The sequence below is a fragment of the Pseudomonas sp. NFIX10 genome (assembly GCF_900111955.1).
Lineage (GTDB): Bacteria > Pseudomonadota > Gammaproteobacteria > Pseudomonadales > Pseudomonadaceae > Aquipseudomonas > Aquipseudomonas fluorescens_AA.
Genome location: NZ_FOKH01000019.1, coordinates 1 through 54301, shown reverse-complemented (window position 1 = coordinate 54301; position 54301 = coordinate 1). Strand labels below are relative to the sequence as shown.

The 54301-nt window shown below is 60.8% G+C and carries 61 protein-coding genes, 2 tRNA genes and 1 pseudogene (1 of these 64 cut by a window edge); 26 read left to right on the top strand and 38 right to left on the bottom strand.

Annotated features, from left to right (window positions below):
- The 7 genes from BM321_RS18010 to pdeM form a co-directional block, all read left to right on the top strand.
- Positions 1–287, top strand: partial view of a transporter substrate-binding domain-containing protein gene (locus BM321_RS18010; RefSeq protein WP_092443745.1) — the end only. Its footprint begins 496 nt before the window's first position; the window shows 287 of its 783 coding nt (coding positions 497–783); its start codon lies off the left edge, out of view; it ends in the stop codon at positions 285–287.
- A 57-nt stretch (positions 288–344) separates the two neighbouring features.
- On the top strand, positions 345–1073 hold the full coding sequence (locus BM321_RS18005) for an ABC transporter permease (RefSeq protein WP_092443835.1): 729 nt from the start codon (positions 345–347) through the stop codon (positions 1071–1073).
- Positions 1070–1780 (top strand): ABC transporter permease, encoded by a 711-nt coding sequence (locus BM321_RS18000; protein WP_092443743.1) that lies wholly within the window; start codon positions 1070–1072, stop codon positions 1778–1780. The genes BM321_RS18005 and BM321_RS18000 overlap by 4 nt, the downstream gene beginning before the upstream one ends.
- 27 nt (positions 1781–1807) lie before the next feature.
- Positions 1808–2926, top strand: a complete 1119-nt coding sequence (locus BM321_RS17995) for a succinylglutamate desuccinylase/aspartoacylase family protein (protein WP_092329230.1) — start codon at positions 1808–1810, stop codon at positions 2924–2926.
- A gap of 13 nt (positions 2927–2939) precedes the next feature.
- Positions 2940–3704 carry an ABC transporter ATP-binding protein gene (locus BM321_RS17990; RefSeq protein ID WP_092329233.1) on the top strand — a complete coding sequence of 255 codons (765 nt, stop codon included), beginning with the start codon at positions 2940–2942 and terminating at the stop codon, positions 3702–3704.
- Positions 3705–3910: 206 nt separating this feature from the next.
- Complete coding sequence (locus BM321_RS17985; protein WP_092443741.1) at positions 3911–6397, top strand: ligase-associated DNA damage response DEXH box helicase; 2487 nt, start codon at positions 3911–3913, stop codon at positions 6395–6397.
- On the top strand, positions 6397–7053 hold the full coding sequence (gene pdeM, locus BM321_RS17980; protein ID WP_092205444.1) for a ligase-associated DNA damage response endonuclease PdeM: 657 nt from the start codon (positions 6397–6399) through the stop codon (positions 7051–7053). The genes BM321_RS17985 and pdeM overlap by 1 nt, the downstream gene beginning before the upstream one ends.
- 36 nt (positions 7054–7089) lie before the next feature.
- On the opposite strand, the gene BM321_RS17975 is transcribed toward pdeM, so the two are convergent.
- Both BM321_RS17975 and dcd read right to left on the bottom strand, forming a co-directional pair.
- A complete protein-coding gene (locus BM321_RS17975) occupies positions 7090–7296 on the bottom strand; it encodes a hypothetical protein (RefSeq protein WP_041022879.1) in 207 nt (68 codons plus the stop codon).
- A 102-nt stretch (positions 7297–7398) separates the two neighbouring features.
- The gene (gene dcd, locus BM321_RS17970; protein WP_003184751.1) at positions 7399–7965 is read right to left on the bottom strand and encodes a dCTP deaminase; all 567 of its coding nucleotides are present in this window, start codon (positions 7963–7965) and stop codon (positions 7399–7401) included.
- 354 nt (positions 7966–8319) lie between these two features.
- On the opposite strand from dcd, the gene BM321_RS17965 reads away from it, so the two are divergent.
- Positions 8320–8529 carry a cold-shock protein gene (locus BM321_RS17965; RefSeq protein WP_002554837.1) on the top strand — a complete coding sequence of 70 codons (210 nt, stop codon included), beginning with the start codon at positions 8320–8322 and terminating at the stop codon, positions 8527–8529.
- Positions 8530–8725: 196 nt separating this feature from the next.
- Here BM321_RS17965 and BM321_RS17960 read toward each other — a convergent pair whose 3' ends face one another.
- Positions 8726–9733: a DUF481 domain-containing protein gene (locus BM321_RS17960; protein ID WP_092443739.1), complete on the bottom strand. Its 1008-nt coding sequence runs from the start codon at positions 9731–9733 to the stop codon at positions 8726–8728.
- 156 nt (positions 9734–9889) lie between these two features.
- On the opposite strand from BM321_RS17960, the gene BM321_RS17955 reads away from it, so the two are divergent.
- The 4 genes from BM321_RS17955 to BM321_RS17940 all read left to right on the top strand — a co-directional run bounded on the left by BM321_RS17955 (position 9890) and on the right by BM321_RS17940 (position 14663).
- Complete coding sequence (locus BM321_RS17955) at positions 9890–10243, top strand: MGMT family protein (RefSeq protein ID WP_092443737.1); 354 nt, start codon at positions 9890–9892, stop codon at positions 10241–10243.
- Positions 10244–10287: 44 nt separating this feature from the next.
- Positions 10288–11847 carry an AmpG family muropeptide MFS transporter gene (locus BM321_RS17950; RefSeq protein WP_092443735.1) on the top strand — a complete coding sequence of 520 codons (1560 nt, stop codon included), beginning with the start codon at positions 10288–10290 and terminating at the stop codon, positions 11845–11847.
- Positions 11848–11976: 129 nt separating this feature from the next.
- Positions 11977–13692 (top strand): proline--tRNA ligase, encoded by a 1716-nt coding sequence (locus BM321_RS17945; RefSeq protein WP_092329251.1) that lies wholly within the window; start codon positions 11977–11979, stop codon positions 13690–13692.
- Between the two features lie 17 nt (positions 13693–13709).
- Positions 13710–14663: a hypothetical protein gene (locus tag BM321_RS17940; RefSeq protein ID WP_092443733.1), complete on the top strand. Its 954-nt coding sequence runs from the start codon at positions 13710–13712 to the stop codon at positions 14661–14663.
- Between the two features lie 156 nt (positions 14664–14819).
- Here BM321_RS17940 and dinB read toward each other — a convergent pair whose 3' ends face one another.
- Positions 14820–15881 carry a DNA polymerase IV gene (gene dinB, locus BM321_RS17935; protein ID WP_092329256.1) on the bottom strand — a complete coding sequence of 354 codons (1062 nt, stop codon included), beginning with the start codon at positions 15879–15881 and terminating at the stop codon, positions 14820–14822.
- A gap of 282 nt (positions 15882–16163) precedes the next feature.
- Between dinB and BM321_RS17930 the strand changes: the two genes are divergently transcribed.
- From BM321_RS17930 to BM321_RS17915, 4 genes are all read left to right on the top strand, one after another.
- Positions 16164–16240 (top strand) — tRNA-Met (locus BM321_RS17930).
- Between the two features lie 231 nt (positions 16241–16471).
- Positions 16472–16548, top strand: a tRNA-Met gene (locus tag BM321_RS17925).
- Between the two features lie 153 nt (positions 16549–16701).
- On the top strand, positions 16702–19344 hold the full coding sequence (gene mprF, locus BM321_RS17920) for a bifunctional lysylphosphatidylglycerol flippase/synthetase MprF (protein ID WP_092443731.1): 2643 nt from the start codon (positions 16702–16704) through the stop codon (positions 19342–19344).
- Positions 19344–20633, top strand: coding sequence for a virulence factor family protein (locus tag BM321_RS17915; RefSeq protein ID WP_092443729.1), 1290 nt, complete (start codon positions 19344–19346; stop codon positions 20631–20633). The genes mprF and BM321_RS17915 overlap by 1 nt, the downstream gene beginning before the upstream one ends.
- 398 nt (positions 20634–21031) lie before the next feature.
- Here the strand turns inward: BM321_RS17915 and BM321_RS17910 are convergent, their stop codons facing one another.
- Positions 21032–22873, bottom strand: coding sequence for a potassium transporter Kup (locus BM321_RS17910; protein WP_371856634.1), 1842 nt, complete (start codon positions 22871–22873; stop codon positions 21032–21034).
- A gap of 335 nt (positions 22874–23208) precedes the next feature.
- On the opposite strand from BM321_RS17910, the gene rimO reads away from it, so the two are divergent.
- The 5 genes from rimO (at position 23209) to tsaA (ending at position 27449) form a co-directional block, all read left to right on the top strand.
- Positions 23209–24549 (top strand): 30S ribosomal protein S12 methylthiotransferase RimO, encoded by a 1341-nt coding sequence (rimO, locus tag BM321_RS17900; protein ID WP_003198379.1) that lies wholly within the window; start codon positions 23209–23211, stop codon positions 24547–24549.
- A gap of 237 nt (positions 24550–24786) precedes the next feature.
- A complete protein-coding gene (locus BM321_RS17895) occupies positions 24787–25260 on the top strand; it encodes a GNAT family N-acetyltransferase (protein ID WP_072410535.1) in 474 nt (157 codons plus the stop codon).
- A gap of 83 nt (positions 25261–25343) precedes the next feature.
- Positions 25344–26054, top strand: coding sequence for an rRNA pseudouridine synthase (locus tag BM321_RS17890; RefSeq protein WP_092443725.1), 711 nt, complete (start codon positions 25344–25346; stop codon positions 26052–26054).
- 59 nt (positions 26055–26113) lie between these two features.
- On the top strand, positions 26114–26575 hold the full coding sequence (locus tag BM321_RS17885; RefSeq protein WP_053182473.1) for a YehS family protein: 462 nt from the start codon (positions 26114–26116) through the stop codon (positions 26573–26575).
- A 175-nt stretch (positions 26576–26750) separates the two neighbouring features.
- A complete protein-coding gene (tsaA, locus tag BM321_RS17880) occupies positions 26751–27449 on the top strand; it encodes a tRNA (N6-threonylcarbamoyladenosine(37)-N6)-methyltransferase TrmO (protein ID WP_092443723.1) in 699 nt (232 codons plus the stop codon).
- Positions 27450–27653: 204 nt separating this feature from the next.
- Here tsaA and fpr read toward each other — a convergent pair whose 3' ends face one another.
- Entirely contained in the window at positions 27654–28433 is a 780-nt protein-coding gene (gene fpr / locus BM321_RS17875; protein ID WP_003184787.1) for a ferredoxin-NADP reductase, read from the bottom strand.
- A 123-nt stretch (positions 28434–28556) separates the two neighbouring features.
- On the opposite strand from fpr, the gene BM321_RS17870 reads away from it, so the two are divergent.
- Positions 28557–29483 carry a LysR family transcriptional regulator gene (locus BM321_RS17870; protein WP_024617637.1) on the top strand — a complete coding sequence of 309 codons (927 nt, stop codon included), beginning with the start codon at positions 28557–28559 and terminating at the stop codon, positions 29481–29483.
- A gap of 4 nt (positions 29484–29487) precedes the next feature.
- Here the strand turns inward: BM321_RS17870 and BM321_RS17865 are convergent, their stop codons facing one another.
- From BM321_RS17865 to BM321_RS17855, 3 genes are all read right to left on the bottom strand, one after another.
- Positions 29488–29850 carry a diacylglycerol kinase gene (locus BM321_RS17865; protein ID WP_053118952.1) on the bottom strand — a complete coding sequence of 121 codons (363 nt, stop codon included), beginning with the start codon at positions 29848–29850 and terminating at the stop codon, positions 29488–29490.
- A 72-nt stretch (positions 29851–29922) separates the two neighbouring features.
- Positions 29923–30576, bottom strand: a complete 654-nt coding sequence (gene erdR / locus BM321_RS17860; RefSeq protein WP_092205021.1) for a response regulator transcription factor ErdR — start codon at positions 30574–30576, stop codon at positions 29923–29925.
- 213 nt (positions 30577–30789) lie between these two features.
- Positions 30790–31536, bottom strand: a complete 747-nt coding sequence (locus tag BM321_RS17855; RefSeq protein ID WP_092205022.1) for a tRNA-uridine aminocarboxypropyltransferase — start codon at positions 31534–31536, stop codon at positions 30790–30792.
- Between the two features lie 184 nt (positions 31537–31720).
- Between BM321_RS17855 and BM321_RS17850 the strand changes: the two genes are divergently transcribed.
- Positions 31721–32143, top strand: coding sequence for a quorum-sensing-regulated virulence factor family protein (locus BM321_RS17850; RefSeq protein WP_003198359.1), 423 nt, complete (start codon positions 31721–31723; stop codon positions 32141–32143).
- Here BM321_RS17850 and BM321_RS17845 read toward each other — a convergent pair whose 3' ends face one another.
- The gene (locus BM321_RS17845; protein WP_003198357.1) at positions 32144–32338 is read right to left on the bottom strand and encodes a hypothetical protein; all 195 of its coding nucleotides are present in this window, start codon (positions 32336–32338) and stop codon (positions 32144–32146) included. It abuts the gene before it with no gap.
- 455 nt (positions 32339–32793) lie between these two features.
- Between BM321_RS17845 and BM321_RS17840 the strand changes: the two genes are divergently transcribed.
- Positions 32794–33912 carry an LOG family protein gene (locus BM321_RS17840; RefSeq protein ID WP_092443721.1) on the top strand — a complete coding sequence of 373 codons (1119 nt, stop codon included), beginning with the start codon at positions 32794–32796 and terminating at the stop codon, positions 33910–33912.
- 47 nt (positions 33913–33959) lie between these two features.
- Here the strand turns inward: BM321_RS17840 and recX are convergent, their stop codons facing one another.
- The 5 genes from recX to BM321_RS17815 form a co-directional block, all read right to left on the bottom strand.
- Entirely contained in the window at positions 33960–34427 is a 468-nt protein-coding gene (gene recX, locus BM321_RS17835; RefSeq protein WP_072410553.1) for a recombination regulator RecX, read from the bottom strand.
- Positions 34428–34435: 8 nt separating this feature from the next.
- Entirely contained in the window at positions 34436–35488 is a 1053-nt protein-coding gene (gene recA / locus BM321_RS17830; protein WP_003198351.1) for a recombinase RecA, read from the bottom strand.
- An 83-nt stretch (positions 35489–35571) separates the two neighbouring features.
- Complete coding sequence (locus BM321_RS17825) at positions 35572–36072, bottom strand: CinA family protein (RefSeq protein WP_092205025.1); 501 nt, start codon at positions 36070–36072, stop codon at positions 35572–35574.
- A 71-nt stretch (positions 36073–36143) separates the two neighbouring features.
- Entirely contained in the window at positions 36144–36659 is a 516-nt protein-coding gene (locus BM321_RS17820) for a lysis system i-spanin subunit Rz (protein WP_092443720.1), read from the bottom strand.
- Positions 36656–37201 carry a glycoside hydrolase family 19 protein gene (locus tag BM321_RS17815; protein ID WP_092443718.1) on the bottom strand — a complete coding sequence of 182 codons (546 nt, stop codon included), beginning with the start codon at positions 37199–37201 and terminating at the stop codon, positions 36656–36658. Before BM321_RS17815 ends, BM321_RS17820 begins: the two co-directional genes overlap by 4 nt.
- A 351-nt stretch (positions 37202–37552) precedes the next feature.
- On the opposite strand from BM321_RS17815, the pseudogene BM321_RS17810 reads away from it, so the two are divergent.
- Positions 37553–38285, top strand: a pseudogene (locus tag BM321_RS17810) (lipopolysaccharide biosynthesis protein).
- Positions 38286–38316: 31 nt separating this feature from the next.
- Here the strand turns inward: BM321_RS17810 and BM321_RS17805 are convergent.
- From BM321_RS17805 to BM321_RS17705, 22 genes are all read right to left on the bottom strand, one after another.
- Positions 38317–39333, bottom strand: coding sequence for a contractile injection system protein, VgrG/Pvc8 family (locus BM321_RS17805; protein ID WP_092443717.1), 1017 nt, complete (start codon positions 39331–39333; stop codon positions 38317–38319).
- A gap of 9 nt (positions 39334–39342) precedes the next feature.
- Complete coding sequence (locus BM321_RS17800) at positions 39343–39555, bottom strand: tail protein X (protein WP_058542798.1); 213 nt, start codon at positions 39553–39555, stop codon at positions 39343–39345.
- The gene (locus BM321_RS17795) at positions 39548–39931 is read right to left on the bottom strand and encodes a phage tail protein (RefSeq protein WP_072410629.1); all 384 of its coding nucleotides are present in this window, start codon (positions 39929–39931) and stop codon (positions 39548–39550) included. The genes BM321_RS17800 and BM321_RS17795 overlap by 8 nt, the downstream gene beginning before the upstream one ends.
- The gene (locus BM321_RS17790; RefSeq protein ID WP_092443715.1) at positions 39931–42111 is read right to left on the bottom strand and encodes a phage tail tape measure protein; all 2181 of its coding nucleotides are present in this window, start codon (positions 42109–42111) and stop codon (positions 39931–39933) included. Before BM321_RS17790 ends, BM321_RS17795 begins: the two co-directional genes overlap by 1 nt.
- 6 nt (positions 42112–42117) lie before the next feature.
- On the bottom strand, positions 42118–42243 hold the full coding sequence (locus BM321_RS31010; protein ID WP_256573515.1) for a hypothetical protein: 126 nt from the start codon (positions 42241–42243) through the stop codon (positions 42118–42120).
- Positions 42240–42815, bottom strand: coding sequence for a phage tail assembly protein (locus BM321_RS17785; protein ID WP_092443714.1), 576 nt, complete (start codon positions 42813–42815; stop codon positions 42240–42242). Before BM321_RS17785 ends, BM321_RS31010 begins: the two co-directional genes overlap by 4 nt.
- 152 nt (positions 42816–42967) lie before the next feature.
- Positions 42968–43474: a phage major tail tube protein gene (locus tag BM321_RS17780; protein ID WP_092443712.1), complete on the bottom strand. Its 507-nt coding sequence runs from the start codon at positions 43472–43474 to the stop codon at positions 42968–42970.
- The gene (locus tag BM321_RS17775; protein WP_060738969.1) at positions 43474–44640 is read right to left on the bottom strand and encodes a phage tail sheath protein; all 1167 of its coding nucleotides are present in this window, start codon (positions 44638–44640) and stop codon (positions 43474–43476) included. Before BM321_RS17775 ends, BM321_RS17780 begins: the two co-directional genes overlap by 1 nt.
- A gap of 2 nt (positions 44641–44642) precedes the next feature.
- Positions 44643–44870, bottom strand: a complete 228-nt coding sequence (locus BM321_RS17770; RefSeq protein WP_092443710.1) for a hypothetical protein — start codon at positions 44868–44870, stop codon at positions 44643–44645.
- A gap of 84 nt (positions 44871–44954) precedes the next feature.
- Positions 44955–45212, bottom strand: a complete 258-nt coding sequence (locus BM321_RS17765; RefSeq protein ID WP_092330593.1) for a tail fiber assembly protein — start codon at positions 45210–45212, stop codon at positions 44955–44957.
- 9 nt (positions 45213–45221) lie between these two features.
- On the bottom strand, positions 45222–45842 hold the full coding sequence (locus tag BM321_RS17760; protein ID WP_092330595.1) for a hypothetical protein: 621 nt from the start codon (positions 45840–45842) through the stop codon (positions 45222–45224).
- A 26-nt stretch (positions 45843–45868) separates the two neighbouring features.
- Positions 45869–46402, bottom strand: a complete 534-nt coding sequence (locus tag BM321_RS17755) for a hypothetical protein (protein WP_092330598.1) — start codon at positions 46400–46402, stop codon at positions 45869–45871.
- Positions 46399–47043: a phage tail protein I gene (locus BM321_RS17750; RefSeq protein WP_092443707.1), complete on the bottom strand. Its 645-nt coding sequence runs from the start codon at positions 47041–47043 to the stop codon at positions 46399–46401. The genes BM321_RS17755 and BM321_RS17750 overlap by 4 nt, the downstream gene beginning before the upstream one ends.
- The gene (locus BM321_RS17745; protein WP_092443705.1) at positions 47040–48035 is read right to left on the bottom strand and encodes a baseplate J/gp47 family protein; all 996 of its coding nucleotides are present in this window, start codon (positions 48033–48035) and stop codon (positions 47040–47042) included. The genes BM321_RS17750 and BM321_RS17745 overlap by 4 nt, the downstream gene beginning before the upstream one ends.
- A complete protein-coding gene (locus BM321_RS17740) occupies positions 48032–48364 on the bottom strand; it encodes a phage baseplate protein (RefSeq protein ID WP_014336817.1) in 333 nt (110 codons plus the stop codon). The genes BM321_RS17745 and BM321_RS17740 overlap by 4 nt, the downstream gene beginning before the upstream one ends.
- Before the next feature lie 11 nt (positions 48365–48375).
- Positions 48376–48987: a phage baseplate assembly protein V gene (locus BM321_RS17735; RefSeq protein WP_092253768.1), complete on the bottom strand. Its 612-nt coding sequence runs from the start codon at positions 48985–48987 to the stop codon at positions 48376–48378.
- Between the two features lie 3 nt (positions 48988–48990).
- A complete protein-coding gene (locus tag BM321_RS17730; protein WP_092443703.1) occupies positions 48991–49503 on the bottom strand; it encodes a hypothetical protein in 513 nt (170 codons plus the stop codon).
- Positions 49504–49539: 36 nt separating this feature from the next.
- Positions 49540–49890, bottom strand: coding sequence for a phage holin family protein (locus tag BM321_RS17725; RefSeq protein WP_092443701.1), 351 nt, complete (start codon positions 49888–49890; stop codon positions 49540–49542).
- A gap of 130 nt (positions 49891–50020) precedes the next feature.
- A complete protein-coding gene (locus BM321_RS17720) occupies positions 50021–50449 on the bottom strand; it encodes a hypothetical protein (RefSeq protein ID WP_092443699.1) in 429 nt (142 codons plus the stop codon).
- Positions 50450–50534: 85 nt separating this feature from the next.
- On the bottom strand, positions 50535–51179 hold the full coding sequence (locus BM321_RS17715; RefSeq protein WP_092443697.1) for a hypothetical protein: 645 nt from the start codon (positions 51177–51179) through the stop codon (positions 50535–50537).
- A gap of 5 nt (positions 51180–51184) precedes the next feature.
- Positions 51185–51382: a Com family DNA-binding transcriptional regulator gene (locus BM321_RS17710; protein ID WP_092443695.1), complete on the bottom strand. Its 198-nt coding sequence runs from the start codon at positions 51380–51382 to the stop codon at positions 51185–51187.
- 467 nt (positions 51383–51849) lie between these two features.
- Complete coding sequence (locus BM321_RS17705; RefSeq protein WP_092443832.1) at positions 51850–52584, bottom strand: LexA family transcriptional regulator; 735 nt, start codon at positions 52582–52584, stop codon at positions 51850–51852.
- 537 nt (positions 52585–53121) lie between these two features.
- Here BM321_RS17705 and BM321_RS17700 point away from each other — a divergent pair.
- A complete protein-coding gene (locus BM321_RS17700; RefSeq protein ID WP_092443692.1) occupies positions 53122–53475 on the top strand; it encodes a DUF6124 family protein in 354 nt (117 codons plus the stop codon).
- Between the two features lie 559 nt (positions 53476–54034).
- Here BM321_RS17700 and BM321_RS17695 read toward each other — a convergent pair.
- Positions 54035–54301, bottom strand: a 267-nt coding sequence (locus BM321_RS17695; protein ID WP_139236205.1) for a transposase, incomplete at its 5' end; no start/stop codon positions are given.

Below are 54301 nucleotides of genomic sequence, written 5' to 3'. Positions count from 1 at the left end.
ACCAGGTTTACTCTGACCTGACCTCCGGCCGCCTCGACGCGGCGATCCAGGACATGCTCCAGGCTGAGCTGGGCTTCCTGAAGTCGCCAAAAGGCGAAGGCTATGAAGTCAGCAAGCCGGTGGACAGCGAACTGCTGCCCGCCAAGACCGCCATCGGTATCAAGAAAGGTAACAAAGACCTGAAGGCCCTTTTGGATAAAGGTATCAAAGCGTTACACGACGACGGCAAGTACGCCGAGATCCAGAAAAAACACTTTGGCGATCTGAATCTGTACAGCGGCAAATAATGCGCTGCGCCCATCCGGTCTCGGATGGGCGCTTTTTTCCTGCCAAAGGCCTCTTTCATGTTCGAACAACTCCTACAAAATCTGGGGCTCTCCGCCTTCAGCCTGCAGGGCTTCGGCCCGCTGCTGATGCAAGGCACCTGGATGACCATCAAGCTGTCGGCCCTGTCCTTGTTGTTGAGCGTCTTGCTCGGCCTGCTGGGCGCCAGCGCCAAGCTGTCCCGCGTCAAACTGCTGCGAATCCCAGCCCAGCTCTACACCACGCTGATTCGTGGCGTGCCGGACCTGGTGCTGATGCTGCTGATTTTCTACAGCCTGCAAACCTGGCTGACCTCGTTTACCGACTTCATGGAATGGGAATACATCGAGATCGACCCATTCGGCGCCGGGGTGATCACCCTGGGCTTCATCTATGGCGCGTACTTCACCGAAACCTTTCGCGGCGCGATCCTCGCGGTCCCCCGGGGCCAGGTCGAAGCCGCCACGGCCTATGGCCTCAAGCGTGGCCAACGCTTTCGCTTCGTGGTGTTCCCGCAAATGATGCGTTTCGCCCTGCCGGGTATCGGCAACAACTGGATGGTGATGCTCAAGGCCACCGCGCTGGTGTCGATCATCGGCCTGGCCGACCTGGTCAAGGCGGCCCAGGATGCGGGCAAGAGCACCTACCAGCTGTTCTACTTCCTGGTGCTGGCGGCGCTGATTTATCTGCTGATCACCAGCGCGTCCAATGTCATCCTGCGCTGGCTTGAACGCCGCTACGCCGCCGGAGCCCGGGAGGCGGTACGATGATCGAACTCCTGCAAGAATACTGGCGGCCATTCCTGTACAGCGACGGCGTCAACATCACCGGCCTGGCCATGACCCTGTGGCTGCTCAGCGCCTCGCTGCTGATCGGCTTCGTGGTGTCGATCCCGCTGTCCATCGCCCGGGTTTCGCCCAAGTTCTACGTCCGCTGGCCGGTGCAGTTCTATACCTACCTGTTCCGGGGCACGCCACTCTATATCCAGTTGCTGATCTGCTACACCGGCATCTACAGCATCGAGGCGGTGCGTGCCCAACCCATGCTCGACAGCTTCTTTCGCGACGCGATGAACTGCACGATCCTGGCCTTTGCCTTGAACACCTGCGCCTACACCACGGAAATTTTCGCCGGGGCGATTCGCAGCATGAACCATGGCGAAGTGGAAGCGGCCAAGGCCTACGGCCTGACCGGTTGGAAACTGTACGCCTACGTAATCATGCCGTCGGCGCTGCGCCGCTCGCTGCCGTATTACAGCAACGAAGTCATCTTGATGCTGCACTCGACGACCGTGGCGTTCACCGCTACCGTTCCAGACGTGCTGAAAGTCGCCCGGGATGCCAACTCGGCGACGTTCCTGACGTTCCAGTCGTTCGGGATCGCCGCGTTGATCTACCTGACCGTCACCTTTGCGCTGGTGGGCCTCTTCCGCCTCGCCGAACGCCGATGGCTGGCCTTCCTCGGGCCGGCCCACTAGGGCTTTTGTTCCAGGACACACACGCACATGCGCCACCAGATCCATGACCTGCTGTCCCCGGTACCGGGGACAGCACGCAAGATCCACAGCTTCCACTTCGGCCCGGAAAAAGCCGTCGGCAAAATCTATATCCAGTCGTCCCTGCACGCCGATGAACTGCCGGGTATGCTCGTCGCCTGGCACCTCAAGCAACGCCTGGCCGAACTCGAGGCGTCCGGCCACCTGCGCCACGAGATCGTGCTGGTGCCGGTCGCCAACCCCATCGGCCTCGAACAAGTGCTGATGGATGTGCCCCTGGGTCGCTACGAAACCGAGAGCGGGCAGAACTTCAACCGCCGCTTCGTCGACCTGAGCGAAGAGATCGGCAACGAAATCCAGGACCTGCTCACCGACGATCCGCAGCACAACCTGATGCTGATCCGCACCAGCCTGCGCGATGCCCTCGCCCGGCAGACCCCAGGCACGCAATTGCAGTCCCTGCGCCTGGCCCTGCAACGGCTGGCCTGCGACGCCGACATGGTGCTGGACCTGCATTGCGACTTCGAAGCCGTGGCCCACCTCTACACCACGCCGGAAGCCTGGCCGCAGGTCGAGCCGTTGGCGCGCTACATCGGTGCCGAGGCCAGTTTGCTCGCCACCGATTCGGGCGGCCAGTCGTTCGACGAATGCTTCACCCTGCTCTGGTGGCAACTCAAGGAACGCTTCGGCGAACGCTTCGAGATTCCCCTGGGCAGTTTTTCGGTGACCGTGGAGTTGCGTGGCCAGGGTGACGTCAACCATGGTCTGGCAAGCCTCGACTGCCAGGCCTTGATCGAATACCTGATCCGCTTCGGCGCCATCGACGGCGAACCGATGCCCATGCCCGAACTGCCCTACCCGGCCACGCCGCTGGCCGCGGTCGAGCCGGTGGCCACGCCCGTGGGCGGGTTGCTGGTCTACAGCGCCCTGCCCGGCGAATACCTGGAGGCGGGGCAACTGATCGCGGAAGTCATCGACCCGGTCAACGACACCGTCACCCCCGTTCATTGCCGCAACGCCGGCCTGCTGTACGCCCGTTCGCTGCGCCGCATGGCCACGGCCGGCATGGTGATCGCCCATGTCGCTGGCACCGAAGCCTACCGCAGCGGCTACCTACTTTCGCCTTGAGGATGCATGCTCCATGTACAAACTGACCATTGAAGGCCTGCATAAAAGCTATGGCGAACATGAGGTGCTCAAAGGCGTTTCGCTCAAGGCCAAGACCGGCGACGTCATCAGCCTCATCGGCGCCAGCGGCTCGGGCAAAAGTACCTTCTTGCGTTGCATCAATTTCCTGGAGCAACCCAACGACGGCGCCATGACCCTGGACGGCCAGCCGATCCAGATGATCAAGGACCGCCACGGCATGCACGTGGCCGACGCCGACGAACTGCAACGCATCCGCACGCGCCTGGCCATGGTGTTCCAGCATTTCAACCTGTGGAGCCACATGACCGTGCTGGAAAACATCACCATGGCGCCGCGCCGGGTGCTGGGTGTGAGCAAGCAGGAAGCCGACGACCGTGCGCGCCGTTATCTCGACAAGGTCGGCCTGCCGGCACGGGTTGCCGAGCAGTACCCGGCATTCCTCTCCGGCGGCCAGCAACAGCGCGTGGCCATTGCCCGTGCGCTGGCGATGGAGCCGGAGGTGATGCTGTTCGACGAACCCACGTCGGCCCTGGACCCGGAGCTGGTGGGCGAAGTGCTGAAGGTGATCCAGGGCCTGGCCGAAGAGGGCCGGACCATGATCATGGTGACCCACGAAATGAGCTTCGCCCGTAAAGTCTCGAACCAGGTGCTGTTCCTGCACCAGGGCCTGGTGGAAGAAGAAGGCGCGCCGGAAGACGTACTGGGCAATCCCACCAGCGAACGGCTCAAGCAGTTCCTCAGTGGCAACCTGAAATAAACTCCCTGGCAAGCCCCGTGGCGAGGGAGCTTGCTCCCGCTGGGGCGCGAAGCGGCCCCCTGCGGTGTGTCAGTCAGAACCAGAGGGCCGCTTCGCAGCCCAGCGGGAGCAAGCTCCCTCGCCACAAGACGATCCCCTTGGGCATAAAACCTTTCACATCCCGCCGTGGTCACTGAAGAAGGACTTTCAGGGCGCACGCGGCAGGCATGGGGACATCCAACAATTTCTCAAACCAGTGGTTCGGCGCCCGCGGCTGGAAGCCGTTTGCCTTTCAGAAGCAGGTATGGGCCGCGGTCAGGCGGGGGGAGTCCGGGCTGTTGCACGCCAGCACCGGCGCCGGCAAGACCTACGCCGTATGGTTCGCCGCCCTCAACCGTTTCGCCCGCTCGACAGCGCCGCCGGACAAACCGCGCAAACGCAAGCCGCCGGCCGAACCGCTGACCGTCCTGTGGATCACGCCGATGCGCGCCTTGGCGGCCGACACCGGCAAAGCCCTCGAAGCGCCCCTGGCAGACCTGCAAGTGCCCTGGAGTGTCGGTCTGCGCACGGGCGACACCAGCGCCAGCGAGCGCGCCCGCCAGGGCCGTCGCCTGCCCACCGCGCTGATCACCACGCCCGAAAGCCTGACCCTGATGCTCGCCCGGGCCGATGCGCAAGCTGCCGTTTCGACCCTGCGCATGGTGGTGGTGGATGAATGGCACGAATTGCTCGGCAACAAACGTGGCGTGCAGTTGCAACTGGCCCTGGCGCGCTTGCGGCACTGGCATCCCGAACTCATTGTCTGGGGCGTGTCCGCAACCCTCGGTAACCAAGCCCACGCCGAGCAGGCGTTGATCCCGCAAGGCAACGGGATCAGTGTGCAGGGGGCCGACAGCAAGGCGCTGCAGGTCGACACGTTGCTGCCCCCGGCCCTCGAACGTTTCCCGTGGGCTGGGCACATCGGCCTGAAGATGCTGCCCCAGGTCGTTGCTGAAATCGACGCCAGCCGCAGTTGCCTGGTCTTCACCAACACCCGGGCACAGTCGGAAATCTGGTATCAGGCGCTTCTTGAGGCGAGACCCGACTGGGCCGGGCTGATCGCCCTGCACCATAGCTCGCTGTCGCGTGACACCCGGGATTGGGTGGAGCAGGCCTTGAAGGATGGCCAGCTCAAAGCAGTGGTCTGCACCTCCAGCCTGGACCTGGGGGTGGACTTCCTGCCGGTGGAACGGGTGCTGCAGATCGGCTCGGCCAAAGGGGTGGCGCGCCTGATGCAACGGGCCGGGCGCTCTGGTCACGCACCGGGGCGGACCTCACGGGTGACGCTGGTGCCGACCCATAGCCTGGAGTTGATCGAGGCCGCCGCCGCGCAGGACGCCGTGGCCCAGCGGCGCATCGAACCTCGCGAATCGCCGCACAAGCCGCTGGACGTCCTGGTGCAGCACCTGGTGAGCATGGCCCTGGGCGGCGGCTTCGTTCCCGACCAATTGTTCGAGGAGGTGCGGGGTGCCTGGGCCTACCGCGACCTCAATCCGGCCGAATGGGCCTGGGCCCTGGCTTTTGTGCGCCACGGCGGCCTGTCATTGACCGCCTACCCCGATTACCGCCGGGTCGAACCGGACGAACACGGGGTCTGGCGCGTGCCCGACGCCCGCCTGGCCCGGCGTCACCGCATGAGCATCGGTACCATCGTCAGCGATGCCAGCCTGCAATTGAAGTTCTGGAGCAAGGGCGGCGGCGGCAAGACCCTGGGCAGCGTAGAGGAAGGCTTCATCGCTCGCCTGCGACCCGGCGACGGTTTCCTGTTCGCCGGGCGACTGCTGGAATTGGTCCGGGTCGAAGACATGACCGCCTATGTGCGACGCAGCCAGGCCAAGAAGGCCGCTGTGCCACGCTGGAACGGCGGGCGCATGCCACTTTCCAGCGAACTGGCGGCCGCCGTCGTGGCCCGTTTGAGCGAAGCCGCCGCGGGCCGCTTCGAGGGCCCGGAGATGCAAGCCGTGCAGCCCCTGCTGTTGACCCAGCAACGTTGGTCCGGTTTGCCCACGCAGCACACCTTGCTGGCCGAAGCCCTCAAGTCCCGGGAAGGCTGGCATCTGTTCCTGTACCCGTTTGCCGGGCGTCAGGTGCATCTGGGCCTGGCCAGCCTGCTGGCCTGGCGCGTCAGTCGGCAACAGCCGCTGACGTTTTCCATTGCGGTCAACGACTACGGCCTGGAACTGCTCAGCGCCACGGCAGTGGATTGGTCGCACTACCTGACCCCGAGCCTGCTGAGCGTCGATCACCTGCTGGGCGACGTGCTCGCGAGCCTCAATGCCGGGGAACTGGCCCTCAGGCGCTTTCGCGAAATCGCCCGGATCGCCGGGCTGGTGTTCGCCGGTTACCCCGGTGCGCCCAAAAGCACCCGGCAAGTCCAGGCCTCCAGCGGGTTGTTCTTCCAAGTGTTCAAACAATACGACGCCGACAATCTGTTGCTGGCCCAGGCCGGGGAGGAAGTCTTGCGTGAAGAATTGGATATCCGTCGACTGGAGCAAACCTTGCAACGCCTCAATACCCTGAAGCTGGACCTGCACATGATCAAACGCCCCACCCCACTCGGGTTCCCGCTGCTGGTGGAGCGGTTCCGGGAAAGCATGAGTTCGGAAAAACTCGCCGACCGCATCCGGCGGATGGTCAGCGAGCTGGAAAAGACTGCCGATCGCGGTGACGCCTGATGCCAGCGCCGTACCCTGTCAGCCTGGCCGGCGAAGCGCTCTGGTTGCTTGCGGAAAAAGCCTTGTATTGGCCCGCCCAGGAAACCTTGATGGTGGCCGACGTTCATTTCGGCAAGGCCGCCGCTTATCGCCGCCTCGGGCAACCGGTGCCCCACGGCACCACCGCCAGCAACATCGCGGTGCTGGATGCATTGCTGGCCAGGCTGGCGTGTCGACAGTTGATCTTCCTCGGAGATTTTCTCCACGGTCCCGGCTCCCATGCGCCCGGCACCTTGAAGGCACTTTCCGATTGGCGTGAGCGACATCCGCACCTGGCCATGACGCTGATTCGTGGCAACCACGACAAACGCGCCGGCGACCCACCTCCAGCGCTGAACATTCGCGTCGTACCGGAGCCTTTGCTACTGGGCCCGTTCGCCGTGCAACACGAGCCTCGCCCCCACCCCAGCCGCCATGTGCTGGCCGGCCACGTGCACCCGGTCTACCACCTGAGCGGCAAGGGCCGGCAACGCCTGCGCCTGGCTTGCTTTCGGCTGGGCAGCGAGATCAGCCTGCTACCGGCCTTCGGCGCGTTCACGGGCGGTTATCGAGTCGAGCAAGACAGCGACTGCAGGATTTTTGTCATCGGCGATAACGAAATATGGCCCGTCAACTGAAGCACTCTGTGCTTCCGCTGGCGGGCCAGCGCCTCATCAGGCGACAGGCGCAGGAGGCGGCTCGTCCGGCAGAGTGGGTTCGCCGGGTTCGGTAGGCTGTTCGTTGGGCGTATCGGGATCGGGCTGGCCGGGGATGCCGCCTGCCGCTTCGGCAGGATGGGCCAGCAATGACCAGGCCATGACGCCGATCTGATTGGGCTCAAGCCTTGCCAGTTCGGCACTGATTCGCGGATCGATCTTCATAGAGCAACTCCTGAGCGAAGGCCCGCTGCGCTGACGCAAAAAACGGGCAGTACACGCAATAGAGTGTCTGCCCGCCCAGGAATTCCAAACAGCTCGTCAGATTCAGGTGCGCGGCAGCGTCACGCCGCGCTGGCCCTGGTATTTACCGCCACGATCCTTGTAGGAGACTTCGCATTCTTCATCGGATTCAAGGAACAGCATCTGCGCCACACCCTCGTTGGCGTAGATTTTCGCCGGCAGGGTCGTGGTGTTGGAAAATTCCAGGGTCACGTGGCCTTCCCACTCGGGTTCCAGTGGCGTGACGTTGACGATGATGCCGCAACGGGCATAGGTGCTCTTGCCCAGGCAGATGGTCAGCACGTTGCGCGGAATGCGGAAGTATTCGACGGTGCGGGCCAGGGCGAAGGAGTTCGGCGGGATGATGCAAACGTCGCTCTTGACGTCGACGAAGCTCTTCTCGTCGAAGTTCTTCGGGTCGACGGTGGCCGAATTGATGTTGGTGAACACCTTGAATTCGTCGGCGCAGCGCACGTCGTAGCCGTAGCTGGAGACACCGAAGGAGATCAGCCGGTCGGCGCCTTCGCCACGCATCTGGCGCTCGACGAAGGGCTCGATCATGCCGTGCTCTTGCGCCATGCGGCGAATCCACTTGTCCGATTTGATGCTCATGGCGGTTTCCTGAAATAGCGAGGTGGAAAAAATACGTCCGGCATCTTACCGGGGCACGGGGCCGGGTTCAAAGCGCGGCGCGCAAATCTCGCCGATCCACCTTGATTTCCGGGTCCTGCCGGCCATCGCCCGCGCCGTCAGTCACCAATTAAGAGAAACCTTCGCAAAGACCATTGGCACATTCTGGAAAAAGGGTTAAGGTGGCGCCACTGTGTTGCTTGTGTCACTGAGAATCTCTACACGATATGTTGAATTTCGATCCAACCATCTACAAGAATTTTTCCTGCTCTTTGCACTCAGTCTCGGCCAGGGTTCTTCCTGAGTCGCAGTTATCTTTGTTCAAGGAGTTACACCATGTCTAATCGCCAAACCGGTACCGTTAAGTGGTTCAACGATGAAAAAGGCTTCGGCTTCATCACCCCACAATCCGGTGACGACCTGTTCGTTCACTTCAAAGCTATCCAATCCGACGGCTTCAAAAGCCTGAAAGAAGGCCAACAGGTTTCTTTCATCGCTACCCGCGGTCAGAAAGGCATGCAAGCTGAAGAAGTTCAAGTTATCTAACTTGCACTTGCTTTAGTAAAAGGCCCCGCCCTCAAAAGCGGGGCTTTTTTGTGCCTGTCAGTTTTTCCCCAGCGCACAAAAACTGTGGGAGCGAGCTCGCTCGCGATAACGATGGATCAGCAACATCAACGTTGGCTGACAGACCGCTATCGCGAGCAAGCTCGCTCCCACAGGTGTGTGTGTGGGTGAGCCCAGATTACCAGGTCACGCCAAACCCGGCCGTGTACCGCGTCCTGCTCAAGTCACTGTCTTCAGTGCCTTCAATGACATCCTTCTCGGCCTTGAGGTTAAGCGACGCCCAGTCGGTGACCTTGTAGCGCAACCCCATCTCAGCGTCATAGGCGTACTCCGCCACGCCGGACAGCGGCTTGCCCACTTCGCCGTTGGTGAAGAACTCCACGCGCTTGCCAATCAGGAAGCGGTTGTAGTCCCACTTCATGGCCACGGAATAGAAGTTGTCCTTGCCGCCATCGCGGTATTCGTAGTCGGTGCGGTTGAGCAGCGACCCCAGGGAGAACGCACCCAGCTCGTCATCCCAGAACTGGTAGCCCGGACCGGTACCCACGACGCGCTGGCGCGCCAGGTCTTCGACCTTGTCGCGCTTGTAATTCAGGCGACCTTGCCAAAACCATTTGTCAGTGAAAAACCGGTCGAGGGAATACTCCAGGCGCCAGTTGTCGGTCGACACCACGTCATCCTGGAATTCACGGTTGTATTCGCCTTCAGCGTTATGCCGCCATCTGCCGTGGCGCGCCGAGGTCTTGAAGTCGACGTCGTAATCGTCGGTATCGTTTTCCGCACGTTTGTAATCCAGCGCGGCATCGATATTACCTTTCCACACCAGGTCCTCGATCACGGGCTTGGGCTTGAGGATCTGCTGGATGCTGGCCAGCTCGACGGTCTTGGGCGCGTCACCGTTGGCTAGCGTGACCTTGCCGTCCTCGGCGGCGTGCAGGGCCTTGGCTTTCTCACCCGTATAGGCATCCTGCTTGACCAGCAATTGCTGGTCGCTCTCGAGGGTCTTGACCTGTTTCCAATCGATAGGAACCGCGCCAGCGTAATCGGTCTGGATCAGCAATTTGCCGCCATCGAAAACGGTGATTTTACCGGTCAGCTTGTCACCGTTCTTCAACCAGACGGTATCGGCAAGCAAAGGCATGGAGGCGCTGGTGACAGCTAGGCATAGCAGGGTTCTAGACAACATAAGCGATAATGGGCTCAAGTTTTCAGTGAAAAGGCGGCATTATCCCCCAGGATGACACCTCAGCAACGACTGACCTGCATATAGGGGATGAGTTCATTTCTCAACCAGCCTTGTAGGAATTAATCTACAGACGGACATCCTTTTCAGGAACCTTTTATGCGTGACACCCCAGCGGCCACCGAGAACGCCGCGCAAATCCGCCGCACCACCCTTTACCTGACCCTGGCACAAGTGCCGGTCGGCAAGGTGGTCACTTATGGCCAGCTCGCCGAAATGGCCGGCCTGGGGCGCGCGGCGCGCTGGGTCGGGCGAACCCTCAGCCAACTGCCAGGCGACACCAAGCTGCCCTGGCATCGGGTATTGGGTGCCGGTGGTCGGATCAGCCTGCCGGCGGGCAGCGCCTCAGGGGATGAACAGCGCGCACGCCTGCGCCTGGAAGGGGTCAGTGTCCTGAACAATCGTGTTGATATTCAGCGCCATGGCTGGCGCCCGGTAGAGCACAGCGGTTAGAGTGCGCGCTTTGTTTTCGCAATTTTTGAGGCAGACTCCAGCCCATGCCCCGTAAAACCTGGCGCGCCGCCCTCGCCGCCTATGCCAGTCCCTCAACGCTCGTGCTGTTGCTGCTTGGCTTCGCCGCCGGCTTGCCATACATGCTGGTGTTTTCCACGCTTTCGGTCTGGCTGCGCGAAGCCGGCGTGGCCCGCGAAACCATCGGCTACGCGAGCCTGATCGGCTTGGCGTACGCCTTTAAATGGGTCTGGTCGCCACTGCTCGACCAATGGCGCCTGCCGCTGCTGGGTAAGCTGGGGCGCCGTCGCTCATGGCTGGTGCTCTCCCAGGCCTTGGTGATCCTCGGCCTGATCGGCATGGGTTTCTGCGACCCACAAAAACACCTGTCATGGTTGATCGCCATCGCCGTGATCGTGGCCTTCGCCTCCGCGACGCAGGACATCGCCGTCGACGCCTATCGCCTGGAGATCGCCGACGACACCCGCCAGGCCGCCCTCGCCGCCAGCTACATGTCCGGTTACCGCATCGCCGCGCTACTGGCCACCGCCGGCGCCCTGTTCTTCGCCGAAGGCTTTGGCTCCACCGGTTTCAGCTACAAACACTCGGCCTGGGCCGGTACTTACCTGTTGTTCGGCGTCTTGATGATCCCGGCGCTCCTCACCTCACTGTTCATGCGCGAGCCGCCGGTGCCGTTGCGCACGCAATTGCAGGCAGGGCGCTACACGTTCGTTCATCAGTTGGCGTCGGTATTCGTGCTGATCGTGCTGCTGGTCTCCGTCCCGGCGATGTTCACCCAGCTGTTCAACACCGACTTCGCCAGCGTGCTGTTCGAGGGTGTCAGCCTGCTCGACCTGCTGCTCGAAGACCGCGCCTTCCTGCGGGCCATCCTCTATACCATCCTGACCGCCCTGTGCCTGTCGACCATGGGCCGGCGCGGACTGGCGCCGGTGCTGACGCCGATCAACGATTTCATCCTGCGTTATCGCTGGCAGGCCCTGCTGCTGCTCGGGCTGATCGCAACCTATCGGATGTCCGACACGGTCATGGGCGTCATGGCCAACGTGTTCTACATCGACCAAGGGTTCACCAAGGACCAGATCGCCAGCGTCAGCAAGATTTTCGGGCTGATCATGACCCTCGTCGGCGCCGGCATGGGCGGCCTGCTGATCGTACGTTTCGGCATCCTGCCCATCCTGTTCATCGGCGGTGTCGCTTCGGCCGCCACCAACATCCTCTTCCTGATGCTGACCGACATGGGCGCCAACCTGAAGATGTTGATTGTCACCATCTCCCTGGACAATTTCAGCTCCGGCCTGGCCACTTCGGCGTTCGTCGCCTACCTGTCGAGCCTGACCAACCTGAAATTCTCCGCCACCCAATACGCCCTGCTCAGCTCGATCATGCTGTTGCTGCCGCGCTTGATCGGTGGTTATTCAGGGGTGATGGTGGAGAAGTTCGGCTACCACAATTTCTTCCTGATCACCGCCCTGCTGGGCGTGCCGACCCTGCTGCTGATCGCCTTGCATTGGTTCCAGGAGAACCGTCGCCAGGACTCGACGCCTACCGAAGAACCGGTGACCACCCGGTCGGCGGAAGAGTCGTAGGAAACTTCAGCAAACGCCGGGCAAACCGACGTTCGCACCTGGCGACCGGCCACGCGCCTGTACGCCAGGGCATCTCGCCCGTACAATGCTCCGTCATTTCTCGTCATCAGCAACCGACAACGGCCAACCATGCGCACCAGTCAATATTTGCTCGCCACACAGAAAGAAACGCCTTCCGACGCCGTCGTGATCAGCCATCAGCTGATGCTGCGTGCCGGCATGATCCGCAAGCTCGCTTCTGGCCTGTATACCTGGCTGCCGATGGGCCTGCGCGTCATGCGCAAGGTGGAAGCCATCGTTCGTGAAGAGATGGACGCCGCTGGCGCCCTGGAAGTATTGATGCCAGGCACCCAACCGGCCGAGCTGTGGCAGGAATCGGGGCGCTGGGAGGAATACGGCCCTGAGCTGCTACGCATCAAAGACCGTCACGGTCGCGACTTCTGTGCAGGCCCGACCCACGAAGAAGTGATCACCGACCTGATGCGCAACGAGTTGAGCAGCTACAAGCAGCTGCCGATCAACCTGTATCAGATCCAGACCAAGTTCCGTGACGAGATCCGTCCACGCTTCGGCCTGATGCGCGGTCGCGAATTCATCATGAAGGACGCCTACTCGTTCCATGCCGACCTGGCTTCGCTGCAAGTCACTTATGACCGCATGCACCAGGCGTATTGCAACGTGTTCACCCGCCTGGGCCTGAAATTCCGTCCGGTCGAAGCCGACAACGGCTCCATCGGTGGCGCCGGTTCCCACGAGTTCCACGTACTGGCCGAGTCCGGCGAAGACGACATCGTCTTCAGCAACGGCTCCGACTACGCCGCGAACATCGAGAAGGCCGAAGCCATCCCTCGGGAAACGTCCCGCGCCGCGCCGACCGAAGAGCTGCGCCTGGTGGACACGCCGAACGCCAAGACCATTGCCCAGTTGGTGGAAGGCTACAACCTGCCGATCGAGCGCACCATCAAGACCCTGATCGTGCGGGCGGAAGAAGCCGGCAAGCTGATTGCCCTGATCGTCCGTGGCGACCACGAACTGAATGAAATCAAGGCCGCCAATCAGCCAGGCGTCGCCAGCCCGCTGGTCATGGCCACCGAAGCCGAGCTGCGCGACGCCATCGGCGCCGGTGCCGGCTCCCTCGGCCCATTGAACCTGCCACTGCCGATCATCATCGACCGTTCGGTAGCATTGATGAGCGACTTCGCCATCGGCGCCAACATCGACGACAAGCACTACTTCGGCGTGAACTGGGAACGCGACCTGCCGGTTCCAACCGTCGCGGACCTGCGCAACGTCGTGGCCGGCGACCCGAGCCCCGACGGCAAGGGCACCCTGGAAATCAAGCGGGGCATCGAAGTCGGGCACATCTTCCAGCTGGGCAACAAGTACAGCCAGGCGATGAAGTGCGAAGTGCTGGGCGAGAACGGCAAGCCGGTCACCCTGGAAATGGGGTGCTACGGCATCGGTGTTTCCCGCGTGGTGGCAGCCGCCATCGAGCAGAACAACGACGAGAAAGGCATCATCTGGAGCGACACGCTGGCGCCGTTCCAGGTGGCCCTGGTGCCGCTGCGCTATGAAACCGACCTGGTGCGCGAAGCCACCGACAAGCTCTACGCCGAACTGACGGCCGCCGGCTTCGAAGTGCTGCTGGACGACCGCGACAAGAAAACCAGCCCCGGCATCAAGTTCGCGGACATGGAACTGATCGGCATCCCTCATCGGATCGTCGTCAGTGACCGTGGCCTGGCCGAAGGCAACCTGGAATACAAGAGCCGCACCGAGGCCGAGCCGCAAGCGCTGCCGGTCGCCGACGTGCTGTCGTTCCTCCAGGCCCGTATCCGCCGCTGACACCAGATAGAGACGTCATGTTCAAGCGAAACACCTTAGGCCTCGGTGGCGCCGCCCTGTGCGGCGCCCTGCTGGTCAGCGGCTGCGCCAACCAAATGTCACAACGCAGCGAGCACGAAGAGCGGGTCGAGCGCAAATTGCTCGACCACAGCCTGCAAATCGACGTGGGCGAACCCAAGGTGCTCGACCTGCCGCAGCGTCGGGTGCGCATCAATGAGCAGAAAACCTTCGAAGTCACCGAGTTCGAGGTTACCCGCCATTACGATCGCTACACACCGTACCAACCCTGGCGGGAGATCTACGAGATTCCCCTGGGCGCGGTGGCCGTCGTGGCTGGCATCGGTGCGAACGTGGTCAATGTGTTCGCCCTCGGCAACCTGCCGGACACGGCGACCCATGACTGGATCAGCTACGGTTTCGCCGGGCTCAACCCGTTCATGAACGTCCCCTCCCATGGCCGTGCCCAGCAGAATCTGGCGGGCATCGACGAAGTCCAGCGCGACAAGCGCACGGAACACTCGAGCCTGCCCTGGAGCGAACGCCCGGTGGAGGTCAAGGCCGCCCGGCAGACCTTCGAGCTGAGCACTGACCGTAACGGCGTGTTGCGCCTGAACCTGCTGGAAAGCCCGTTCGCCGAGCAGGACCTGAGCCAGTTCGGCAAACTGCAGATCAGCGTGACGGATGCCCAGGAGGAAGTGCACACCGATTCATCCCTGAGCATCAGCAGCACCTTGCGCAGCAAGCTGGTGGAAGCTCATGCGTTGATCTACGACGACCTGGAAGACGACGAGGTGAGCCAGTGGGTTCATCGGGTCAAGCGCCTGTCGGAGCTGGGACTTGAAGAAGAGGCCAGCGAACTGGAACAGAGCCTGATCGAACTGACACGCAACGATCCGGAGTTGCAGAGCGAGTTCATGAAAGCCCTGACCAAGGATGGCGGGCGGTTAGTGGCGGATCCTGGCACTAACTGACATATCACCTGTGGCAAGGGGATTGTGTGAGGGCAAGACCTGTGGGAGCAAGGCTTGCCCGCGATGACGGTCTCAAGGATGCCATCGCGAGCAAGCTTTGCTCCCACAGGACTCCCTTGCCACAAGGACCGCCAAGCTGGGCACTCATCGGCAGCTTCATCGCTCGAACAACTCCAACTGCTCGAACCCTCCCCGCAAATCTTCCAGCCGCACCCCGATCCCCAATAACCGCACCGGCTTGCCGCCCCGGTTGAACGCCTGGGTCAGCAGCAACTGATAACTGCCCAGGTCCCGCCCTGCCCCGGCCTGTTCCAGTGTGGTCTGGGTGAAATCGTGGAACTTCACTTTGACGAACGGCTTGCCCGGTCGATAACTGCTGTCGATCCGCGCCATGCGCCCTTTGAGGGTTTCCATCAGTTCCGGCAGTTTGTCGAGACAACTCACCAGGTCGGGCAAGTCGACATCGTAGGTATTTTCGACGCTGATGGACTGCCGTCGGCTGTCGTTGTGCACCAGACGCTCATCGATCCCACGGGCCAGGCTCCAGAGCCGCTCACCGAAACTGCCGAATTCGCGCACCAGCGCCAGCTTGTCCCACTGACGCAACTGCAGGCAATCGACGATACCGAGCCGATTCAGCTTATCGGCGGTGACCTTGCCTACACCGTGGAGCTTGCTGACCGGCAAGGCCGAGACAAAATCCTCGACCTGGTCCGGGGTGATGACAAACAATCCGTTGGGCTTTTTCCAGTCACTGGCGATCTTGGCCAGGAACTTGTTCGGCGCGACGCCGGCGGACACAGTGATGTGCAACTGGTTGGAAACACGTCGACGAATGTCCTGGGCGATACGGGTGGCGCTGCCGCCGAAATGGGCACTGGCAGAGACGTCCAGGTAGGCCTCGTCCAGGGACAGCGGCTCGATCAGGTCGGTGTAATCGCTGAAAATCGTATGAATTTCCTTCGACGCTTCCCGATAGGCCTCCATCCGTGGCTTGACGATGGTGAGGTCCGGACAGAGCTTCAAGGCGTGGCCGGAAGACATGGCCGAGCGCACGCCGTAGGCCCGCGCTTCGTAGTTGCAGGTGGCAATCACACCCCGTCGATCCGCCGAGCCCCCTACCGCCATGGGCTTGCCGGCCAGCCGCGGATCATCGCGCATCTCGATAGCGGCATAGAAACAGTCACAGTCGACATGGATGATTTTACGTTGAGTCATAGAAAAACAGGGTGTGGAACGAATCGGGCCACCAGTATCGCACCGGCCCCTGTATATAGCACCAGTAGTTTGAAAGATCCTTCGTCGGGCTCTGAAAACACCTACATAAATTTACTTCTTCAATCGCAACATCCCCTCCAATAGAGCTTCAGCCCTTGCCAGGCCTGCGTCACAGCGTCGTCACAATGCCCACACGCAAGGCTAAGCGCTTGAAGCGGAACAGGTTTTTGTGACGCCGGGGTTGACAGCGGCTCGATCCTCTGTAGAATGCCGCCACACAGACGCGGGATGGAGCAGTCTGGTAGCTCGTCGGGCTCATAACCCGAAGGTCGTCGGTTCAAATCCGGCTCCCGCAACCAAACATCAAAAAAGGCTACTCGAAAGAGTGGCCTTTTTTGTGCGTGCTTGTTTTTGACCACACGATCAGAGACTCGCTGCCTGCTCCCCCCTGCGCACTGCAAGTTGTAGGACAATTTCCCTTTGATTCCGCGCATTTAGGAAGGCAAGGGACGGATCGGCCGTTTATTTGACCCCGGCATCTTTTAACGGTTGACACTCGGGCGTTCGCCTGTAGAATGCCGCCACACAGACGCGGGATGGAGCAGTCTGGTAGCTCGTCGGGCTCATAACCCGAAGGTCGTCGGTTCAAATCCGGCTCCCGCAACCAAACACCAAGAAAGGCTGCTCGAAAGAGTGGCCTTTTTTGTGTCTGGCGAAAAAAGCTCTACATTACAAAGATTTTGTAATTATTTTCCTTCGCGGGGATTGGTAACTTGGCTGGATACCCCCATCCTGTCGCGCATGGCTCAAGAGGTGATTGATGCGCGCCCACTCGTCTGACCCGCAAGACTCCGTTACTGCGACACAACCGATCAAAGCCGAGCGACTGCGCTGGCTGGATCGGATCAGCCAGTACCGTCAGCCCATTGGCCTCGCGGTCACGCTGCTGCTGTTTGCGATTGCATTGATTGCTTGCCGCCATCTGCTGAGCGAGCTCGATCTATACGCTCTGCACGACTCGATTCTTGAAGTGCCCCGGCCCGCCCTGCTGGGTGCGATCGCCGCCACGGTCGTCGGCTTCATCATTCTTTTGGGCTATGAATGGTCCGCCAGCCGTTACGCCGGTGTGACGCTGCCGCCACAAACCATGATCCTGGGCGGGTTCACCGCGTTCGCCATCGGTAACGCCATTGGCCTGTCGCTGCTGTCGGGAGGGTCGGTTCGCTACCGCCTGTATGCGCGCCATGGCCTTGGGGCATCGGATGTCGCCCATATGACGCTGTTCGCCAGCCTGTCCCTGGGCTGCGCGTTGCCGCCGTTGGCGGCCCTGGCGACACTCAGCAACCTGCCCGCCGCGTCTGCCGCGCTGCACTTGTCTGCCGCCTTGCTGGGGGCCATTTCCGTGGCAGTGCTGCTGCTCACCAGCGTATTGGCCATCGGCATTTACCGCCGACGCCTGCCGGAACAGCCGCATCGGGACAGCCTTCTGGTAAAGGCCGGGCGTCGCACGCTGCGCCTGCCGGGTCGACGCCTGACCTTCCTGCAACTGGTGATCACCGCGCTGGATGTCGCCGCGGCCGCCACCGTGTTGTATCTGTTGCTGCCCGAGGCACCGCCGTTCGGCGCGTTCCTGCTGGTGTACCTGCTGGCCCTGGCTGCCGGCGTACTCAGCCATGTACCGGGTGGGGTCGGGGTATTCGAGGCGATCCTGTTGGCCGCGTTTGCCGACAAACTCGGCGCCGCACCGCTGGCCGCCGCACTGTTGCTGTATCGCTTGATCTACGTGCTGCTGCCGATGCTGGTGGCCTGCGTGTTGCTGCTGATCAACGAGGCGCAACGGCTGTTCCAGACGCGCCAGAGCCTGCGGGCGGCATCGGGTTTCGCCGCGCCGATCCTGGCGGTGCTGGTGTTTCTCTCCGGCGTGGTGCTGCTGTTTTCCGGCGTGACACCGGAGATCGACACTCGCCTGGAACACATCGGTTTTCTGATCCCTCATCGCTTGGTCGACGCGTCACACTTGGGCGCCAGCCTGGTGGGCGTGTTGTGCCTGTTGCTCGCCCAGGGCCTGCGCCGTCGCCTGTCGGCCGCCTGGATGCTGACCACGGTTCTGCTGCTGGTGGGCGCCCTGCTCTCGCTGCTCAAGGGCTTCGACTGGGAAGAAGCCACGCTACTGACCCTGACGGCCGCCCTGCTGGCGGTATTCCGGCGCTCCTTTTATCGTCCGAGCCGCCTGACTGAACTGCCGTTTTCCCCGCTGTTCCTGATCGCCAGCCTCTGCGTGCTCGGCGCGTCGATCTGGCTGCTGCTGTTTGCCTATCAGGACGTGCCCTACAGTCATCAACTGTGGTGGCAGTTCACCCTCGATGCCGACGCCCCTCGCGGCCTGCGCTCGCTATTGGGCGCCGCGGTGCTGCTGGTGGTGGTATCCCTGACCTGGCTGCTGCGCACCGCGCGTCCGGTGATCCATCTGCCGACGGCAGAGGAACTGGAGCGGGCCAAGACGATTCTCATGACCTCCTCGCAACCCGACGGCGGCCTGGCCCTGACCGGTGACAAGGCGCTGCTGTTCCACCCCAACGACGAGGCGTTCCTGATGTATGCCCGCCGCGGTCGCAGCCTGGTGGCGCTGTATGACCCGATCGGTCCGACCCAGCAACGGGCCGAAATGATCTGGCAGTTCCGCGACCTGTGCGACATCTACCACGCCCGTCCCGTGTTCTATCAGGTGCGCGCCGAAAACCTGCCGTATTACATGGACATCGGCCTGACGGCCATCAAGCTGGGCGAGGAAGCACGGGTCGACCTCAAGCGTTTCGATCTCGAAGCCAAGGGCAAAGAGATGAAGGACTTGCGCTACACCTGGAACCGCGGCACCCGTGACGGCCTGTCGCTGGAGATCCACGAACCGGGCCAGGCGCCGATGGATGAGCTCAAGGTCATTTCCGATGCCTGGCTGACTGGCAAGAACGTGCGGGAAAAAGGTTTCTCCCTGGGGCGTTTCAGCGATGACTACCTCAAGCATTTCCGCATCGCGGTGATTCGTTTCGAGGGCCGGCCGGTGGCGTTCGCCAACCTGTTGGAAACCCACAGCCACGAACTGGCCAGCCTCGATCTGATGCGTGCCCACCCCGAGGCGCCGAAACTGACCATGGAGTTCATGATGGTCGGCCTCATCCAGCATTATAAAAACCATGATTACGCCCGCTTCAGCCTCGGCATGGTCCCGCTGTCGGGCCTGCAACCGCGACGCGGTGCGCCGCTGACCCAACGCCTGGGCTCGATGGTGTTCCGCCGTGGCGAGCAGCTCTATAACTTCCAGGGGCTGCGCCGCTTCAAAGACAAATTCCAGCCTGACTGGGAACCTCGTTACATGGCCGTGCCCGCCGGACTCGATCCGCTGGTGGCGCTGGCCGATACTGCCGCCCTGATTGCGGGCGGCCTGACCGGACTGGTGAAACGCTGATGATGCAACGCTCCTGGCGATATGTAGTGGCCGCCCTGTTGGTGCTGGCGGTGATTCTCGGTGGCGGGTACTGGTACTGGAACCGCCCGGCCCCGCAACCGACCCTGGAACAACTGGCGCCCGCCGATGGCGCAGCGCTGACCCGGGTCACTCCCGGTACCAAGGCACGCGCCCGGGTGCTGGTGGCCGTCAATGAAGACCAGAAGCTCAACGACACGCAATTGACGACCCTCAGCCGCAGCGGCTCGGCGCAGATCGTCCAGGTGATCCTGCCCAAGGACTGCATGTTGCAAGGCCGTGCCCTGCAGGCCGGCCTGAGAGAGCTCCAGGGCCCGGCCACGCTGGTCAGCGGCATCGGCCCTGGCGCGGTGCTGGCCTGGCGTTGGCTGGCTGAACAGAAGGACGACAAGGCCAAGGCCGTTTCAGTGGACCTGGCCCTGGAAAAACCCGGCTGCACCCACCTGCTGCCTAAAAAGGCAACCCACGGCCATTGGCTGGTGGCTTGGAACGATAACCCTGACGACACCAGCGCCGGTTTCGTACGGGACCAATCGAATGCCGAGACCAGCATCAGCGACTACGACATCAACCTGCCGCAAGTGCTGAATAACGAACTGCGCAAGATCCTGGTGGGCACTGACAAGGCCAAGGGCGGCCTGAGCATTCCGGTAGTGGAAGTCCCAGCCAGCCAGACACGGGACACCGTCACCCTGTTTCTCTCCGGAGATGGTGGCTGGCGCGACCTGGACCGCGACGTGGCCGATGAAATGGCCAAGATCGGCTACCCGGTGGTCGGCATCGACACCCTGCGCTACTACTGGCAACACAAGAGCCCGGAGCAGAGCGCAGCGGACCTGACCGAGCTGATGCAGCACTACCGGCAGATCTGGGGCACCAAGCGCTTCATCCTGACCGGCTACTCCTTCGGCGCCGACGTATTGCCGGCCATCTACAATCGCCTGCCGGCCACCGAGCAGCAACGAGTCGATGCGATCATCCTGCTGGCCTTCGCCCGCACCGGCAGCTTCGAGATCGAAGTCGAGGGCTGGCTCGGCAACGCCGGCACCGAAGCCGCCACCGGCCCGGAAATGGCCAAGCTGCCAGCCGAGAAAGTGGTGTGCATCTACGGCGGTGAAGAAGCCGACGAAAGTGGCTGCACCGACAAGACAGCCGTTGGCGAAGCCATCAAGCTGCCCGGTGGCCATCACTTCGACGAAAACTACCCGGCCCTGGCCAAGCGCCTGATCGATGAGATCAACAAGCGCCAGAACAAGGTTGCCGAACAGTGATCTGAGGCAAGCCTGAAGAAAAGCCCCGGCAGCCTTGCGGTTGCCGGGGCTTTTTTGTCGCTGCCGGGTTTACACAGGCCCCTCTTGTGGGAGCGAGCTTGCTCGCGATAGCGGTGGCCTATTCAACATCTTTGCAAACTGACACTCCGCTATCGCGAGCAAGCTCGCTCCCACAGTTTTTGAGCGCAGTGTCCACAGCATTTGCGCCCACCACCGCCTCATTGTGGGAGCGAGCTTGCTCGCGATGGCGGTGGCATGTTCAACAACTATGCAACTGACACTCCGCTATCGCGAGCAAGCTCGCTCCCACAGGGGCTTGACTCTGGCATCAGCCTTTGTGTCACCCATAAAAAAGCCCCCGCCGCCGCCAGGCAACGAGGGCTTTTGTTTTCCTGATGCTACATCTCGACCTGCGTCCCCAGTTCAATCACCCGGTTCAACGGCAGATTGAAGAAGCGAAGGTTGCCGTTGGCATTTTTCAGCATGAAGGCGAACAGTATCTCGCGCCAGCGGGCCATGCCCTCAAGCTTGGAGGCGATGACGGTCTCGCGACTGAGGAAGTAGGTGGTGCGCATCGGGCTGAAGTCCAGGTCATCGAGATGACAGAGCTTGAGCGCCTGCGGAACGTCCGGCTCGTCGGTGAAACCGAAGTGCAGGATCACCCGGAAGAACCCTTCGCCATAGGCATCGACCTCGAAGCGCCGCTGCGGTGGCACCCGGGGAATGTCTTCGTACACCACGGTCAGCAGCACCACCTGCTCATGCAGCACCTGGTTGTGCAATAGATTGTGCAACAGGGCGTGAGGCACAGCGTCCGAACGCGCGGTCAGGAACACGGCGGTGCCCTGAACCCGGTGCGGCGGCTGCACGCGGATGCTGCTGATGAAGATCGGCAGCGGCAATGCCCCTTCATCCAGGCGCTCCACCAGCAATTGCTTGCCGCGCTTCCAGGTGGTCATCAGCACGAACAAGGCAATACCGGCGATGACCGGGAACGCACCGCCCTGGATGATTTTCGGCACGTTGGCGGCGAAGTACAGGCCGTCCACCAAAAGGAAACCGAGTAGCACCGGAACAGCCAGCAGCGGCGGCCACTTCCACAACAGCAGTATCACGGCGGACACCAGGATCGTGGTCATCAGCATCGTACCGGTCACGGCCACGCCGTAGGCCGAAGCCAGCGCGCCGGAAGATTCGAAACCCAGCACCAGCAGCACCACGCCGACCATCAGCGACCAGTTCACCGCACCGATGTAGATCTGGCCCTGCTCGGCGCTGGAGGTGTGCTGGATGTACATGCGCGGGATGTAACCGAGCTGGATCGCCTGGCGCGTCAGGGAGAACGCGCCGGAAATCACCGCTTGCGAGGCAATCACCGTGGCCAGGGTCGACAGGCCCACCAATGGGAGCAGCGCCCAGCTCGGCGCCAGCAGATAGAACGGGTTGCGCGCCGCTTCCGGGTCGCCCAGCAACAACGCGCCCTGACCGAAGTAATTAAGCACCAGCGCCGGCAATACCAGGATGAACCAGGCACGGGCAATCGGTTTGCGGCCGAAGTGCCCCATGTCGGCGTACAGCGCTTCGGCGCCGGTCAGCGCCAACACCACGGCACCGAGGATCGCCACGCCCATGCCCGGGTGGACGATAAAAAAACGCACGGCCCAGGCCGGGTTCACCGCATGCAACACTTCCGGATGTTGAGCGATGCCGTACACGCCCAGGGCGCCAAGCACCAGGAACCAGGTCACCATGATCGGGCCAAACAGGGTACCGATCCGTGCAGTGCCGTGGCGCTGGATCAGGAACAGCCCCACCAGCACCACCAGCGACAAGGGCACCACCCAGTGATCGATGCCTTCGAACGCCAGGCCAAGGCCTTCAATGGCCGAGAGCACGGAGATCGCTGGCGTGATCATGCTGTCGCCGTAGAACAGCGCCGCGCCGATCAAGCCGCAGATCACCAGGAAGGTCCGCAGTCGCGCCCTTCCCGCCGCGGCTCGCCGCGCCAGGGCGGTGAGCGCCATGATCCCGCCCTCGCCCTGGTTGTCGGCGCGCAGCACGAACATCATGTACTTGATCGACACGACCCAGATCAGCGACCAGAAAATCAGCGACAGAATCCCCAGCACCCCATCGTGATTGACAGGCACGCCATAGGCACCGGAAAACACTTCCTTGAGGGTGTACAACGGGCTGGTACCAATGTCGCCATAAACCACCCCGACCGCCGCGACCAGCATGCTCAGCGGCTTCGCTGCCGAATGCTCGGCACCTGCCACCTGACTACTTGCATGACCCATCCAACACTCCCGTTTCCCAGACCTGTCTTCTTGAACGAAGCACTATGCTTTGTTGAGGCAGCATGCGCTGTTTTACGCATTGTTACAGACGTTTTGTTGACTGTAGCAATCGCCAGAACGCAAAGGCGCGAAGCATAGCGCAGCACTCGTCGCATTTCCCGGTATAAAGCTGGTCAAGTGCGTCGACCCTGGATAGAATTGCGCACTTTTTGATCAGAGGCGCGCCAGGCGCCCTGTCTCGGCAAGAGACGATCCCCCCTACACCGAGGTTAGACATGTCCACCACTACCGCGCCAGCCAATCCGAAGGTTGGCTTCGTATCCCTGGGTTGCCCGAAGGCTCTGGTCGACTCCGAGCGCATCCTGACCCAGCTGCGCATGGAAGGCTATGACGTCGTATCCACGTATCAGGACGCCGACGTGGTCGTGGTCAACACCTGCGGCTTCATCGATTCGGCCAAGGCCGAGTCCCTGGAAGTGATCGGCGAAGCCATCAAGGAAAACGGCAAGGTCATCGTCACCGGCTGCATGGGTGTGGAAGAAGGCAACATCCGCAACGTGCACCCAAGCGTGCTGTCCGTGACCGGGCCGCAGCAGTACGAGCAGGTGGTCAACGCCGTGCATGACGTGGTGCCGCCACGCCAGGACCATAACCCGCTGATCGACCTGGTGCCGCCACAAGGCATCAAGCTGACTCCGCGCCACTACGCCTACCTGAAGATTTCCGAAGGCTGCAACCACAGCTGCAGTTTCTGCATCATCCCGTCGATGCGCGGCAAGCTGGTGAGCCGTCCGGTGGGCGATGTGCTCGACGAAGCCCAGCGCCTGGTCAAGGCCGGCGTCAAGGAGCTGCTGGTGATCTCCCAGGACACCAGCGCCTACGGCGTCGACGTGAAATACCGCACCGGCTTCTGGAACGGCGCGCCGGTGAAAACCCGCATGACCGAACTGTGCGAAGCCCTCAGCACCCTGGGCGTCTGGGTCCGCCTGCATTACGTTTACCCGTATCCGCATGTCGACGAACTGATCCCGTTGATGGCGGCCGGCAAGATCCTGCCGTACCTGGACATCCCGTTCCAGCACGCCAGCCCGAAAGTCCTCAAGGCCATGAAGCGCCCGGCTTTCGAAGACAAGACCCTGGCCCGCATCAAGAACTGGCGCGAAATCTGCCCGGACCTGATCATCCGCTCGACCTTCATCGTCGGCTTCCCCGGCGAAACCGAAGAAGACTTCCAGTACCTCTTGGACTGGCTGACCGAAGCCCAGCTCGACCGCGTTGGCTGCTTCCAGTATTCCCCTGTGGAAGGCGCACCGGCCAACGACCTGGACCTGGACGTGGTGCCGGACGACGTCAAGCAGGACCGTTGGGAACGCTTCATGGCACACCAGCAGGCCATCAGCTCGGCGCGCCTGCAAATGCGCATCGGCCGTGAAATCGAAGTGTTGGTGGATGAAGTGGACGAGCAAGGCGCCGTGGGCCGCTGCTTCTTCGACGCGCCGGAAATCGACGGCAACGTCTTCATCGACAACGGCAGCAACCTCAAGCCAGGGGACAAGGTCTGGTGCAAGGTGACCGATGCCGATGAGTATGACTTGTGGGCTGAACAGATCGGTTGATCTGCCGCGCTTTACAGGTTGCTGCAATACCTGTGGGAGCCGAGCTTGCTCGCGATGGCGGTGCATCAATCAGCATGAATGTTGGCTGACACGACGCTATCGCGAGCAAGCTCGGCTCCCACAGGTTCGTTCATCGCCGAAAAATTGAAAAGCCTCGCCATCCTCACAGGATGCGGGGCTTTTTTACGGCTATCGTATGGAGAAACACCGGACTTGCAGCACAAGGAACAGGCGGACATGCGCCAGCATTCGGTCATCCACACACCGAAACCGAGCGATTACCAGGAACTGACCCAGGTTTGGGAGGCGTCGGTGCGGGCCACCCATGAGTTTCTGCCAGACAGCTACATCGAACTGCTGAAAAACCTGGTGCTCACCCGTTACCTGGATGCGGTGATGCTCATTTGCACCCGGGACGCGCGCCAGCGGATCACCGGCTTCGCCGGTGTCGCGGCTGGCAAGGTCGAGATGCTCTTCATAGCCCCGCAACACCGTGGCCAGGGCCTGGGCAAGCTGTTGCTGCGCTACGCCATGGAACACCTGAACGCCAACCAACTGGACGTCAACGAACAGAACCCGCAAGCCTTGGGCTTTTACCTCAAGCAAGGCTTCGAAGTCGTCGGGCGCTCGGCAAAAGATGGCATGAACCAGCCCTATCCACTGCTGCACATGCGCTACAAGCAGCCCGACCTGAAGGCCGGACGCGGCTAAAAGTTGCATGAGGCAAATGGACCCGCGATTAACCGGCCCCAGGCAGGTACAATGCCCACCCTCTTTTTGTTACGGCCCCCGTCATGACTGACCCGATTCGTCTCTCCAAACGCCTCATCGAACTCGTCGGCTGTTCCCGTCGCGAGGCTGAGCTGTTCATCGAGGGCGGCTGGGTCACCGTGGATGGCGAAGTGATCGACGAACCGCAGTTCAAGGTAACGACCCAGAAGGTCGAACTCGACCCCGAGGCCAAGGCCACCGCGCCGGAGCCGGTGACACTCCTGCTGAACGTCCCGGCGGGCATGGACGTAGACACCGCGATGGCCTCCCTCGGCCCGCAAACCCTGAGCGAAGAACATCGCTTCGGCAAGCGGCCGCTCAAGGGCCATTTCCTGCGCCTGACCGCCAGTGCCGACCTGCAGGCCAACGCCAGCGGGCTGCTGGTGTTCACCCAGGATTGGAAGATCTTGCGCAAGCTCACCGCCGACGCCGCCAAGATCGAGCAGGAATACGTGGTGGAAGTCGAAGGCGACATGGTCGCCCATGGCCTCAATCGCCTGAACCATGGCTTGACCTACAAGGGCAAGGAGCTGCCGGCGGTCAAGGCCAGCTGGCAGAACGAGAACCGCCTGCGCTTTGCCATGAAAAACCCGCAGCCCGGCGTGATCGCTCTGTTTTGCCAGGCGGTCGGGCTCAAGGTCGTCGCCATTCGCCGTATCCGCATCGGCGGCGTGTCCATCGGCAAGGTGCCGCTGGGCCAGTGGCGCTACCTGTCTGCCAAAGAGAAATTCTAATTTTTTCCGGCGCCGCACCGAACGCAGGCGCCCACTGCCGATTGATCAGGACTGCACACATGATTCACAACGACGTACTGCGCAGCGTGCGCTACATGCTCGACATCAGCGACAAGAAAGTCATCGAGATCATCAAGCTGGGTGGCCTGGACGTCTCCCTGGCGGACCTGGCGGGCTACCTCAAGAAAGACGAGGAAGAAGGCTTCGTGTTCTGCCCTGACGAGGTCATGGCGCATTTTCTCGATGGCCTGGTGATCTTCAAGCGTGGCAAGGACGAAAGCCGTCCGCCGCAGCCGATCGAAGTGCCAGTGACCAACAACATCATCCTCAAGAAACTGCGGGTGGCCTTCGAGCTGAAGGAAGACGACATGCACGCCATCCTCAAGGCCGCCGAGTTCCCGGTGTCCAAGCCGGAACTGAGCGCGCTGTTCCGCAAGTTCGGCCACACCAACTACCGCCCGTGTGGCGACCAATTGCTGCGCAACTTCCTCAAGGGCCTGACGCTGCGCGTTCGCGGCTGACTTCCCAGGTTGATCGTTCCCACGCTCTGCGTGGGAATGCAGTCTGGTACGCTCCGCGTCCCTCAAAGGCCGAACGCGGAGCGTCCGTTGAGGCATTTCCACGCGGAGCGTGGGAACGATCAAGCCAGCGCTCTCAGGCTATGATGTCCTTTTTACCCTGCCTCGATTTCAACCCATGACCTACAGCGTCTCTCCCATCGGCTTCGTCCGCTCCTGCTTCAAGGAGAAGTTCGCCATCCCCCGCCAACCGCAACTGGCTCCGGCCGCACGCGGTGTGCTGGAGCTGGTGGCGCCGTTCGACCAGGGCGAGGCGGTGCAAGGCCTGGAGCAGGTCAGCCATGTCTGGCTGCTGTTCCTGTTCCACCAGGCCCTGGAGGACAAGCCACGCTTGAAAGTGCGCCCGCCACGCCTGGGCGGCAACAAGTCCATGGGCGTGTTCGCCACCCGCGCCACCCATCGCCCCAACGGCATTGGCCAGTCGGTCGTGAAGCTGGAACGGGTCGAAGCCGGACGCCTGTGGCTCTCGGGTATCGATTTGCTGGACGGCACGCCGGTGCTCGACATCAAGCCCTACGTGCCCTACGCCGACGTCATCGGCTCGGCCTCCAACAGCATCGCCAGCGCCGCGCCTGAGTTGATTGCGGTGCGATGGGCGGACACCGCCCTGGCTCAAGCACACGAGCATGCCACGCGCCTGGAAGAGCCGTTGGTGGCGTTGATTGAACAATGCCTGGCCCAAGACCCACGCCCGGCCTACCAGATTCCCACGGCCGAACGGGAATATGGCGCGCAGTTCTGGGATGTGGACGTTCGCTGGCATTACCCGCAACCGGGGGTGATCCGGGTATTGGAAGTCGTTCCTACCGTTAAATAAAGCCCGGAAACGAAAAAACCCGCGCGGCCTTTATCAGGCGGCGCGGGCTTTTTTTATGCTCAGTCAGTTGGACCGAGTCGCTGCCATCGCGAGCAAGCTCGCTCCCACACTGGGTCTGTTGTGAACAGAGAACCAGTGTTCAATGAACATCCCTTGTGGGAGCGAGCTTGCTCGCGATGGCGATCTATCAGTCACCCCAACAGCTTACTTCTCTACAAACGCCCGCTCGATCAGGTAGTCACCCGGCTCGCGCATACGCGGCGAAACGGTCAGGCCGAAGCTGTTGAGCACTTCACTGGTCTCGTCGAGCATGCTCGGGCTGCCGCACAGCATGGCGCGGTCGTCCTGCGGGTTGATCGGTGGCAGGCCAATGTCGCGGAACAGCTTGCCACTGCGCATCAGGTCGGTCAGGCGGCCTTCGTTCTCGAACGGCTCGCGCGTCACGGTCGGGTAGTAGATCAGCTTGTCACGCAGGGCTTCGCCGAAGAACTCGTTCTGCGGCAAGTGCTCGGTGATGAATTCGCGGTAAGCGACTTCATTGACGTAACGCACGCCGTGGCACAGGATCACTTTTTCGAAACGCTCATAGGTTTCCGGATCCTGGATGACGCTCATGAACGGCGCCAGGCCGGTGCCGGTGCTGAGCAGGTACAAATGCTTGCCCGGCTTGAGATCGTCCAGCACCAGGGTGCCGGTGGGTTTCTTGCTGATGATGATCTCGTCGCCTTCCTTCAGGTGCTGCAGCTGGGAAGTCAACGGACCGTCGGGCACCTTGATGCTGAAAAATTCGAGATGCTCTTCCCAGTTCGGGCTGGCAATCGAGTAAGCGCGCATAAGCGGGCGGCCGTTGGGCTGTTGCAGGCCGATCATCACGAACTGACCGTTCTCGAAGCGCAGGCCCGGATCGCGGGTGCACTTGAAGCTGAACAGAGTGTCGTTCCAGTGATGAACACTGAGGACACGCTCGTGGTTCATGTTGCTCATGTACGGGGACTCCTGGGAATGATGCCTGCGCGGATCACCTGCGCAATATTGCATCGCATTCTAATGGCGGCGACAATATCTGTTAAATGGATTATTAAGATAAGGGTTATCGGTTATATCGATATGCGATTTACTCTACGTCAACTTCAAGTCTTCGTCGCCGTCGCCCAGCAAGAAAGCGTGTCTCGCGCTGCGGGCCAGCTCAACTTGTCGCAGTCGGCGGCCAGCACCTCCATCACCGAACTGGAGCGGCAATCGAGCTGCCAGCTGTTCGACCGTGCCGGCAAACGCCTGAGCCTCAATGCCTTGGGCAAACAGCTGCTGCCCCAGGCAGTGGCGCTGCTGGACCAGGCCAAGGAGATCGAAGACCTGCTCAATGGCAAGTCCGGTTTCGGCTCACTGGCGGTCGGCGCGACGCTGACCATCGGCAATTACCTGGCGACCTTGTTGATCGGCGGGTTCATGCAGCGCCATCCGGAAAGCCAGGTGAAGCTGCACGTGCAGAACACTGCCAATATCGTGCACCAGGTTGCCCACTATGAAATTGATCTGGGTCTAATCGAAGGCGACTGCAGCCATCCGGACATCGAAGTGCAAAGCTGGGTCGAGGACGAACTGGTGGTGTTCTGCGCCCCTCAACACCCGCTGGCCAAGCGCGGCCAGGCGACCATGGAAGAATTGACCCATGAAGCCTGGATTCTGCGGGAGCAGGGTTCGGGCACGCGACTGACTTTCGACCAGGCCATGCGCCACCACCGCAGCGCATTGAACATCCGCCTGGAACTGGAACACACCGAAGCGATCAAGCGCGCCGTTGAATCCGGCCTGGGCATTGGCTGCATCTCACGCCTGGCCCTGCGCGACGCCTTCCGCCGCGGCAGCCTCGTCGCGGTGGAAACACCGGACATGGACCTGGCGCGGCAGTTCTATTTCATCTGGCACAAACAGAAGTACCAGACCTCCGCCATGCGCGAATTTCTCGAATTGTGCCGGGCGTTCACCGCCGGGGCCCAGCGCAGCGACGAAATCGTGCTGCCGGCCATTGCCTGAGCCGTTACAGCAGGATCAGGCCCCACACCAACGCGATCATCGTCAGGGCGACGAACTGGGCAGCGCTGCCCATGTCCTTGGCGTTTTTCGACAACGGGTGCAGCTCCAGGGAGATGCGGTCGATGGCCGCCTCCACCGCAGAGTTGAGCAATTCCACGATCAATGCCAGCAGGCACACGGCAATCAGCAGCGCCTGTTCGACACGGCTGACGTTCAGGAAGAAGGACAACGGAATCAGTACGACGTTGAGCAACACCAACTGACGGAAAGCCGCTTCGCCGACAAAAGCCGCGCGCAGCCCGTCCAAGGAATAGCCGGAGGCGTTGAGGATGCGTTTCAGGCCGGTCTGGCCTTTAAAAGGTGACATAGAGTGAGCAACTGATCGAAAAGGAGTGGAGAAACTAATTCAAACCCGGTCAAAAAAGCGTGAAGCAGCGCATCAAGCCTGCGGCGAAATTGACTCAAGTTGTTGCAACAGCAAGGCCGCCTGAGTCCGGGTGCGTACGTTCAGTTTACGGAATATCGCCGTGACGTGGGCCTTGATAGTGGCCTCCGACACGTTCAGCTCATAAGCAATCTGCTTGTTCAGCAGGCCTTCACAGACCATGGTCAACACTCGAAACTGCTGCGGCGTGAGGCTGGCCAGGCCCGCGCTGGCGGCCTTGGCCTCTTCGGACACGCTCACAGCTTCAAACGCCTGGGGCGGCCAGCAGACATCGCCGTCCAGGACCGCCTTCACGGCCTTTTGAATCATTTCAAGGGAGCTGGACTTGGGGATGAAGCCACTGGCGCCAAACTCCCGGGCCTTGACCATCACTGACGCTTCTTCCTGGGCCGATACCATGACCACGGGGATCTGCGGGTATTGGCCGCGCAACAGCACCAGCCCTGAAAAACCATAGGCACCGGGCATGTTCAGATCCAGCAGCACCAGGTCCCAATCGGACTTCGCCGTCAACTGGACCTCCAGTTCCGCGATACTGGCCACCTCCGTCAATCGGACATCCGGGCCAAGGCCCAGGGTCACTGCCTGATGCAACGCGCTGCGAAAGAGCGGGTGGTCATCGGCAATCAGGATTTCGTATGTGGCCATTTTTCAAATGATCCTGTTTTTAATGGCAGGCCCGAAGCATTCGCACCTCGCCAAGACAACTCAAGACACCGCCCTGCGGCGGCATCCACAGGGGCATGTGCAACGCCAGACATGACGTTTCAAACACGGGCGGCGCCCTGGTCGGCGCCAAGCATGCCCAGCGAAGCCGGGGTGGTCAAGCAGCACGGCCGCCCCTGTATCCAGTATGGGCCACTATTGAGCCAATACCGTGTGCGGCGTACGAATGAAGGGTTGCAACTCGGCATGGGCCGGGGTCGACACGTTGACCTGCTGCTGGCCCTTGGCGCCCAGGTAATGCTGGCTGAACACATCGAAATAGGCATCCAGGGCCGACGCGGCGTCGCTGTCCCCCGCCAACTCCAGACACAACGCCGCCACTTCCGCAGTGCACAGGTGCTCGCTGCGGGTCGAACGACGCAAACGGTAGCGCGACAGTTTGTCGGGCAGCAGGCTCAGGATCGGCAGCCGGTCGAAATACGGGCTCTTACGGAAAATCTTCCGCGCCTCCGTCCAGGTCGCGTCCAGCAGAATGAACAACGGGCGCCTGGACTGATCGAGGTCCACCGTGTGGGTGACCCGCGATGGCTCGACGTATTCACCCGGAAACACCAGGTACGGCTGCCATTGCGGATCGTTCAGCAACGCCAGCAGTTGCTCATCGATCTCCGTGCGCGACCAGATGAACGCATGGTTGTCGCGCACCACATCGGCGATCAGCCAACCGGTGTTGCTCGGCTTGAACACTTCCTTGTTGGTCATGATCAGGCAGACCCCGGAACGGGTTTCGACGCTCGGACGCCAGGCGCACAGGCAATGGCTCTCGATCACCCGGCAGGCGCTGCAACGGGGGGCGCGCCAGCCTCGGGCCTGGATCGGCTTGATCCCTTCATCGATGCGCTGGTCGCGCAGGCGGGCTACGGCATTAGGGGCGTGGTTCATCGTGGGCGACGCCGGCAGACAGGAAAACTCGACACGAACAACACTCGGCAGGGCAATAAAGGCCGGCAGTCTACCAGAGCGCACGAGCCTGTACCGTCCACCCAGGCTCCCCTATAATCCCCGGCCACTGAACGCACAGTCATGTGATCGGTCGAACCACCAGTCACTGAACCAGGAGAGTTTCATGCTGCGCCTTATCGTCCCTACCGTTGCCGTCCTGCTGGCGACGTCCTTCAGCGCTCAGGCTGCGTCGCTGAAAGAACTCGAACTGAACAAGATGCTGCAGAACGTTGCCAAGGAAAGCAGCGTCGGTACGCCACGGGCGATCAACGAAGACATTCTCGACCAGGGGTATACCGTCGAAGGCACCGAGCTGATCAACCACCTCAGCGTGCAAAGCAGCCATGCCCAGAAAATGCGCGCAGACCCCAAGGCCGTGTATTTCCAGTTGGGCTCCACGGTGTGCACCAATCCGGGCTTCCGCAAGCTGATGGCCAAGGGCGCGACAATGCGCTACGAATTCACCGAGGTTAAGACCAACCGCCCGGTCGCGACCGAACGCTTCCAGGAATCGGATTGCCCGAAACCCGCCAAGACGAAGAAGTAATCAACCCGAGCTTGCGCGCCGCTGCTCATCGTCGGCGCGCAATTCTGCCACCAGCGCCTGCAGGTAGCGCGAGCGCCATGCCCGCCCTCCCAGTCGACGACAGCATTCCTCCTCAAGACTCACTCGATTGGCCTGCGCCGATTCCAACAGCATCAAGTACAACTGCCTGTCGAGCTCCAGAGTCACCCTGGTCATCTCTCCCGCCTCCATGCCCGATCCGCTTCAATCCATCACGTAGCACCAGCCCTGAGCGCCAAATTGCATTGCCACGCTTGTTATCAGTAAATCAGAGCGGCACGCACCCGGCCGGCAATCTGACGAGCGGCGCTATAGGGCGGTGCACTTATCCAGCGGTTGCCAACGGTCACTTTTGAGCGCCATGATCAGGACAGCAAAGATCAGCTAGATTCAGAAGTATTCAGAGTATGTGCATCGGGCAGAAAGAGGCTGCCCGGCCAACACCTTGGCGTGCTTGTTTTCATCAAAAGGGAAAAACAGAATCCGCTGGATGGCTTGGTCGCCCTGCTGCAGACCGCGTCAAGCCAGGTCAACCTCCAGGCCGCTGCCTGGGCTGACGACGACACACGGAGTGTCGTGGCCCTGATGAATCTCTCATCCGGGCCAGGGTCCTGTTAAGAAGGAGAAGTTGAATGCCTTATAAACCGAATGACCTGCTCAGTCGTCATTTTGAGAACCACGGCCACGACCTTACCCGCAAGGTCGAAGAACAACTCAACCTGGTGTCTCCCAACAGCCCCAACCTCCCCATTTACCGTGACATGATCCTGACTGTGCTGCGCATGGCCCAGGAAGATCACAACCGCTGGAATGCCAAGATCACGCTGCAGACCCTGAGGGAATTGGAACACGCCTTCCGTACGCTCGAACAATTCAAGGGCCGGCGCAAGGTCACGGTTTTCGGCTCGGCCCGAACGCCTATCGAACATCCGTTGTACGGCCTGGCCCGAGAATTGGGCGCTTCGCTGGCACGCTCGGACATGATGGTCATCACCGGTGCCGGCGGAGGCATCATGGCCGCGGCCCATGAAGGCGCGGGGCTTGACCATAGCCTGGGCTTCAATATCACCCTGCCTTTCGAACAACACGCGAACCCGACCGTTGAAGGCACGTCGAACCTGCTGCCGTTCCACTTCTTCTTCACCCGCAAGCTGTTTTTCGTCAAGGAGGCCGATGCATTGGTGCTCTGCCCTGGCGGTTTCGGCACGCTTGACGAGGCGCTGGAAGTCCTGACGCTGGTCCAGACCGGCAAAAGCCCACTGGTACCGGTGGTCCTGCTGGATGTTCCCGGGGGCAGGTTCTGGCAAAGCGCCCTGGACTTTATCCATGAGCAGTTGGAAGAAAATCGCTACATCCTACCCACCGACATGAAGCTCATGCGCCTGGTGTACAACGCCGAAGAGGCCGTGGAAGAGATCAATCAGTTCTACCGCAACTTCCACTCCAGTCGCTGGCTCAAGCATCAGTTCGTGATTCGCATGAATCACAAGCTAAGCGAACAGGCACTGCAGCAGATGCAGGTAGATTTCGCCGACCTGTGCCTGAACGATTGTTTTCATCAACATGACTACAGCGGTGAAGAGCACGACGAGGCCCGGTTCAGTCACCTGACACGTCTGACGTTCACCTTCAACGCGCGTAATCATGGTCGTTTGAGGGAATTGGTGGACTACATCAACCTGCCGGAAAACTGGGCCCAACCCGCCCAAAAGCCCCATCCCCTTGCCTGGGAGCCGATCAAGGTAACCTGAGCCCATAAAAAACGGCCCGCTATCGAAATAGCGGGCCGTTTTTTTATTCAATCATCCATGCCGCGACCGCTGAACAAGCGGTTGATCATTTCCATGGAATAGCCTCGGTACGCCAGAAAACGCCCTTGCTTGGCTCGCTCTCGTGCATCGATGGGCAAATGCCCTGAGAACTTGCGACGCCAGGTGTCCGTCAGTTGCTCCTGCCAATCGATACCGCTTTCGCGCAAGGCAAGTTCGATATCCGGGCGTTGCAAACCGCGCTGGCCCAGCTCCTCACGAATGCGCAAAGGACCGTAGCCGGAGCGGGCGCGATAAGCGACGAAGCTTTCCAGGTAACGGGACTCCGACAGCAAGCCCTCTTCAGTCAAACGGTCGAGGGCAGTGTCGATCAATTCATCGGGCGCGCCGCGCTGACGCAGTTTACGCGTCAACTCAACCCGACCGTGCTCGCGCCTGGCGAGCAGGTCCATCGCGGTTCGCCGCACCGCGACGAGGGTATCGAGTACGACGGTCATCGGATCGATCAGATGTCAGCGTCAGCCAGATCGTCAGCGGTCTCGCGATTAGCCACGGACTTGACGTCTGCAACCGGGCTCAACAGTTTGTCACGCAATTGCTTCTCGAGGGCAGCGGCAACTTCCGGGTTATCTGCCAGGAACTTGGCCGAGTTGGCCTTGCCCTGACCGATCTTGGTGCCGTTGTAGGCATACCAGGCGCCCGACTTCTCGACGAAACCGTGCAACACACCCAGGTCGATCATCTCGCCATTGAGGTAGATGCCCTTGCCGTAAAGAATCTGGAACTCGGCCTGACGGAACGGCGAAGCCACCTTGTTCTTCACGACCTTGACGCGGGTTTCGCTGCCGACAACCTCATCACCTTCTTTCACCGCGCCAGTACGGCGGATGTCGAGGCGAACCGAGGCGTAGAACTTCAGTGCGTTACCACCGGTGGTGGTTTCCGGGCTGCCGAACATCACGCCGATCTTCATACGGATCTGGTTGATGAAGATCACCAGGCAGTTGGCGTTCTTGATGTTACCGGTGATCTTGCGCAGGGCCTGGGACATCAGGCGAGCCTGGAGGCCCACGTGCATGTCGCCCATTTCACCTTCGATTTCAGCCTTTGGCACCAGTGCCGCCACGGAGTCGACGATGATCACGTCGACCGCGTTGGAACGCACCAGCATGTCGGTGATTTCCAGGGCCTGCTCGCCGGTGTCCGGCTGGGAAACCAGCAGGTCGTCGACGTTGACGCCCAGTTTGCCGGCATATTCCGGGTCCAGGGCGTGTTCGGCGTCGACGAAGGCGCAGGTCGCGCCGGCTTTTTGAGCCTGGGCGATCACGGACAGGGTCAGCGTGGTTTTACCGGACGACTCAGGACCGTAGATTTCAACGATTCGGCCTTTTGGCAGACCGCCGATGCCAAGCGCAATGTCCAGGCCCAGGGAGCCGGTGGAGATGGAAGGAATAGCCTGACGGTCCTGATCGCCCATACGCATTACGGCACCCTTGCCGAATTGACGTTCGATCTGACCCAAGGCCGCAGCCAAGGCTTTCTTCTTGTTGTCGTCCATTAAAGTCCTCACGTAATCAATAAGGCCTGACGGCCAACACCTGTATAAGTAGCCAGTATTATTCCACAGCGATCGAGGATCGCCTACCCCTGATTTGAGATTTCTACAGCGGCATGTTGCAGCAGCCCCTCTAGCGCGGCCTTCACCGTTTGTCGGCGGACCTCGTCGCGGTTGCCTGAAAAGAAGCGCTGCTCGCTGATCAGCGTCTGGCCAACGGCCCAGGCGAGCCATACGGTGCCCACCGGTTTGCTCGGCGACCCCCCGTCCGGCCCGGCCACCCCGCTGACCGCCACGGCAAAACGCGCCAGGCTTTTGCGCTGTGCGCCTTGTGCCATGGCCTCGACCACTTCGCGGCTGACCGCCCCGACCTTCTCGAACAACTGGGCCGGCACCTCCAATTGCTGACTCTTCTGGCGATTGGAATAGGTGACATAACCGGCCTCGAACCAGGCAGAACTCCCGGGAATCCGGGTAATCGCCTCGGCAATCCCCCCGCCCGTACAGGACTCGGCCGTGGTGACGTGGGCATTGAGCAACTGCAGGCGTCTGCCCAATTCAGCGGCCAGTTCGGTAATGTCATCCATGGTGCTCTCCTGATTCCACGCGATTGAGGCCTACCGTACACGAGCAGTCGACGCTTGCAAGGCTCGCCGGATTACCGACCCAGCGCTCTGATATAGGCCTGACAGGCCTGCAAGGCAATCAGTCCGCGATCACCGGCGTCGGTGATGGCGATAATTCGTTGAGCATGCGCCGGGTCAAGTCGGGCGCGTGGGGCGCCATGATCCAGGCCGCCGGCGCCGGTGGCGGCAGACACTGCACAACCGGCGGCAACATCGTTGGCGTCGAGGAGGACTGACAGCCGGACATCGGCAGTAGCAAGGCGATCGCGCAGGCGATCCTGGTCACGTTGGGCATCGCTCAAGGCTCGATAATGGGTTTGTTCACTGGCGGATAGCTGCCGCTCCAGGGCCAGGCGCCTGTCGGCTTCATGCTGTTGCGAAGCGGCCGCTGCGAGGGTCAATCGATTCAGGGTCTCGGCCTGTAGCCTGGCTTGCTCCGCCAAGATGTTGCCATAGCGCCAGTCCTGGACTTTCCACGTCACACCAACGGCCGCCAGCGAAAGCGCCAGCCCGACCGCCGGAGCGAGCCGTAGCAGGAGCGGGCTCATTCGAGCACCTTCAGCGCTTGTGCATACAGGGCTCGACGATCCGCCGCGCCATTCTGGCCGCCATTGATCCGCTGGGTAATTTTGTCGAAGTGCCCTGCATCAGCCAGGGCATTGAGCCCATTGATCGACCAGAACCAGGCCGCCGAATGTGCAGCCCACTGCGGTTGCTCCAGCAACTCAGGGGCCTTGACCAGATCAAGGCCCAGCGCTTCACCACAGGCCTGGTAGTTGGCCCGGCCGGTAATCTGAATCAAACCCCGGCCGCGGTACTTCAGGCCATCGCCATCCGCCTCGGGCGTATTACCCAGGCGCAGGGCCAGCGGGCCGGTGTCATATTTCGACAGGTAGGCGGCGTTGCCCAACTCTCGTATATAACGCAACTGCCCAGACTCATGACCAACCTGGGCGAGGAACGCGGCGACACGCTTGGGGCCGACGATCTGGCGACAGCCCATGGCTGCATTGAGGGCAGGTGTAAAAATGCCGGCATTCGCGCCGGCATTGGGGAAGATACGCAGCAGTTGTGCTGACGTGATGGGCATGGCGCTCTCCTTAACGCGTTTGACGAACATCGTCGAAAAATTCAATCTTAGCGATGGCGATGTTGAGCCGGCATTGTATTCAGAGCGAAACCGCACGAAGCTGCGTTGAACAAAAAGCAACGATTTCAGTCGATTAGCAGATCGTAACCGCCTGAAACACCTTGAGATATCGAGGGAAACCTGGAAACTTCAGCATCCAACCCTCCCCTTCGACGGCAAGGCCACGTACTCGAATAGTCCCGGCACAAAGGATGATCTGAACAAGGAAAGACAGATGAGCAAGGAAACTTCAGATAGATCGTGTGGCAAGGGTCCTCCCGCCTCCCGGCCAAGGCGAATCTCACCTGATGACTGAGAAACACAAAAAGCGGCCCGGTCTTTATTATCGCCTCAGGCAATTCGGCGAAGCATTTCCCCATCCATGAGTTTGCCAACATCCCGATGATCACCATGAATGGCGCCATATCGATGTTCGCCGACACCGATATAACCGTTCTTCTTTGTCTGCTCCGATAATGACTTTCCCCGTCAGCAACCCGAGCTGTTTGCCACGGCCATGGGGCTCAGCGAAAACGTTGCCTTATGGGAAGACCAATTCGAAGTCATTGAAACCCAGCCAAGCGGACACACCCTGAGCCTGAAGAAAGCCCCGAGGGCCTCCTTCCTGGCGACGTTATTTGACAGAGAGCAGTCGTTCGTCCGGAAAACATCTTTCCTGAGCAAACGCAGCAAAGACATCGGCTTCAGCAAAAACATCGCCGCCGGCTGCTTCGATGCGCGAACCGTCATGTACCTGGCCTTGCAGATCGCCTACCACCTGGGATTCAACAAGGTGTTCCTCGTAGGCTTCGACTTGAACCAGGCCGCAGGCCGATTCTATGAAACGGCCCAAGGCAAACGTTCCCCCTGCGGCCTGGACCAGCACTATCACACCCGAATCCTGCCGTCCTTGAAGCTGATGGCGGACGCCGTCATCGACGAACGTTTCCAGGTCTACAACTTATCCGCCACCTCCCGGGTTCCCACGCACATCATCCAGAAAGTCAGCGTCGATGATGCGAAGCGACTGCTGGCGTCCAGATGAATACCGGCAAAACCGCCCTCATGGGTGGACGTCACACCTTGGCATCCAGGCAGGTCGCATCAATCAAGCAGCGATAGCTGTTTTCCCGGTCGCCACTGGCGGTGACCTTGTCGATCGACCAGCGACCGCGCATGAAATCCGGCCAGGTGGGATCCAGCAGCACGATGCCCTCGGCGGACAGCCCCGGGTTACCCGGGCACTCGATCGTCACCTTGAGCGCTTCGCGCAGCATCCGACGCACCTCTCCTTCAGCGGCGGCGCGAGCATCGTCGGCGCTCTGGAAGCGCTGGCGCAGGGTCTTGAACGGCGCGATGCCGCTCTCCTCGACCTGCAGCTTGCCCGCCGCCGCATCCCACCAACGGGTCTTGCAGCCTTGGTACTTGGCCCGGGCGCCTTCATCCAGCTTGGCCGAAATGAAGGCGTGGTCGCCCGGGCGATTGTTGGTCGTCACCGACAGTTTCATCTCGGGCAGGACCTTGCCCGACAACGACTTCGCCTGGCCGCGCCGGGCCAGCACATACAGCTCGTTGACCGGCTTGGCGACCGCGTCATAACGGTGAGCCAGGCGCGTGAGGAACCCCATGTCGGTTTCGTTGGACTGGTCGATGTGTTCGATCTTAATCAGCGACAAGTCCGGCGCCACACGCGGAGAAAAGCCATGCCTGGAGGTCAATTGACGAAACAGCGCGCCCAAGGTCGTCGGGCCATGGCTGACGGATCGGCGTTGCTTGAACCCGGTCTGGTCCGCCGCACTGAACGGCGCGGCCATGGCCACCAAGGTCAGGCGCAACGGGAACAGCGTCGGCGTGCGCCGGGTAATGACGAACTCGCCCTTGTCCACCAGCCCCGACTCCAGATAACCGACCCGCAGGCCAATCTTGCCGCCCAGGCTGGGCAACCCTTCGAGCCCGTCCAGGCTGATGGTGAGCGTCAGTTGATCGGACTCGATACCCGCCGCGTCGACATGCTCCCACTTGAGCAGGCGTTCGTTGAGCAGCGCGGCGTTCGCGCCATAAATTTCCACCGCAGGCGTGAAACCCAATGACATGTCGCCTCCTTAATCCCAGGCCGAAACCGGTGGGGTTGCCACGGGCTTGAGGTCCACTTCCGGCAAGACAACCCATACGCCCGCCGGCAATACCGGGCCCCATTCGGCCAGCCCCGGATTGAGCAACCACAGCGCCTCCTCGACGATATCGTCACAACGCTCCAGCTCGCGGTACAGCAACAGATTCACCGAATCACCGGCGATACTTCGAACCCTACGCATTGGCGAACTCCATCAATTCAACCACCCAGCCGACCACCATCGCCGTACCGTCATCAATGATTTCGGTCTGGGTTTCCGTGACCTTGTTGATCTGCCACAGGCCCCAGTTGCGGCCGATGCCATCGACCAACGGCAGTGGGATGCGCTGCGCCTGCAATGCGCGCAGCTCATCGAGACGATCCATGGCGGTCGCGTACATCGACTTGCCCGTGATCGTCAGCCCTTGCAGCCCTTGGCCGATCTGGCTGGACTTGGGTTTGCTGGTGAGAATGTCGATGCTTTTCCAGCCACCGTCCGATGTGTGTACCAACTGGTGGTACGCAAACTTTCTCGACAGCCCAAAGATGAAACTGCCGAGTGCCATTTGTTGACGCATCACGTACCTCCGTCGGTCAGGGCGGCGTCACTGCGCATGGCCAGTGAGTTGGGCATGGTCGTCAAGCCGAATTGGCCCGAGAGCTGCTGCACGACCAGGTTGGCCAACTGACTGGCACTGGCCTGGTCCTGGCCGTTGATGTAGATGTTCGCGGTCATGGTGTTCTGCTGTGTGGTTGTCTGGGTGCCGGCCAGGTCTTTGCTGATCTGATCTGGAGCGGCGAGCCTGTCGGCGGGAGCGACGAGTTTTTCACCCAGGGATGCGCCGACATCGCTCCCCAGCCAGCCGCCCAGCAGCCCGCCAATCACCCCCCCGATGGCAGTGCCGATCACCGGAACGACACTGCCTAAAGCGGCACCGGCCGCAGACCCCGCAGCAGCGCCTGCCCAGCCGCCACCCGCGGCGCCCAGGCCTGCGCCCATCATCCGTTTGTCGCCGGTCAGCACACCCTCGGCCACATCAGCGACGGCGCCGACGGCTTTCAATGGGCCGGGTGCGTTGCGCGTCATCGAGCGTAATGAGGCCGTGGGCCCGAATGAAAAACGCCCTGCGCCTCCCCGCGAGCCTCGTGCACTGACGCGTACTTTCGGCCCTCTCGTGGATTCGGGACGCTGGCTGGCATTGCTTGTATCCAGCTTGTCCCCAGGAGGATTTTTCCTGAAGTCCTCGGAGATCACCTCGCCCAGTCGGCCGGGAAGGTGCGGAGCGGCCCTACCCAACACCCGCTTGGCCACCTGATTGGACATCTCATCCGCTACGGCCTTGAGCAGCGCCCCAACCAGCGGTTTGATCGCCGCGCCCAGCAGCACAATGGCCGCGGTGGCTTTAGGGGAGGACTCAGCCAACTCACTCAGGCCATCGGTCAGCGAACCCAGCCACTGAAACGAGTTATCCGCCACAGGCATCAGGGCGTTTCCCGTGGCCATCGACAAACGCTCGTTACGGGCGTTGAGGATGTTCAACTGGCCTTGCCGGGTGTTCGACAGCGCCAACGCGTCCTGCCGCACCGAGCCGTCGTTGCCCAATTGCGACGTGGCGTATTGGCCTGGGTCTTTCACCTGCAAGAAGGCAGCGTTCACATCGGGCAGTTTCTGCGCCATGCGCAGCACCGCCTCATCGCCATTGCCGAATAGCGTAACGGCAAGGGTCGAGCGCTTTTCGGTCGGTTGCGCGTTCAACGCCGCCAGCACCGTCATCACCGTGCCAGGCGCGGTGTCCTTGTCACGTAAACCGCTCGCCACAGCCTTGGGCTCCAGGCCCAGCTGTTTCCAGGCCATTTGCTCGGTGGCGGAGGTCTGGTCACCCTTGCCCAGGGCCGTGGTGAAACTATCCAGCGCCACGCCAGCTTCAGCTTGTCGGGTACCGGTATTGAGCAACGCCGCCGTCAGCGCTGCGGCTTGTGCAGGGGCCAGGCCTGCTGTCGTCGCCGCCGCACCGTCACGCTGCAAGACCGCACCGATCTCAGCCGGTTTCGCACCATTGGGTAGCTTGCCCAACTGATTGGCGGCATCCGCCAAATCAAAGGCTTCGGCGCCGTTGAGCTTCATGGAGATGCGCCAGTCGGCCAGCATTTCGGCGGCCTTCATGGCCGGCATATCGAACGCCGTCGCAGTGACGCCAGCATCCGAGGCAAAACGCGACAGCGCCAACTGTCGCTCCGAGGCATCGTGCACGTCACTACCGATGCCCTTCCCCGCCGCCAGGCTTTGCATCCTCACCACTTCAACCGCCGTGGTGCCCCTGGCCGCCACCAACGGTGCGGTGGCGATCTGCTGGGTGGACTCAGCCACCTGTTGAATCTGGCGCGGCCCGAATTGGGTGGCCTTTTTCAGATCGGCCATGGCCGAATCCATCGCTATCGCGGGTTTGAGCAGCGCCGGTGGTTCGATACCGCCACTCGGCTTGCCCTTTGGCTCACTGGCCGACTCGCCCTTGGCGTCGGCGCCCATCGTTTGGGAGAACAATCGTTGCGCCGACAGCTTCACGGTCAGCGACTCGATCGCGGTGGTCAGCAGACCGAGCTTGAGCCCGAGTGTTTCCAGCACCAGATCGAGGCTCGCCAGTTGATCCCTGGCGAACGCGCCTTGCGCCGACACGCCACTGGTGAGGCTGGTATTACCGAACGCCAACCCATTCTCATTGAAGGCTGCGTATTTGAGCGAATATCTATCGTCCGCCATCCCGCTCTACTCCTGTTTCACGCCAAGGCGAACGATCGCGATGTCGTAGCGGCGCAAGGCCTTGCCGGCGTCCCACTCCAGGATTTCCGCCTCACTTACCGAGTAAATGAGCGGCACCACATCGAGGATCACTTCGATGTCGCGCTCCGAAAGAAGTCCGCCGGTTTGTTTAAAAAATCGTCGATGCGCACCTGCAACTGGGTCCAGTCGGGCACGGTCAGCCGGTCGAGATCGGGAATCATCAGACCGGTGCAATGGGCGGTGATGAACTCGGCGCGTTCCTTGGCCGTTTTCAGTTTTTTCATCGCCTTGGTGGCACGCAGCACTGGCATTTCCAGGGTCAGCGAAGTCATGCTGCGCCCCGCAACGTCGAGCGGTTGCAGCAGCTGTACCTGGTCAGGATCGGCGGGTGCGCCGGCCATCTGCTCCAGGAAGTGAGACGTCGGTAGGGTGGACATTTCATGCACGTATTGCGCAATGCTCACGTAGTCCGGGCGCTTGAGCTGGTCGAGTTCCTTGACCGACAGCCCCGTGGCCAGTTTGGCCAGTTCGAAGAACTGATCGTCTTCGTCATCACCGGCGCGGGCCAGGGCGTCTTTTTGCGCGGCGTAGTACAGCGGCTTGAGGGGAAGTTGCTCGATCTGTGTTTCGTCGTCACCGGTGATCGGCGACAGCAAGACATGAACGGGAGGCGTCCAGGACATGGAATCAGTTCCTTGATGAATCAGAGGACAACCTGTGGGAGCGAGCTTGCTCGCGATGACGTCGGATCAGTCAGCATCGATTTGGGCTGACACACCGCTATCGCGAGCAAGCTCGCTCCCACAGGGATTGGGTGCAACTGACGGGCATTCGTTTACGGCAACAACACCGCACGGCGAGCATCGCCGAGGATGTCGACGCCGTTGAGCACGAACTTCTGGGTGCGTACGTCGATGTCGATCACCGGGACGCCGTTTTCGAGGCGGTTGTAGGTGCGGCAGGAGAGGTCCAGCGTGGTGGTCGGTTTATCCCCCATTTTCAGCGGCGCTTCGACCAGGGACTTCAACTTCCCGCCGACGGTGTGGTAGGTGAACCAGGTATTGCCATCCTGGTCCTGACCGGCCTCGCGCACGTTCAGCAGGATGTCGTCGCCTACACTCACACCCAGGGCCAACATGATTTCCGGCCCCACGCCTTGCAGCACCAACGTAGCCCCGAGCACGGTGCCACTCTTGGCCATTTCCTCGCCAATAAAGCGCCCACCGCTCATCGTCTCCATGGCGAACTCAATCTTGGGAGGGGTGAAACTTTCCACGGTCGCCGACAACGGCAGGCCCTGCAGGGTGGCCGCGATGGCCTGTCTTACGCGGTTGGTAAACATTAGAGAACATCCTCCAGGAACTGCTCGATGATTTCATCGCGGGCGTTGAGTTGATAAATCATGTGTTCGTTCGGCGCGTAGCGGCCGTAGTCGATGACCACGTACCAGGTACCATTCTTGTACTTCTCGACGCTGTTCAATTCCGGGTGCAGGTACACGCTGCCGCCGGGAATGGTTTCGTCGGCGACCAGGGTTTGCAGCCAGTCGTTGATGCGCTTGACTTCCTGGTCCATGAACGACTTGGTCAGGTTCTTGGCCATGGCTTTCTGGCCGGCCTTCACCAGCTTGCGGCTGATGGCATCTTCCAGGCCGACGTAGCTGATGAACTTGCCGGTGATGGAACGGTTGCCCAGCAGCGAGAAGCCGCCGAGGATGGTCCGGGCGTAGTAGCTGACGCCGTAGCGGTTGAGCAGATCGCCTTCGGTGGAGGTGTCGAGGATGTTGTATTCGACGGTGCGGGAAACGTCTTCGGCGTAGGTGACTTGGTTGCCCGGGCTCTCCCATTGCTTGACCTTGGCCAGGGCGGCGATGGCCAGGCTCGACGGCGCCAGGAAGACGTTTTTCTTCGCGGCCTTGGAGTACACCGCCGGCATGTTGTGCACCACCAGGCAACGGTCGAAACCAAGGTCCGCGCCGCCCAGTTCCTGGCTGTAGGTCACCTGGTCGGCGACCGCGACGTCCTTGCCATCGAGCACCACACGGGCCTTGATGCGCTTGCCGAACGAGGCGAACTCGCTGGCCACGGCCTTGGTGCCGGTAAAGCCTGGCGCGCCGATGATGGTCAGGTCTTCAGCGACCCCACTCAACGCGGCCAAGCCCAGCTTGCGCCCGGTCTGCGCCTCGATACCGCCGATCACGTTGTTCTGCGTGTCGGCCAGCGTGGCGCCCTCTTCGACGATAACCACGTACACCGGCACCTTGACCACTTTGAGGATCTGGTAGACAGCGTGAAACAACGTCCCCGCTTCGGCACCGGTCGGGTCCAGCTGGGCCTGAGTGGTGAAGCTGTTGATACGGAACGGGGTGTTTTTCGGAATCAGCGGGTTGGCATTCGGCGCGGTGCCGACCAGCCCGATGACGTTGTCACCCAGGCCACCCATGGCCTCGGGAGATTCAGTGGCATTGACGGTAATGCCGTTGTGCTCGAAGTTCAAAACCTCAGCCATGGTTATTCAGCCTTCTTGGTGGCGGCCTTTTTGGCCGGTTTGGTGGGGATGGCTTGCGTGTCGACAGCCGGTTTGTGCGCCGCCAGGGCGCTGCTCAGTTCAAGACGACCGGCACTGCGCAAGGCATTGGCCTCGACATCCAGCAGATTGAGCTCCTGGCCGATGCTCGACCAATGGCCGCCGCCGATGGGGAATGGCAGCAACACGGTGTATTGCTTACGAATGGGCATCTACGGGTTCTCCAGACGCGAAAAGCACAAAGCCCCAAACGGGGCTTACTGCAGGCGAAAAAAAACCGCTGTCGCGGTTAGGGTTTACTTGATGAAAGCTGGCATCACAGGCCAGACAAACTTGGACGGGTCCTCGATCGCCTCGGGAATATCACGCAAGGTCTGACGGTAAGCCTTGACCTCGGCCCGCTGCGCTTCTGTCACGGGATAATCCGGCAGTTGGGTAAAGTCCGTATCTCGCAAAAGCTGATTGCGGCGGGTGCGAATGGCTGCCCACTCGATTTCATGCGACGGTATAGCGAGCGGAATATCAAGATGATCCGCGTTGGATGTATCAGACATGTTCGTTCCTTAACTGAAGACAACGGTTTCGGCCAAGGACAATTTGGTGCTCAAGTCGCCCAGATTGAACAATCGGCCATTGCCCACTCGCATCGTGTCGATACGCACAGTGGTGTAGTAAATATTGGGAATCAGAATTCGCATGACAATATTGCCGTTGGTATCGACATACACAGCTGGCGTCATATTCCCGAAAGTCGAAACACTTTGCAGGACCCGCGTGGGCTGATAGCAATACCCCACCAAGGTTTCGTCGATTATTTTTGCTGTGCCGTAGCTGTAACCCTTGATGTTGAACCAGAACATTTCCGAGTGGACATTGATGTTCAGCGGCACTCTGAAATGCATGTACACGTTCGCGCTGGCACCCAAGTTAGTCGATACAAAATCACCTTGTGCCGTGGCGCCATAGACGCCGCCAGTCCCGTAGACATGCCCTTGCAACACGTTGCGACGAATCGTGCCAAGCGCAGTTGGATCTCCTTCAACATCCTTCAGGCTTCGCCACTCATTGAACTGGGCCAAAGCCGTGGCCATGGTCGTGTTGATACTGCCGATCTTCCCATTGACCACTGTGGTCAAATTGTTGGCCGCTGTCACCAGCGACGCGATAGTGGTTTCCAGGCTCACGTTGTCAAACTCCTTGTGCTATTGATTTATTTGGCGACTTCAAGCGTCATTACCCGAAACAGCAAGCCGACATGCCGTGCCATGTTGTCGATATTGGCAGTCGCTACGGTGGCAATTTCCTCGCTCAACAGGATGTTCAGATTGTCAGACCCGACCACCACCGTGACGCTTTGCGCCGGTAATGGCGAAATATCAAGCGTGAACTTTTGCAGTACACGGGCCGCGGCCGCCTTGTAGGTCAGCAACTTTCCAGCCACCGAATAGACCGCCAGCAACGTCCCAGTTGACAGATAAAATCCGAACTCACCGATCTCGTATTCATCTGCTCCGTCGAACAGCGCGGCCATTCTCAGTTGCCCGGGATCAAGGTCTTCGTAATCCACAATCGCCACGCGCTGCCGTTCATTGCGAAGCGCTGTTTCCGATCCATTTGGATCGTAGCGGGCGGTGCCGGCACCGATGTGAGTGATTTCACCTTTCAAACCTTGGTTCTTTGCCTGCAACACCTCCGCCAAGCCGGCGGAAGTGAAGCGAACCAAGCGCGTTATATCTTCTGTCATGGCTGCGCCCTGAGGTCGTAATCGTTAATGATGTAGGGTTGGAAAACCCCGATATTGGCAAGCCGCGCGTCGAGTTCGAGCATGGGCAGCGTCCCGCACAGAAACAGCTCTCCCTCGCTCAACGGGCTGTGCATGACTGCGGTTGCTGCGAGTCCTCCGCTCGTTTGATGCACGAGAGTGATGGTGGCCTGGTCGCGCTCGCTCTTGGCTGCATTGATTCGCTGTATCAGCCGATTGTGATCACCACTGGCCCAGCTTTGGCCGATGACGGCTTGCACATCAAAGGTGTAGGGGTGAGCGCGAGGGTGCTGTTCGTACCAAGCAGTAACCTGAGGTGTGAACCCCAGAGATTCGACGGCGTGGTTCAAAGCCTGGCGAGTACCGGCCTGGCGCTGGATCTGCCAGGACAATGAAACCGTCAAACGTTTTTCCTGGTCGCGGGCTTGCGCATCCCATTCGCTGACACCCCGATCCGCGGCCAAATAAGGCAGGAAAACGGACGGGGTTTCACCTGGATTCATCAGCTCGGGAAACGGCGGATCGATGCGTTCGAGCAGCCGGGCGAAACCGAGATCCAGCGCCCGTTCCAATGGCGAACTGTTGACCGGCAGCAGGCTCAGGCGGGGTGTGTCGTCAGTCATAACGTCTCCACCTCGACCTCGACGCCCGTGCAGTGCGGGGCTTGGAAAGCCGTCGTCACAATCGGTGCAAGTGGTTCGAGAATCTGGAGCTGAACCGCGCCAGCACTGTGCAGCGTGTAGTCGATCCAGCTCGGGTCCACCCGACCTTCCAGTCGATGACACGCCTCGGCGTATTCCCGCAATTGCTGTTCGGCGGCAACCTGGGTCAAGCCCGAATCCGGGCCGGCGTTGATCTTCGCCACGACGCGGATTTTGTAGGGTTTGATTTGCGCGGCCTGCACGATGACCAGATCGGTTTCCGGCCGTACATCAGGCCGGGCGAAGTGTTGGCGAACACCGTTCAGCAGCGCTTCGGACGGTGTGCCGTCGCCCTCGCGGGAAAGCACCGTGACCGTGACTTCGCCCGGTGCCGTCCGGCGTCCGTTGCCGTCCTTGACTTGCGCGGCGAGACCATCCGGATCGAACGTGTAGGTCACGTTCACGACACCGCCAGCGGCACTTTCCACCTTCACCGCAGGCCGTTCGCCGAGGGTGAAGACCTCTCGCCGATACTGCATGCGCGAGCCCGCCGCCGGAGCATGGGGTGCCAGGTAGTAACGCAAGCGAGCGTCATCGTCGCTCTCGTAGACCGGGGCGATGGGCGGAAACGCCGCAGGATCGCCCGGGTCGAGCAACTGACGTTCGAGCCCCATGTCCGCGAGGCGAGCATCGAGGTTGGTCCCGGTGGCCCACCACGCCAGCATCTGCTTGATGCGAGCGTTGTATTTGCGTTCGTGGGTTTGCAGCCGGACACAGAACGCTTCCAGGGCCAGGGTCAGCAGTTCGCTTTCGTTTTCGAGGCTGTCCACCAGTTTCGCCGCGCTGGCGGGAGAGCGTGCGGCGACGTACTCGACCACGAAGGTCTTGAACTCCGCGAGAAGGTCCTCGAATGCTTCGACGGTGACGATGGCCGGTTCGGCCAGTTGGTTCTGGCCGGGTATCAACATGCTCATGTCACCACCTCGAAAGTCTGTTTGCGGTTTTTCCAGGTGCCGGCGAAACGCAGCAGCAATCCGGCACCGTGCCGGCTGGCGACAATGACCTGCGGCTCGAAATCATCGATGCCATTGTCCGGGTTGTAGAACGCTTGAGCCGCGTGGCTCTGGGCGAGGATCAGCAGGTCGTCGCCGAGGTTCTGCCCCAGCAACTGCGTGAGTGCGCAGCCATACAACGGGCGCTTCTGGCGAGTGCCCAACGGCGTGGTCAATGCACGGGTAGCGCGCTGCACGAACTGCAGCCAGTCGTCGACCGTGGCGCCGGTATTTCGATCGATTCCAATCATGAGGAAATCTCTTATGCGGTACTGATGACGCGTCCCTGGTGATCCACCACCGGGCCGCTCAGGTGCACACCGGAAGCGTCGAGCCGAATGCCGACGGCGCCGACTTGCAATTCGATGGCCTCGGCTGTCATCGCCAACCGCGACGGGCCGATGTTCAGTTGGAGGGCTTCACGGGAACCGCTGAACGCCGCCGGGCCGTTTTGCCAGTGCAGGACATGGCTGGCATGGTCGTAGCCGTTTTCCGTACCGTCCTGATAGAGGCGCCGCGTCAGCGAGGCCTGGGTCGAGACCGGCGGGAACTGACCGCCGTTGAGACCGAACAACGCCACCGCCTGCCCGCCGCTCTCGCCGCCGCCATGGTTCAGCAACAGGCACTGCTCGCCCACGGACGGAATCCGCGATTCGCTCTGGGCGCCGGCGCTCGGATTGAAAAAGCGGATCGCCGGCGTCAGCAACCCGCCATGGCTGACCTTGCAGGTGTTGCTGGCCGCATCGACTTCCTGGCAAACGCCGATGCGGCAGAAACTCTCCGCACGCCGATGCAGGTCTTCCAGCTCGGTTTCCATCTGTGCCAGACGCTCGATGATCGGCCCCAGATGCATCCGTAACAGCCCATCGAACATGGCTCAGCCCTCGAGTGCGGTGTATTGATCCGGGTCGTCGATGTTCGACACTTCCCAGGTACGGGCAAATTTCGGGATGCCCAACGGGTCCTCCAGCAGCGTCGGGCCGAGGTACAGGGTTTGGTTGAAGGAAAGGGTCCAGGCGCTGTACACCCGTGCTTCGTGGATGAACGTGGAGGCGAGGCCATCGATTTCCGTGGGCAGATCGCATTGATCGCCCGACAAGCCCCAGCGGTTATCCACGATCAGGTGCTTCAATTCACCGGCCAGATCGCAGGCCTCCCAGCCTGGAACGGCCATGACCACTTGCAGGGAAACCGTCAGGACATGGGCGATACGCCCGTCATTGGCGCGGTTACCTGACGCATCGCGTTCAATGGCAATCAGCACCCAGGGTTGGTCGTCGGTGCCATCGAACGCCTGAGGGCTACCGACTTTCAAGGTGGGATAAGTGATGCGCAGCGTCTGGGCAATGGCGACGAACAGCTGCGACGGTTTTTCGATGAGGACGGGCATTGATCGCCTCCTGGTGTATGGATCAGCGATGTGAGTTCACGGCTGGTCGGGAGGAAGGTCCCGCGGTGGCATTTCGCAAACGCCGATCCGCTTGGCGACCCAGCGCTCGTAAAGACCGATCGCCACATCGGCACCGGCCATGGCAGTCAGGCAACCCAGGGCGCAAGCGCTCCAGATCGACATGCCGAGGGCATACAACAGCATGGTTGCCGAAACCCCGCAGACCACGCAGGCACCGGAGCGCAGCACCACGCGGCGCAGCAACGGCCAGCCACGGGCCCCCTCCTTGTCGGCGCGCCACATCTCGCCGGACACCCCGCCCACCAGGGCGAGCACGATGACCAGCCAGATCGGCATGTCCAGCAACGCTTGTTGCTCGTTTGTCATGTCTCGTTTCCTGGGGTGATTAAGATTGGGCGGGGAAGTTGTTTGAAGTTGAAAGAGAGGTGGGTCGTTGCAACCCGTTAAGTCACTGGAAGCGGCGTTCAAGCGTTCGTCAGCTCATTGAAGGCTGACATCACTTTGGCGCAGCGCAGGTCGCGCCTTTGTAAGTCATGGTGTAGGTGTAGTGCCTGTCCCAAGGCAGCGGTAGCGCACTGGGTGCTGCCCATTCGGCGTAGTTACCCGACATAGAACCTGCGGCGACGAACTTACCCATGGCAATGGTCGCGAGATTGTTGGCGCTTCCTGCCCCCGGCATCGGCACACTCCCATTCCACTGGAGATCGTCCCCGTTCTGGAACCATGCGCCCTTCCAGCCGGCTTGGGAGCTCGAGTACCAGGTATTGTCTTCTTTGAAACAGATCGTCTGGTTGGCATAAAAACCGCCACCCGGAACATGGTAGGAAGCGAATTGCCAGGAACCGACAGGTGAGGTTTCGGCAGACGCATGGAGGGCCTGGGTCGCCAGGACGGCTGCGAGCAGCATGCTGAATAATTTCTTCATTAGCTTACTTCCCTTAGATAAATAGGTTTTTGAGGCGCGTTAATACAACTCTTTGAACTGGATACCTCCGGAGCCCCTGTTACGCCTACCGAGTAATCAGCATGTCCACACTGGTCGAGTCGCAGGAGTTGTCGGACTTCCTGTCGATGACCAGATAAAGCGAAGATGTCGGCGTAACCGCTACGCTATTCAACATAAACGTAGTGCTGCCGCCGTTTGCCAGGCTTCCGGACTGGAGCACGGTGTCACCCAGATTCAGCGACCAGCCAATCCCATCCCCGCAGGCGTTATGCAGGTCGTTGACCCGACCCAGCACGTTGATGTTGCCGGTGACAGGACTGGCCCAGCGGAAGATGCTCTGGCTGTTGGTGCCGGGATGTGTGGCTACGTCGCCCTGCTTGAATACAAAACTGGTGCCTGAACCCGTGAAGGTGACGTTTGCGTGGGGAATTAAAATCCAGGCTCCCGTAGTAGTGTCCTGCCAGCAAGTGGTTGGCTGGCCATTGCATGTCCCCGCCTGGAACGTAGGCATGAGCGTGTAGTTGGCCGAGGCATTCACCCCCGATTTGTTTTGCATGAACGACCACGGCGAACCGGCCGGTGCGGCTTCGGTCATCAGGTACATGTCCCGGGCCAGGTTCCATGACATGGCCGTATCAGCCCAAGTGTTCAGGGTTACGAAGGACGACAGAAACGCAGTCGCCAGTAGGATTTTTTTGAGCAATTTCATTTTTCTTACCTCGATGGATGTGATTGAGCACGGAGTGCTGGGTCTCCTCCGCACGCTGTTCGCTCGCCGGCGTTCACTCGAGGCTCAACGGCCTTCACATGATTCAACGTCCCACAGCGGGAGCATTTGATCTGGAGTTCGGTGTTCTCGCCCACGCGGGCCAGAAGTCGTTTGCAGTGACCGCATCTGAAATCCTTCAACATTGAAAGCCCTCCATTGGCGGCGGTGATGTGGTTGAACGCACCTCACGGTGCAGGCATTCCAAAAAGCCCGGTTGCCCAGGCTTTTCAGTAATGCGCTTGATCTTTCGGCGCGACTGGCGCGGTACGGATCCATTCAAATTGTTCCTCCGGCCGCGGTCCCTGCCCGCCGGATAACTGCTTCTGGTGCTTTACGCTGCACACCCGGGTCAGTTGCCAACCCTCTGAACCGTTAAGGCCGGTTCATCGCTGCCTGTTGGTGGAACTAAAGAGCTTTGTTGCCAGCCGCTTTGTCGAGCGGCTTGGACACAGAATATGCATGGATGCATATACAGTCAATGCGTAAATGCATTTATTTATGCACATAGAATGCGCAAATGCATGGATCCCTTATAAATACGGGGCTGCGAGTTTTCGGGAGGCGAAAAAAAACCCGCACGGCGGCGGGTTTTTATCTGACAGCGGAGGGGTTAACGGGCGTACATGCCCCACCAGAAGACGTGACCGAGAATGACGATTTGCTCGTCCTGCATTTCCTGGAACGTGTAGTCCTCGTCCGGATGCTCGTCACGGTTGAAGCTGCGCAGGCGGATACCGGTGGGCAGGCGATAAAGCTGCTTCACCCGCAGTTGGCCGTTGTGATTGATGGCGTAGAGGTCACCGTCGACGATGTCGCCGATCCCGCATTTGCCGGCGTTTACCCCGACCGTGGCACCGTCGCGCAGCACCGGCAACATGCTGTTGCCGCGCACCGTCACGCACTTGGCCTGGTCGAACTGCACGCCGTTATGGCGCAGGCTACGCTTGCCGAAGCGCAGGCTTGAGCGCTCGCTTTCCTCGATGACGAATCTTCCTGATCCAGCAGCCAATTCAACCTCGCGCAGAAAAGGGACCGACACTTCGTCTTCTTCGACGGGTGTTTCATCGTCCCACAGGCTTATGTCCTTGAGTTCGGAATGCGGCTCATCGCGGCGAACATTGCCGGCGGGCGCAACGTCCGCGCGCCCGCGCAACTGATCGGTGCTCACGGCAAAATATTCGGCGATCTTCGAGATGTGTTTATCCGAAGGGTCGACGATCTTGCCGCTGAGAATCCGCGAGAGGGTGGACTGAGGCACGCCGGTACGCCGGTGAAGCTCCGTGGGGGAGATCCCGTGCTGATCGAGCAATGCTCTTAATACGGTAGAAACGTTGCGTTTTTGCATAACGCGCATAATGCTTGTTCTTTTCGCAGAAGACAAATGCTGTTTTGCATAAATATGCAATTCAAGCCTTTTGCATTCATTGTGGCGAGGGAGCTTGCTCCCGCTTGGGTGCGAAGCGCCCACAAAAAGGGTCTGCTGCGCAGCCCAGCGGGAGCAAGCTCCCTCGCCACGGAATCGCCCTACACTCCCTTAGGAAAAGGCTCCGCCCCCGTCCTTCAAATCTGCGACACCAGGCTACATCGCCTTGCGCCTCTGCCTACAACTGCGCCAGAATCCGCCGGCTTGTCCACCTTGGATCCCATCGGTACTTTGATTCTCGTCACTGCCCATCAGTGATCGGGTTTAGTCGCTCGGTATTCCAAGGTGCTCATTGCTCCATTCAGTCAGGTTCTTCTATTCCTGCACTTGATGGTAGCTGTGCGCAGGGCGCCCTCGGGCGCGCCGGTTTCTTGGATCCCCGGTCGACTAACCTGCGTACAGCTGCCGCCCCTCGTTTAGTCGCGAGTGAGTGGTGGCTCAACTTCAAGGATCCATAGAATGCCGAAGAACACTCCAAATCCCCCAGACGATCACGTTTCCCGCAGCCAATCGGCCAACGCCAAGAAACTCGATGACGCGGCCACCCGCGCCCTGGACTATTACCTCAAGCCGAAACCCGACAAAGAAACCTGCGACACCCCCGACACCCTTTTCATCATCGCCCCCGACATCGACGCCGAATGCCTGCTCGCCAACCTCAGCGAAACCCTGGCCTCGGCCAATGCCATGGTCAGTGACCTGGCATTCGACCTGGAGGGCTCGCGACGACATATCGCGTTGGGGGTCCAGCAGATGATTGAGTTGGGCCAGTTGCTGGCGAATCGGGCGCTGGATGTGGTTGAGCCGAGGTAGGCGTTTTTGATCGTTGATCGTTCCCACGCTCCGCGTGGGAATGCATCCCGTGACGCTCTGCGTCACCCTCCAGAAGCGGAACGCGGAGCGTCCCTGGCGGCATTCCCACGCGGAGCGTGGGAACGATCGAAGTTGTATTGGCAGCCGTCATCGCGAGCAAGCCCGCTCCCACAGGAGAATCGCGGTCCCACCAAGAATCAGGTCGGCTTTCAGGCCGCCTCGCGGTGGACGTTGATCTCGGCGCCCCATTAACCACGCTGGCTGAACGAAGGTATTGCGCAGTGGGCAACCCGGCATGGATGCCGGGTTAGCCGCGCTGGGCCATGGATGGCCCTTCGCGGCGGCCCACGGAGCAATGCCTTCGTTCAGGCATGCCGAGCCTAGGCGAGGCACCGAGTGGTGGGGCATGAGCGTTTTGCTTACTTTTCGCCGGGCCGCGCAGGCTTCTCAAAAGTGAGCCGCTGTAAGAGCGGAACCGTCAGCAGCCATTACCGCAGCAGGGAGTGTCAGGTTTTTTGTGTGCGGGCCGGTAACGGCCTGCCGTTAGGCAGACCTTCATTTACCACGTCGGCCTGATGAACCGGTCCCCGTACAGGATCGCGAATTGATTCATGGCACTTTTCCAGTCGTGGGCCGCACTGCCCCAGTTCGCCGTGATATTGCGCAAGCCCAGCCAGATTAATTTGATTGCAGCGTCATCGGTTGGGAAGTGTCCTCTCGTTTTAATGATCTTGCGCAGTTGAGCGTTGATGCTTTCGATTGCATTGGTCGTGTAGATCACTTTTCGAATGGCCGGTGGGAAAACAAAAAATGGGACGACTCGATC

What these genes read in the sequence shown, in the direction of transcription:
- pdeM (WP_092205444.1), top strand. Translation starts at nt 6,397, where the DNA reads ATGCCAGCGCCGTACCCTGTCAGCCTGGCCGGCGAAGCGCTCTGGTTG.
- mprF (WP_092443731.1), top strand. Translation starts at nt 16,702, where the DNA reads ATGCGCGCCCACTCGTCTGACCCGCAAGACTCCGTTACTGCGACACAA.
- BM321_RS18000 (WP_092443743.1), top strand. Translation starts at nt 1,070, where the DNA reads ATGATCGAACTCCTGCAAGAATACTGGCGGCCATTCCTGTACAGCGAC.
- BM321_RS17715 (WP_092443697.1), bottom strand. Translation starts at nt 51,179, where the DNA reads ATGAAATTGCTCAAAAAAATCCTACTGGCGACTGCGTTTCTGTCGTCC.
- BM321_RS17940 (WP_092443733.1), top strand. Translation starts at nt 13,710, where the DNA reads ATGTTCAAGCGAAACACCTTAGGCCTCGGTGGCGCCGCCCTGTGCGGC.
- tsaA (WP_092443723.1), top strand. Translation starts at nt 26,751, where the DNA reads ATGACCTACAGCGTCTCTCCCATCGGCTTCGTCCGCTCCTGCTTCAAG.
- BM321_RS17895 (WP_072410535.1), top strand. Translation starts at nt 24,787, where the DNA reads ATGCGCCAGCATTCGGTCATCCACACACCGAAACCGAGCGATTACCAG.
- recA (WP_003198351.1), bottom strand. Translation starts at nt 35,488, where the DNA reads ATGGACGACAACAAGAAGAAAGCCTTGGCTGCGGCCTTGGGTCAGATC.
- BM321_RS17780 (WP_092443712.1), bottom strand. Translation starts at nt 43,474, where the DNA reads ATGTTTACCAACCGCGTAAGACAGGCCATCGCGGCCACCCTGCAGGGC.
- erdR (WP_092205021.1), bottom strand. Translation starts at nt 30,576, where the DNA reads ATGGCCACATACGAAATCCTGATTGCCGATGACCACCCGCTCTTTCGC.
- BM321_RS17865 (WP_053118952.1), bottom strand. Translation starts at nt 29,850, where the DNA reads ATGTCACCTTTTAAAGGCCAGACCGGCCTGAAACGCATCCTCAACGCC.
- BM321_RS17785 (WP_092443714.1), bottom strand. Translation starts at nt 42,815, where the DNA reads ATGTCCTGGACGCCTCCCGTTCATGTCTTGCTGTCGCCGATCACCGGT.
- dcd (WP_003184751.1), bottom strand. Translation starts at nt 7,965, where the DNA reads ATGAGCATCAAATCGGACAAGTGGATTCGCCGCATGGCGCAAGAGCAC.
- BM321_RS17990 (WP_092329233.1), top strand. Translation starts at nt 2,940, where the DNA reads ATGTACAAACTGACCATTGAAGGCCTGCATAAAAGCTATGGCGAACAT.
- BM321_RS17915 (WP_092443729.1), top strand. Translation starts at nt 19,344, where the DNA reads ATGATGCAACGCTCCTGGCGATATGTAGTGGCCGCCCTGTTGGTGCTG.
- BM321_RS17870 (WP_024617637.1), top strand. Translation starts at nt 28,557, where the DNA reads ATGCGATTTACTCTACGTCAACTTCAAGTCTTCGTCGCCGTCGCCCAG.
- BM321_RS17765 (WP_092330593.1), bottom strand. Translation starts at nt 45,212, where the DNA reads ATGTCTGATACATCCAACGCGGATCATCTTGATATTCCGCTCGCTATA.
- BM321_RS17975 (WP_041022879.1), bottom strand. Translation starts at nt 7,296, where the DNA reads ATGAAGATCGATCCGCGAATCAGTGCCGAACTGGCAAGGCTTGAGCCC.
- BM321_RS17750 (WP_092443707.1), bottom strand. Translation starts at nt 47,043, where the DNA reads ATGACTGACGACACACCCCGCCTGAGCCTGCTGCCGGTCAACAGTTCG.
- BM321_RS17815 (WP_092443718.1), bottom strand. Translation starts at nt 37,201, where the DNA reads ATGCCCATCACGTCAGCACAACTGCTGCGTATCTTCCCCAATGCCGGC.
- BM321_RS17725 (WP_092443701.1), bottom strand. Translation starts at nt 49,890, where the DNA reads ATGACAAACGAGCAACAAGCGTTGCTGGACATGCCGATCTGGCTGGTC.
- BM321_RS17850 (WP_003198359.1), top strand. Translation starts at nt 31,721, where the DNA reads ATGCTGCGCCTTATCGTCCCTACCGTTGCCGTCCTGCTGGCGACGTCC.
- BM321_RS17755 (WP_092330598.1), bottom strand. Translation starts at nt 46,402, where the DNA reads ATGACAGAAGATATAACGCGCTTGGTTCGCTTCACTTCCGCCGGCTTG.
- BM321_RS17735 (WP_092253768.1), bottom strand. Translation starts at nt 48,987, where the DNA reads ATGTTCGATGGGCTGTTACGGATGCATCTGGGGCCGATCATCGAGCGT.
- BM321_RS17965 (WP_002554837.1), top strand. Translation starts at nt 8,320, where the DNA reads ATGTCTAATCGCCAAACCGGTACCGTTAAGTGGTTCAACGATGAAAAA.
- BM321_RS17955 (WP_092443737.1), top strand. Translation starts at nt 9,890, where the DNA reads ATGCGTGACACCCCAGCGGCCACCGAGAACGCCGCGCAAATCCGCCGC.
- BM321_RS17950 (WP_092443735.1), top strand. Translation starts at nt 10,288, where the DNA reads ATGCCCCGTAAAACCTGGCGCGCCGCCCTCGCCGCCTATGCCAGTCCC.
- BM321_RS17800 (WP_058542798.1), bottom strand. Translation starts at nt 39,555, where the DNA reads ATGCGTAGGGTTCGAAGTATCGCCGGTGATTCGGTGAATCTGTTGCTG.
- BM321_RS17710 (WP_092443695.1), bottom strand. Translation starts at nt 51,382, where the DNA reads ATGTTGAAGGATTTCAGATGCGGTCACTGCAAACGACTTCTGGCCCGC.
- BM321_RS17775 (WP_060738969.1), bottom strand. Translation starts at nt 44,640, where the DNA reads ATGGCTGAGGTTTTGAACTTCGAGCACAACGGCATTACCGTCAATGCC.
- BM321_RS17820 (WP_092443720.1), bottom strand. Translation starts at nt 36,659, where the DNA reads ATGAGCCCGCTCCTGCTACGGCTCGCTCCGGCGGTCGGGCTGGCGCTT.
- BM321_RS17770 (WP_092443710.1), bottom strand. Translation starts at nt 44,870, where the DNA reads ATGCCCATTCGTAAGCAATACACCGTGTTGCTGCCATTCCCCATCGGC.
- BM321_RS17740 (WP_014336817.1), bottom strand. Translation starts at nt 48,364, where the DNA reads ATGATTGGAATCGATCGAAATACCGGCGCCACGGTCGACGACTGGCTG.
- BM321_RS17705 (WP_092443832.1), bottom strand. Translation starts at nt 52,584, where the DNA reads ATGCAAAAACGCAACGTTTCTACCGTATTAAGAGCATTGCTCGATCAG.
- BM321_RS17960 (WP_092443739.1), bottom strand. Translation starts at nt 9,733, where the DNA reads ATGTTGTCTAGAACCCTGCTATGCCTAGCTGTCACCAGCGCCTCCATG.
- BM321_RS17795 (WP_072410629.1), bottom strand. Translation starts at nt 39,931, where the DNA reads ATGCGTCAACAAATGGCACTCGGCAGTTTCATCTTTGGGCTGTCGAGA.
- BM321_RS17995 (WP_092329230.1), top strand. Translation starts at nt 1,808, where the DNA reads ATGCGCCACCAGATCCATGACCTGCTGTCCCCGGTACCGGGGACAGCA.
- BM321_RS17825 (WP_092205025.1), bottom strand. Translation starts at nt 36,072, where the DNA reads ATGGATGACATTACCGAACTGGCCGCTGAATTGGGCAGACGCCTGCAG.
- BM321_RS17945 (WP_092329251.1), top strand. Translation starts at nt 11,977, where the DNA reads ATGCGCACCAGTCAATATTTGCTCGCCACACAGAAAGAAACGCCTTCC.
- BM321_RS17730 (WP_092443703.1), bottom strand. Translation starts at nt 49,503, where the DNA reads ATGCCCGTCCTCATCGAAAAACCGTCGCAGCTGTTCGTCGCCATTGCC.
- BM321_RS17840 (WP_092443721.1), top strand. Translation starts at nt 32,794, where the DNA reads ATGCCTTATAAACCGAATGACCTGCTCAGTCGTCATTTTGAGAACCAC.
- fpr (WP_003184787.1), bottom strand. Translation starts at nt 28,433, where the DNA reads ATGAGCAACATGAACCACGAGCGTGTCCTCAGTGTTCATCACTGGAAC.
- BM321_RS17985 (WP_092443741.1), top strand. Translation starts at nt 3,911, where the DNA reads ATGGGGACATCCAACAATTTCTCAAACCAGTGGTTCGGCGCCCGCGGC.
- BM321_RS18005 (WP_092443835.1), top strand. Translation starts at nt 345, where the DNA reads ATGTTCGAACAACTCCTACAAAATCTGGGGCTCTCCGCCTTCAGCCTG.
- BM321_RS17910 (WP_371856634.1), bottom strand. Translation starts at nt 22,873, where the DNA reads ATGCTGGTCGCGGCGGTCGGGGTGGTTTATGGCGACATTGGTACCAGC.
- BM321_RS17845 (WP_003198357.1), bottom strand. Translation starts at nt 32,338, where the DNA reads ATGACCAGGGTGACTCTGGAGCTCGACAGGCAGTTGTACTTGATGCTG.
- BM321_RS17890 (WP_092443725.1), top strand. Translation starts at nt 25,344, where the DNA reads ATGACTGACCCGATTCGTCTCTCCAAACGCCTCATCGAACTCGTCGGC.
- BM321_RS17885 (WP_053182473.1), top strand. Translation starts at nt 26,114, where the DNA reads ATGATTCACAACGACGTACTGCGCAGCGTGCGCTACATGCTCGACATC.
- BM321_RS17745 (WP_092443705.1), bottom strand. Translation starts at nt 48,035, where the DNA reads ATGAGCATGTTGATACCCGGCCAGAACCAACTGGCCGAACCGGCCATC.
- dinB (WP_092329256.1), bottom strand. Translation starts at nt 15,881, where the DNA reads ATGACTCAACGTAAAATCATCCATGTCGACTGTGACTGTTTCTATGCC.
- rimO (WP_003198379.1), top strand. Translation starts at nt 23,209, where the DNA reads ATGTCCACCACTACCGCGCCAGCCAATCCGAAGGTTGGCTTCGTATCC.
- BM321_RS17805 (WP_092443717.1), bottom strand. Translation starts at nt 39,333, where the DNA reads ATGTCATTGGGTTTCACGCCTGCGGTGGAAATTTATGGCGCGAACGCC.
- BM321_RS17720 (WP_092443699.1), bottom strand. Translation starts at nt 50,449, where the DNA reads ATGAAGAAATTATTCAGCATGCTGCTCGCAGCCGTCCTGGCGACCCAG.
- BM321_RS17855 (WP_092205022.1), bottom strand. Translation starts at nt 31,536, where the DNA reads ATGAACCACGCCCCTAATGCCGTAGCCCGCCTGCGCGACCAGCGCATC.
- BM321_RS17790 (WP_092443715.1), bottom strand. Translation starts at nt 42,111, where the DNA reads ATGGCGGACGATAGATATTCGCTCAAATACGCAGCCTTCAATGAGAAT.
- BM321_RS17700 (WP_092443692.1), top strand. Translation starts at nt 53,122, where the DNA reads ATGCCGAAGAACACTCCAAATCCCCCAGACGATCACGTTTCCCGCAGC.
- recX (WP_072410553.1), bottom strand. Translation starts at nt 34,427, where the DNA reads ATGACCGTCGTACTCGATACCCTCGTCGCGGTGCGGCGAACCGCGATG.